General features: G+C 54.3%; 46 protein-coding genes and 1 pseudogene. 12 read left to right on the top strand and 35 right to left on the bottom strand.

Features of this window, described 5'->3' with window-relative positions:
• Positions 1-390: 390 nt before the first annotated feature.
• The 19 genes and pseudogenes from C4520_09765 to C4520_09675 all read right to left on the bottom strand — a co-directional run bounded on the left by C4520_09765 (position 391) and on the right by C4520_09675 (position 26,302).
• Positions 391-2,853: a PAS domain S-box protein gene (locus tag C4520_09765; protein ID RJP21565.1), complete on the bottom strand. Its 2,463-nt coding sequence runs from the start codon at positions 2,851-2,853 to the stop codon at positions 391-393.
• Positions 2,846-5,242: a PAS domain S-box protein gene (locus C4520_09760; protein RJP21564.1), complete on the bottom strand. Its 2,397-nt coding sequence runs from the start codon at positions 5,240-5,242 to the stop codon at positions 2,846-2,848. The genes C4520_09765 and C4520_09760 overlap by 8 nt, the downstream gene beginning before the upstream one ends.
• A 317-nt stretch (positions 5,243-5,559) precedes the next feature.
• A complete protein-coding gene (locus C4520_09755) occupies positions 5,560-5,784 on the bottom strand; it encodes a hypothetical protein (protein ID RJP21563.1) in 225 nt (74 codons plus the stop codon).
• Positions 5,785-5,864: 80 nt separating this feature from the next.
• On the bottom strand, positions 5,865-6,272 hold the full coding sequence (locus C4520_09750) for a nucleoside-diphosphate kinase (protein RJP21567.1): 408 nt from the start codon (positions 6,270-6,272) through the stop codon (positions 5,865-5,867).
• Positions 6,273-6,611: 339 nt separating this feature from the next.
• Positions 6,612-7,469, bottom strand: a complete 858-nt coding sequence (locus tag C4520_09745) for a methyltetrahydrofolate--corrinoid methyltransferase (GenBank protein ID RJP21562.1) — start codon at positions 7,467-7,469, stop codon at positions 6,612-6,614.
• A gap of 43 nt (positions 7,470-7,512) precedes the next feature.
• Entirely contained in the window at positions 7,513-8,469 is a 957-nt protein-coding gene (locus C4520_09740; protein ID RJP21561.1) for an acetyl-CoA decarbonylase/synthase complex subunit delta, read from the bottom strand.
• A gap of 48 nt (positions 8,470-8,517) precedes the next feature.
• Positions 8,518-10,425 carry a DUF4445 domain-containing protein gene (locus tag C4520_09735; GenBank protein RJP21560.1) on the bottom strand — a complete coding sequence of 636 codons (1,908 nt, stop codon included), beginning with the start codon at positions 10,423-10,425 and terminating at the stop codon, positions 8,518-8,520.
• 3 nt (positions 10,426-10,428) lie between these two features.
• Entirely contained in the window at positions 10,429-11,772 is a 1,344-nt protein-coding gene (locus tag C4520_09730) for an acetyl-CoA decarbonylase/synthase complex subunit gamma (GenBank protein RJP21559.1), read from the bottom strand.
• Between the two features lie 91 nt (positions 11,773-11,863).
• Positions 11,864-14,041: a CO dehydrogenase/CO-methylating acetyl-CoA synthase complex subunit beta gene (gene cdhC, locus C4520_09725; protein RJP21558.1), complete on the bottom strand. Its 2,178-nt coding sequence runs from the start codon at positions 14,039-14,041 to the stop codon at positions 11,864-11,866.
• Positions 14,042-14,094: 53 nt separating this feature from the next.
• Positions 14,095-14,727, bottom strand: a complete 633-nt coding sequence (locus tag C4520_09720; protein ID RJP21557.1) for a 4Fe-4S dicluster domain-containing protein — start codon at positions 14,725-14,727, stop codon at positions 14,095-14,097.
• Positions 14,728-14,739: 12 nt separating this feature from the next.
• Positions 14,740-16,698, bottom strand: a complete 1,959-nt coding sequence (cooS, locus tag C4520_09715) for an anaerobic carbon-monoxide dehydrogenase catalytic subunit (GenBank protein RJP21556.1) — start codon at positions 16,696-16,698, stop codon at positions 14,740-14,742.
• Positions 16,699-16,803: 105 nt separating this feature from the next.
• On the bottom strand, positions 16,804-17,736 hold the full coding sequence (locus C4520_09710) for a methylenetetrahydrofolate reductase (GenBank protein ID RJP21555.1): 933 nt from the start codon (positions 17,734-17,736) through the stop codon (positions 16,804-16,806).
• Positions 17,733-18,401 carry a hypothetical protein gene (locus C4520_09705; GenBank protein ID RJP21554.1) on the bottom strand — a complete coding sequence of 223 codons (669 nt, stop codon included), beginning with the start codon at positions 18,399-18,401 and terminating at the stop codon, positions 17,733-17,735. Before C4520_09705 ends, C4520_09710 begins: the two co-directional genes overlap by 4 nt.
• A gap of 63 nt (positions 18,402-18,464) precedes the next feature.
• Positions 18,465-19,355, bottom strand: a complete 891-nt coding sequence (folD, locus tag C4520_09700; protein RJP21553.1) for a bifunctional methylenetetrahydrofolate dehydrogenase/methenyltetrahydrofolate cyclohydrolase FolD — start codon at positions 19,353-19,355, stop codon at positions 18,465-18,467.
• A pseudogene (locus C4520_09695) lies at positions 19,352-19,753 on the bottom strand (hydrogenase iron-sulfur subunit). The gene folD and the pseudogene C4520_09695 overlap by 4 nt, the downstream one beginning before the upstream one ends.
• Before the next feature lie 152 nt (positions 19,754-19,905).
• Positions 19,906-22,959 carry a CoB--CoM heterodisulfide reductase iron-sulfur subunit A family protein gene (locus C4520_09690; GenBank protein ID RJP21552.1) on the bottom strand — a complete coding sequence of 1,018 codons (3,054 nt, stop codon included), beginning with the start codon at positions 22,957-22,959 and terminating at the stop codon, positions 19,906-19,908.
• Between the two features lie 31 nt (positions 22,960-22,990).
• Positions 22,991-23,953, bottom strand: coding sequence for a heterodisulfide reductase subunit B (locus C4520_09685; protein RJP21551.1), 963 nt, complete (start codon positions 23,951-23,953; stop codon positions 22,991-22,993).
• A 57-nt stretch (positions 23,954-24,010) separates the two neighbouring features.
• Positions 24,011-24,562, bottom strand: a complete 552-nt coding sequence (locus C4520_09680; GenBank protein RJP21550.1) for a heterodisulfide reductase subunit C — start codon at positions 24,560-24,562, stop codon at positions 24,011-24,013.
• Positions 24,563-24,589: 27 nt separating this feature from the next.
• Positions 24,590-26,302 carry a formate--tetrahydrofolate ligase gene (locus C4520_09675; protein RJP21549.1) on the bottom strand — a complete coding sequence of 571 codons (1,713 nt, stop codon included), beginning with the start codon at positions 26,300-26,302 and terminating at the stop codon, positions 24,590-24,592.
• 410 nt (positions 26,303-26,712) lie between these two features.
• Between C4520_09675 and C4520_09670 the strand changes: the two genes are divergently transcribed.
• From C4520_09670 to C4520_09660, 3 genes are read left to right on the top strand one after another with little or no spacing between them, the layout of a single operon-like run.
• Entirely contained in the window at positions 26,713-27,849 is a 1,137-nt protein-coding gene (locus C4520_09670) for an efflux RND transporter periplasmic adaptor subunit (GenBank protein ID RJP21548.1), read from the top strand.
• Positions 27,850-27,853: 4 nt separating this feature from the next.
• Positions 27,854-31,039, top strand: coding sequence for an efflux RND transporter permease subunit (locus C4520_09665; protein RJP21547.1), 3,186 nt, complete (start codon positions 27,854-27,856; stop codon positions 31,037-31,039).
• Positions 31,036-31,305, top strand: coding sequence for a hypothetical protein (locus C4520_09660; protein ID RJP21546.1), 270 nt, complete (start codon positions 31,036-31,038; stop codon positions 31,303-31,305). The genes C4520_09665 and C4520_09660 overlap by 4 nt, the downstream gene beginning before the upstream one ends.
• Before the next feature lie 16 nt (positions 31,306-31,321).
• On the opposite strand, the gene C4520_09655 is transcribed toward C4520_09660, so the two are convergent.
• The 4 genes from C4520_09655 to C4520_09640 form a co-directional block, all read right to left on the bottom strand.
• Positions 31,322-31,954, bottom strand: a complete 633-nt coding sequence (locus C4520_09655; GenBank protein ID RJP21545.1) for a TetR/AcrR family transcriptional regulator — start codon at positions 31,952-31,954, stop codon at positions 31,322-31,324.
• A gap of 514 nt (positions 31,955-32,468) precedes the next feature.
• On the bottom strand, positions 32,469-32,669 hold the full coding sequence (locus tag C4520_09650) for a hypothetical protein (GenBank protein RJP21544.1): 201 nt from the start codon (positions 32,667-32,669) through the stop codon (positions 32,469-32,471).
• Between the two features lie 193 nt (positions 32,670-32,862).
• Positions 32,863-33,885 (bottom strand): type II secretion system protein GspN, encoded by a 1,023-nt coding sequence (gene gspN / locus C4520_09645; protein RJP21543.1) that lies wholly within the window; start codon positions 33,883-33,885, stop codon positions 32,863-32,865.
• Positions 33,882-34,376 (bottom strand): hypothetical protein, encoded by a 495-nt coding sequence (locus tag C4520_09640; GenBank protein ID RJP21542.1) that lies wholly within the window; start codon positions 34,374-34,376, stop codon positions 33,882-33,884. The genes gspN and C4520_09640 overlap by 4 nt, the downstream gene beginning before the upstream one ends.
• A 216-nt stretch (positions 34,377-34,592) precedes the next feature.
• Here C4520_09640 and C4520_09635 point away from each other — a divergent pair, with 216 nt between their 5' ends.
• Complete coding sequence (locus C4520_09635) at positions 34,593-34,757, top strand: zinc ribbon domain-containing protein (GenBank protein RJP21541.1); 165 nt, start codon at positions 34,593-34,595, stop codon at positions 34,755-34,757.
• A gap of 29 nt (positions 34,758-34,786) precedes the next feature.
• Here the strand turns inward: C4520_09635 and C4520_09630 are convergent, their stop codons facing one another.
• Positions 34,787-35,086: a hypothetical protein gene (locus tag C4520_09630; protein ID RJP21540.1), complete on the bottom strand. Its 300-nt coding sequence runs from the start codon at positions 35,084-35,086 to the stop codon at positions 34,787-34,789.
• Between the two features lie 99 nt (positions 35,087-35,185).
• On the opposite strand from C4520_09630, the gene C4520_09625 reads away from it, so the two are divergent.
• Positions 35,186-36,154 (top strand): sugar phosphate isomerase/epimerase, encoded by a 969-nt coding sequence (locus C4520_09625; protein RJP21539.1) that lies wholly within the window; start codon positions 35,186-35,188, stop codon positions 36,152-36,154.
• 131 nt (positions 36,155-36,285) lie between these two features.
• The gene (locus C4520_09620) at positions 36,286-37,791 is read left to right on the top strand and encodes a hypothetical protein (protein ID RJP21538.1); all 1,506 of its coding nucleotides are present in this window, start codon (positions 36,286-36,288) and stop codon (positions 37,789-37,791) included.
• 6 nt (positions 37,792-37,797) lie between these two features.
• Here C4520_09620 and C4520_09615 read toward each other — a convergent pair whose 3' ends face one another.
• The 6 genes from C4520_09615 to C4520_09590 form a co-directional block, all read right to left on the bottom strand.
• Positions 37,798-39,243: a hypothetical protein gene (locus C4520_09615; protein ID RJP21537.1), complete on the bottom strand. Its 1,446-nt coding sequence runs from the start codon at positions 39,241-39,243 to the stop codon at positions 37,798-37,800.
• A gap of 174 nt (positions 39,244-39,417) precedes the next feature.
• Entirely contained in the window at positions 39,418-41,229 is a 1,812-nt protein-coding gene (locus tag C4520_09610; protein RJP21536.1) for a M6 family metalloprotease domain-containing protein, read from the bottom strand.
• Positions 41,230-41,293: 64 nt separating this feature from the next.
• Complete coding sequence (gene amrS / locus C4520_09605) at positions 41,294-42,478, bottom strand: AmmeMemoRadiSam system radical SAM enzyme (protein RJP21535.1); 1,185 nt, start codon at positions 42,476-42,478, stop codon at positions 41,294-41,296.
• Positions 42,479-42,520: 42 nt separating this feature from the next.
• The gene (locus tag C4520_09600) at positions 42,521-42,889 is read right to left on the bottom strand and encodes a GxxExxY protein (GenBank protein RJP21534.1); all 369 of its coding nucleotides are present in this window, start codon (positions 42,887-42,889) and stop codon (positions 42,521-42,523) included.
• A gap of 47 nt (positions 42,890-42,936) precedes the next feature.
• On the bottom strand, positions 42,937-43,938 hold the full coding sequence (locus C4520_09595) for a DUF362 domain-containing protein (GenBank protein RJP21533.1): 1,002 nt from the start codon (positions 43,936-43,938) through the stop codon (positions 42,937-42,939).
• Positions 43,775-44,401: a tetratricopeptide repeat protein gene (locus tag C4520_09590; protein RJP21532.1), complete on the bottom strand. Its 627-nt coding sequence runs from the start codon at positions 44,399-44,401 to the stop codon at positions 43,775-43,777. Before C4520_09590 ends, C4520_09595 begins: the two co-directional genes overlap by 164 nt.
• Positions 44,402-44,699: 298 nt before the next feature.
• On the opposite strand from C4520_09590, the gene C4520_09585 reads away from it, so the two are divergent.
• The 4 genes from C4520_09585 (at position 44,700) to C4520_09570 (ending at position 51,012) form a co-directional block, all read left to right on the top strand.
• Positions 44,700-46,004, top strand: coding sequence for a serine/threonine protein kinase (locus C4520_09585; GenBank protein RJP21531.1), 1,305 nt, complete (start codon positions 44,700-44,702; stop codon positions 46,002-46,004).
• 323 nt (positions 46,005-46,327) lie between these two features.
• The gene (locus C4520_09580) at positions 46,328-46,552 is read left to right on the top strand and encodes a hypothetical protein (protein ID RJP21530.1); all 225 of its coding nucleotides are present in this window, start codon (positions 46,328-46,330) and stop codon (positions 46,550-46,552) included.
• Complete coding sequence (locus tag C4520_09575; GenBank protein ID RJP21529.1) at positions 46,539-46,799, top strand: HEPN domain-containing protein; 261 nt, start codon at positions 46,539-46,541, stop codon at positions 46,797-46,799. Before C4520_09580 ends, C4520_09575 begins: the two co-directional genes overlap by 14 nt.
• 505 nt (positions 46,800-47,304) lie before the next feature.
• On the top strand, positions 47,305-51,012 hold the full coding sequence (locus tag C4520_09570) for a hypothetical protein (GenBank protein RJP21528.1): 3,708 nt from the start codon (positions 47,305-47,307) through the stop codon (positions 51,010-51,012).
• Here C4520_09570 and C4520_09565 read toward each other — a convergent pair.
• From C4520_09565 to C4520_09545, 5 genes are all read right to left on the bottom strand, one after another.
• Positions 50,966-51,304, bottom strand: a complete 339-nt coding sequence (locus C4520_09565) for a transposase (protein ID RJP21527.1) — start codon at positions 51,302-51,304, stop codon at positions 50,966-50,968. The genes C4520_09570 and C4520_09565 overlap by 47 nt on opposite strands.
• A gap of 62 nt (positions 51,305-51,366) precedes the next feature.
• Positions 51,367-51,645, bottom strand: coding sequence for a transposase (locus C4520_09560; GenBank protein RJP21526.1), 279 nt, complete (start codon positions 51,643-51,645; stop codon positions 51,367-51,369).
• Positions 51,646-51,692: 47 nt separating this feature from the next.
• The gene (locus C4520_09555) at positions 51,693-52,841 is read right to left on the bottom strand and encodes a radical SAM protein (protein RJP21525.1); all 1,149 of its coding nucleotides are present in this window, start codon (positions 52,839-52,841) and stop codon (positions 51,693-51,695) included.
• Positions 52,842-53,405: 564 nt separating this feature from the next.
• The gene (locus tag C4520_09550; GenBank protein ID RJP21566.1) at positions 53,406-54,365 is read right to left on the bottom strand and encodes a DNA adenine methylase; all 960 of its coding nucleotides are present in this window, start codon (positions 54,363-54,365) and stop codon (positions 53,406-53,408) included.
• A 4-nt stretch (positions 54,366-54,369) separates the two neighbouring features.
• Complete coding sequence (locus C4520_09545) at positions 54,370-55,713, bottom strand: hypothetical protein (protein RJP21524.1); 1,344 nt, start codon at positions 55,711-55,713, stop codon at positions 54,370-54,372.
• 54 nt (positions 55,714-55,767) lie between these two features.
• Between C4520_09545 and C4520_09540 the strand changes: the two genes are divergently transcribed.
• On the top strand, positions 55,768-56,139 hold the full coding sequence (locus tag C4520_09540) for a hypothetical protein (GenBank protein ID RJP21523.1): 372 nt from the start codon (positions 55,768-55,770) through the stop codon (positions 56,137-56,139).
• 233 nt (positions 56,140-56,372) lie between these two features.
• Positions 56,373-57,455: an HlyD family secretion protein gene (locus tag C4520_09535; protein ID RJP21522.1), complete on the top strand. Its 1,083-nt coding sequence runs from the start codon at positions 56,373-56,375 to the stop codon at positions 57,453-57,455.
• Positions 57,456-57,605 lie beyond the last annotated feature (150 nt).

Raw genomic sequence — 57,605 nt, 5'->3', positions numbered from 1 at the left:
GAATCACGGATGTCATTCTTCGGCAAGCTCCAAATATCTCAAAAATTAAATGATCAATGTAAAATCGTATGCATCAACAAAATCTCTGCTTTCGCAGGATTGACGGGTTACCCTGACTTGTTGATACCGTTCTGTCATCGGCGCCAAACCCATTATAGGACAGTCTCTTAGTCCCCCTTTTCCAAAAGGGGAAATTCAAGAGAGCGGCAGAATACAGTCCGCACAAAAAACAGTCAGGCTCGCCTTAAGCGAATGGCGTTAGGTTGAGTCCCTGTATGATATGTCATAATCTGCCGGCTGTCAAAAAATTGAGGACGAACGGGCGCCGTAACCTCATTTTTCCCGACAGGAAGGTCGGTGGCGAATATGGCGAGGTTAACAGGGGTGATCTTACTGCGTTTCGGAGTTTTGCAGGGGAAGCGTAATTTCGACGGTGGTTCCCTGCTTGATTTTGCTCGCGATCGCAAGCCGGCCCTCATGCGCCTCGATGAGTTTTTTACAGATGGGGATGCCGAGTCCTATTCCTCTGGTTTTTGTGGTGAAGAACGGTTCATAGATTTTATGAATCGTTTTTTCATCGATTCCACAGCCGGTGTCGGAAACGCAGATTTTGAGCAAGGCGGTCCGTTCGCTTTCGAAGGGGCGCCCGGAGATTGTGAGGGTTCCGCCGTTCGGCATGGAATCGGCCGCATTTGAGATGATATTGGCAAAGACTCTTGTCAATTTTTGGGCGTCGGCGAAAATCTGCGTTTGTTCGACGTCGATCCGGACGGAGATATTGCGGAGTTTATGATCGACAAGGGTCAGTGCGTGCTGAACGATGTCGCGGATTGACCACCAGGAACGGTCGACGGTGACCGGTCGCACGTAATGCAGCAACTCCGTGATGACGCTATCCATAAGTTTTGAGCCGTACTCGATTTCTTCAACGATATTCGGAATCTCCGGATTCTGCGGGATATGTCCCAGCGCTCTCTGCAGATTTTCGATTCCAAAGGTGATCATGTGCAGCGGATTTCTGATCTCGTGGGCCACGACCGACACCATCTGTCCGATAGCCGCCAGAGTCTGCGCCTGTCGCAGTTCATCGACCTGTTTCTTGACCGTTTCCTCGAGACTTTCGGAGAGTTGTCGGTATCGGGCCTCGCTGATGCGCAGGGCCTGCTCGGCCTGTTTGCGCTCGGTGATGTCCTGTGCGGTGCCGAATCCGCCGAGCAGAGCGTCCGTTTCGTCGAATTCGAGTTCCGCCTTCTCGCGGACCCACTTGACGGCGCCATCGACGATGATTCGGTGCTCGATGTCGTAGGGGGCGCCGCTCACGGCGGCATTCCATTTGCGATCCACGTACTCGCGGTCATCCGGATGAACGCAGTCGAGAAATGTTTCATACGTCAACGGCGTTCCCTCGGGAATGCCATATATCCGGTAAGTTTCGGCGGACCATCGCAACTCATTCCGCCGCACGTCGAGACGCCAACTGCCGGTATGCGCCACCGCCTGCGCGCGGTTCAGGTCTTCCTCGCTCTCGCGCAGAGCTGTCGTCCGTTCGGCGACGCGTTGCTCAAGCACCTGATTCAGGTTCTGCAGGGCTTCCCGCGCCTGTTTCTGTTCCGTGATATCGATGCCCATTTCGAGGATGAGCGTCGAGCCGTCCGAATCGACGAAGGGGAAGTCGTATATGTAGTAGTTGCGCCCGTCCGGTCCGAGCCATTCCCACTCGTGAGGAGCCATGGTTTTCAGGACCTTGAACGTGTCGCAGACTTCGCATGGCTCCGTCCGATTGAAGAGGTATTCGAAGCAGCGGCGCCCATAAGATTGGCCGAAGCGCTCGCGGAAGAAGCGGTTATCAAATTCCACGTGATAATCGGGCGTGAGCAGCACCACATAGGCGGGCAGCATCTCGAGGACGTCAAAAAATCTTTTCCGTTCGGCCTTGACGGCCTGCTCGCTCGCCCGCAAGGCGATTTCCGCGGCGGTACGGCGGGATACTTCCTCTTTCAACTCTTTGACCGCCTGAATCAGTTGCGCCGTTCTTTCGTTAACGCGCATTTCCAATTCATCGTGGGCTTTTTGCAACTCCTCTTCCGCGCGAACGCGCTCGGTCACGTCGCGGAATACAAGGATGACGCCGATGATGTCACCGTTATCATCTCTGATGGGCGCGGCGCTGTCATCAATCGGGATTTCGGCGCCGCTTCTGGTTATGAGTATTGTATGATTGGCGAGACCCTGGATAGTGCCGTCGAGAAGAACTTTTGAGACGGGGGACTCCACCGGCCGGTGCGTGTTGAGGTTGATTATTTTAAAGACTTCATGGAGTTCTTTATGCCGGACTTCCTCGAGACTCCAGCCGGTTAGAGCTTCGGCAACGGGATTCATGAACGTAATCAGGCCGCTCCTATCGGTGGCGATGACGGCGTCTCCGATGCTTCGGAGCGTTGTCGAGAGCCATTTCTCGCTTTCTCTCAGCCTTCTCTCCATCGTATGCTTGTACAGCGCCATATCGATCGTAATGTGCAATTCCCGTTCCTGGAAAGGCTTCACGATATAGCCGAAGGGCTCTGTTTTCTTTGCGCGCTGAAGCGTATGCTCGTCCGCGTATGCGGTGAGGTAGATGACGGGAATATCGAAGCGGGTGCGGATGTCTTCCGCGGCCGTCACGCCGTCAACGTCTCCCTGCAGCATGATATCCATCAGAATCAGGTCGGGACGCGTCTCCCTTGCCATGCTGATGGCTTCCTTCCCGGTTGAGGCAACACCTGAAACCGTGTATCCGAAAGACTCCAGTCTCTGTTGCATGTCCAGAGCCTCGATGCCTTCGTCCTCGACTATTAGTATCTTTGCGTCAGGCATTGCTTGAATTCTCCTCCCGCGCCGGCCCAAACGTGATCTTGAATTCGGCGCCGGCGCCGGTTCCCATCTCAATCGTTCCGTTCAGTTGTTTCACCAGCACGGTCACCAATTGAAGTCCCAGGGATTTGGACTTATGTATTTCAAAACTCTCGGGAAGGCCGACACCGTTATCGGCGACAATCAAGACGAACCGGCCGCCGAGATCGCGAAGCAAATCGATGCGGATCTCGCCCTTTCCGCCTTCAGAGGAAGCTGAAGCGGCGGGAAAAGCGTACTTGAGCGAATTCGAAACGAGTTCGTTGATAATCAATGCGCAGGGAATTATTGAATTTACGTCGAGCGAAAGGTTTTCCACGTCTATTTTGGGTTTTATGACTCTCTCGCTCACGCCGTAAGACTGAAACAGGTTAGCGATAATCTTTCCGATATAGTCCGGCAGATCGATCGTTGTAAGCGAATCGGACTGGTATAATTTTTCGTGGATGAGAGCCATCGAGAAAACGCGGTTCTGGCTCTCTTTGAACAGCGCTATTGCCTGTTCATCCTTCAGATAACGGAGTTGCAGGTTGAGCATGCTGTGGATGATTTGAAGGTTATTCTTGACACGATGATGTATTTCCTTAAGGAGCACTTCCTTTTCCTTCAGCGATTTCTTCAGCCTGTCCTCCGCCTTTTTTCGTTCGGTAATGTCGCGAGCGACGTGAATGGACCCGATGAGTTTGCCCTCCTCGTCGTAAAGCGGAGTGGTGCTCACGAGGAAATCGCCTTTAAGGCGAGGCTCGTGCACCTCGGCCTGATGTTCGTTTCCGTCACGACAGGTGAGAGTATGCGGACAGGGATCGGGCGGACATGTCATCCCGTGGACGGCCTCATAGCAGCGCTGTCCGATGCACTGTTGGGGCGAGACGCCGAGGCGGTCAGCCATCGCCTTATTGACGCGCACGATGCGGTGATTCAGGTCCAGGATCGCCATCAGATCGGGGACGGTGTCGAAGGTCAGCTCCCATTCTTTCTTCGCCCGAATGATGACCTCCTCGGCGCGCTTGCGCTCGGTCATATCGGTTGCGATCCCCAGCACGGATTGAACCTCGCGCCCCTGTCCGGATTCGGGTGCGAGCCTGAGATAAAAAGTCCTCGTTCCCTTTTCCAAGGGCAAGTCAAATTCCAGGTCCTTGCTCTTTCCCGTGTGGAAGACCTCGCGAACGGCGCCATCCCACAAGGCGCTCATGTGTGCGGGCATTCCCGCCTCTGCGTTGGTTTTTCCGATGAAATTCCCGGACGGGATGCCCGTGATCGCCTCCGCCGCGTGACCGAGGTAAACGACCCGCAGATCGGCGTCGTAGCGCATGAGGATCGACGGCACGTTTTCCGCAAGCGAACGGTATCTCTCTTCACTCTCCCGCAGCGCCTGCTCATGATATGCCCGTTGCAGAGCCACGACTGCAATTTCGGCGAGCGCGCCGGCCACGGATGCATCGTCCTCGGCAAAGTCATTCGGTTTATTTGCCAGGCCGAGCAGGCCGATCGTCTTTCCATCAAGATTCATCGGCGCAAACATGACATTGCGCACGGCGACATGCCCTTGCGGCATGAAACGCATCCACGCGCTGCCGGCGAAATCGTTGTCATAGACGACTCGTCCGGTCGTGTAGGCTTCCGCGCGCAGCCCGCGAACCGGCATCGGCAGTCGAGGGTCGACGTCGCACGGTAGTCCGCCGGATTCGAGGAACACCACCTTGTTTTCACGGCCGTCCTCCGAGAGGAGCGCCAGATAGCCGGAGGTCGCGCCCGTTACCTCGCAACACACCTCGAATATCCGCCGGGCGGCGTCTGCGAAAGACGATTCTTCGCGTACGGCGCGGGAGGCCTTGAGGAGAGCGGTCATCTGGCGTTCTCGCGTTTCGGCCTCGACGAGGGCATTTTCGAGCCTCTGTTCGGTCTTCTTGCGATCGGTTATATCCGCAAAGAGGACCGCGAATTGTCCTGGCGCCGGCCGATAAGCGAAAACCTGGTAATGGCGCTTGAGGGGGGCCGAATATTGGTCGAAGCGGGCGGGTCGGCCGGAGAGCGCGACACGGCCATAGGTTTTGATCCAATGCGTCTCGATGTCGGGCAGCACTTCGCGAATGGTCTTGCCGATGACATTGCTGCGCTTGAGGCCGGTGAGCCGCTCGAAGGCGGGGTTCACCTCCAGGAACCGATAATCGCAGGGTTCGCCCCAGTCATCGCAGATGACTTCATGAAGAGCGAAGCCTTCCGTCATCTCATTGAACAACGACTGAAAGCGCCCCTCGCGGTCGGCCTCCCGTTTTTTCAAATCTGCGATTTGAGACCGGATTGTCTTCAGTTCCTCGGAGGGCTTTTGCCTGGATTCCTCTGAAAGATTCACGAAACCACCTTGAAGGGATCAAAAGGCATGTTCTGCCACTGCGTTTAGGCAGGTAACCTACTTTGATCGTAGCACAGATCAGGTGCCCTGTCAATTTTAAGTAAAACGAAAGACAATCCGTCTGTCCGAGGCGATGCTGTTGGAGTGTGGATGGCGAAGACAGCGGATTTTCTCGCCGTCTCGACCGGGTAGGGAGGAGTTGACAAGTGTCCGTTTCTGGAAAAATTCCACTTCGCCTTTGGCGGCTTCATGCCGACTCGAGCATCCCAGCCGGATAAAGCTGTCATCCCTGTCCAAGATAATCGCAGAACGACATCTCAGAGATTAAAAACCTGCGGTTTTTCAAGGTTCCCTTGTCTGCTGAAAATGACTTTTCCCCAATGTGTTGATCTAAGAAGAAACGTCTCAAACAGGAGGTAACAGAGATAACGGAGGAAAAAGATATTCCCGTTTTTTGTTTCCTCTGTTACCTCCTGTCGAAAGATTCCTTCTTCTTCTTTCTTCTGCAATATCCATCGGATCGGCGTAACGTTCGGGACCATATTCTGCTCTTGAAAATTATCTTGGACAAGAGTGAAATGTTATCTCAAAACTCCAAAGTCTGGTTGGGGCTTCACCGCTGCTACGCAAGCCCCGGAAAGAAGTAGCCTACTTCGAATTTGGCCGTTTGGGGGCTGTCGGAGCCGTGGACGATGTTGTTCTGGATGTTGGCGCCCCAGAGCGCGCGGATGGTGTTGGGGACGGCTTTTTTCGGATCGGTCGCGCCGTTTATTTCACGGACGACGTCGATGGCGTTGTCGCCGCGCCACGCCATGACGACGGACGGGCCGGAGGTCATGAATTCAACCAGTTCTCCAAAGAAGGGGCGCTCCTTATGGACGGCATAAAACCCTTCAGCCTTCTGGCGCGACATGTGGAGGCGTTCGATGGCCATAAGTTCGAGGCCGGCCTCTTCATAGCGCTGGATGATTTTTCCGACGAGTCGTTTTTGAAAGCCGTCAGGCTTGACGATTGAGAGGGTTGTTTGGATGTTTGATTTGGTCAAGGTGTTGTCTCCGGTTGAATTGGGCGGCCATGGGGTCGCACCTATAATTGTACGAACCGGGCACGGCACGCCGTGCCCCTACGTCGAGGGACACAAGCGCCACGCCGGTAATTGTGCACGAATGGTCTGACTATACATTGGAGGGCCCGCAGCGTCGCCCACCGTACTATTTGGTGAAGCGGGCACCGCGCGCCGCGCCCTACAGGGCCTTTCGGACCTTACATAGCCGGACCGAGTAGGCATATCCAGTTGTACGATGCCGTACCTGATTAAACAACGGGCGGCCACACGGGGCCGCCCCTGCATGCTGATATGAGAAATCTATTAGTCGATATGGTTATGGCTGGCGTCGTATGCCCTGATATAAGAGTCGCTGTAAATCGCCTTGTTCATCAACAATTCCGCGGTAATGAACGCATCGCGCATTTCCTTGTCGGCCGCATCCATAATGGCGGCATCGAGCCCGTTCATGACGGCCATGCTCAGCCAGATGCGGGTGAGCAGCTCGCGTTCCTTGGCGCCCTGCCCGAGGTTGCTGAGCCCGACCACGATATGAGGAGGCGGGCTGCTCAGGTAGGCGAACTGTTTGATGGCCTCGAGAACGATCGGCGCCTGATCCTGCGCGACGTTGGCCGGCATGACGATGGGATCGATGTAGAGCTTGTCCATGTCGATTCCGAATTCCATGGCTTTTGCGGCGATCAGGGCAGCGGTTTCGACGCGGGCGTCGACGGTCTTGGGAATCCCCTTTTCATTGATGGTAAGCCCAATGATGGAGGCATTATATTCCTTGGCCAGCGGCATGTACTTGTCGAGCTTGGCTTCCTCTCCCTTGGTCGAATTCATAAGGATCGGATTCTTGCAGACCTGCATGGCGGCCTTCATGACGTCGAACTTTGGAGTATCGATGCTGAGGGTGATGCTGGTAACTTCCTGAACGGCCTCGACCAGCCAGACCATGACCTCGAGCGGTTTGTCCGATGCCGGCCCGACGTTGATATCTAGTGCGTTAGCGCCGGCCTTCACCTGATCGAGGGCGACCTTCTGAATAATGGACTTATCTTTGGTCTGGATGCCCTTGCGCACGTCCAGGAACATTCCGTTGAGTCTTTCGCCGATTACAAACATTCTCTCCTCCTTCTCTTCCAGGGGGTCAGACCTACACATTTTACAAATGCCCATAACAAGTCTTGTAAAATGTGTAGGTCTGACCCCCTGGTCTTTCCTATTTCGCTGAAAGCTCCGCCACGAGTTTTTTGAAGCTGCTGACGGCTTCCGGATGGCGCATGACCATGAGCTCGCCGCCGGATTGCAGGAGTGTGGCTGCGCACGTGGCTTCCCACAGTGGTCCGCGTTTCTTCAGGTCGCCCCACGCCGGGAATTCCTGCGCTGAGGCTTTGGCTTCTTTCACGCGCCAGGTTTCGGGGCCGACGGTGCAGATGACAGGCTGAGCGAGCATCCTGTCGCCCGAGAGCCCGGCGGTACGACCGCGTTCCATGATCGAGTAGCTGTACTCCATGCCGTATCCGAGGGCGCCGGTCGCGGGGAAGATGACGATGTCCTCGAGTTTGAATCCCATTTCGGAAATGAGGATATTCACCTGCTTGGCGATGTTGATATCGAGCGGGGATTCGCCGATGATCTTGTGGCCGTCGGCGAGACATGAGGCGGTGAGGGTCTTATAATTTTTTTCGACCGCCGTTCCGAGCAGGCAGTTTTCGCCTTTGGCCGTCTCGCTGACGCTCGGCATTACGTCGTTGTCCTTTTTGAAGTCGCCGCATCCCCAGATAATGAGGGGGACACCGACGGCGTTGAGCACGTCTTTGACGACGCCGGCGGTCTCATTGGCGGAGCGGTTCTCGAAATCGGGATGAACGCCCCTCAGCATGAGGCAGATGAGCTCGGCGCCGTATTCGACTGCACGCTTCGCCCATTTGGCAGGGTCGTTCCACACATCGCCATAGGCATCGGCCAGCGGTTCGGCCCAGCCGTTTGGGGCGACGTCGTTCACTTCAATCGCGATTGCCGGAGGATTGGGCCAGGAACCCTCGAAATTCAGGTATGGCAACGTGCTGCTCCCCCCTATGGTCACGGTTTTCTCTCGGGTCCCGCCTTGCGCCTTTGTGGCGCCGATGGTAACCGTGTTCACCTTGGTTGTCCACTTTTCGGCTATGTTCTCCATACGTTCCTCCGTTTCTCAACGAGTTATAAGAAAACTTCCATTCAATTCCTAATTGACCGACGGAAACAGTTCCAGGTTGGTATGCGGCAAGAACAGAGCGGAACTGTATTCATCCATGAACTGCAGGTTGCTGCTCAGGTCGATGTACGTCATTTTTTGGGCGATTCGCTCGACCTCGGCGAACGCCTCCTTCGACAATATCGCCAGCTTTGCGCCGTTGAGCGAGCTGTTGCCGATAAATCTGACTTTCTCAAGCGGGATATCGGGTAAGAGCCCGATGGCGACGCCGGCGGATAGATCGAGATAATTGCCGAATCCGCCCGCGATATACAGGCGTTCGAGGTCGTGAAAACCGAGGCCCATGCTCTTGATGAGAACGGATGCGCCCGCAAAAACGGCCGCCTTCGAACGGACCAGATTGTTGATGTCGGGCTGCGTGATAACGATGTCGCGCCCCATCGCGGTCTCGTCGGCATAGGCGATCACGTATTCGACGGTATCATCTTCCGACTTTCTCAGCCGGCTGCAGAAGCCGGGGTCGGAGAATTTGGCGGTTCTGTCGACGACTTTTTGTCTGCGCAGCTCGGAGATGACATCGATCAGGCCGGACCCGCAGATGCCGCGGGGTTTCTCTTCGGCGATGACGACCATTTGAACGGACTCTCCGCCGTCGCTCACCTTGATTTTCTCGATAGCGCCATGAGTGGCCCTCATGCCGAATTTCACTTCGCCGCCCTCGAATGCAGGGCCTGCCGAAGCGGAGCAGCAGACCATCCACTCGCTATTGCCGACGACGATCTCGCCGTTCGTGCCCACGTCGATGAGCATCGAGAGCTCATTGGAGCGGTAGATGCCTGAGGCGAGGACTCCGGAGACGATGTCGCCGCCCACGTAGCTGCTGACGGCGGGAACCGCGTACAGCAGGCCGCGCGGATTGATCTGGATGCCGACTTCGATCGCCCTGATGGGCGGGATGAAGGCCGCGGCCGGTATGTAGGGTTCGCGCCTGATATTGGAGGAGTCGAGGTCCAGCAGGAAGTGCATCATGGTCGTATTTCCTGCGCAGAGCACGCAGGTTACGTCCTGGATACTGACATCGGCCTCGGTAACGATGTTGTTAATCAGCATATTGAGGTTGCCGACAATGGCCTCGTGCAAACGCTCGCGGCCGCCCACCTCTTCCTTGGCGTAAATGAGCCTGGTGATGACGTCTTCGCCGAAGGCGATCTGCGAGTTGTACGTCGCGTCGGTCGCGAGCACCTTCGAGGTGGTGAGGTCGATGAGATGTGTGACGACGGTCGTCGTTCCGACGTCGACCGCGACGCCGTAATTTCGGGCCGAGGTATCGCCTTCCTCGATCTCGAGGACCTCGATGGTGCCCCCGCGCTCGCCGAGCGTGCAGGTGATTTTCCAGTCGCCGCGCCGCAGTACCTGCGGGACGCGCCGGATGTTTTTGAGGCCGGTCTGCATGATGGGGGCGTCCACCTTTGAACGGATCGAGCGAAAGAGGCGGCTCAGGTCCGACAGGCTGTCCTGGAGAGAGGGGACGGGCACGTCGAGGAAAATCTTCTCTGTGAGCGGCGCGTGCGCGAAATCATACTTGGTCAAATCGACTCTGGCCAAACCACTGAAGCGCTGCGCATCCTGGTCGATAAGGATTTTCTTGCCCTCCATCCGCGACTCGATGGGAACTTCGACGACGAGGTCGCTGCGCGGATGGCTCGCGCACGCAAGCACATAATTGCGCTGCACTTCTTCGCGTGACAGCAGCATATGCTGTTCTTCGAACACCTGCCCCTGCGAGATGATAACGCGGCACTTGCCGCAGATCATGTCGCCGCCGCACAGGGAATGGACATAGACGCCCGCACGCTGAGCGGCGTCGAGTATGGTCTCATCAGGGGAGGCGGCTGCCGTTTTTGCGTCGGGCATAAATGTGATCTTATACTCAGCCACTCGTCAACTGCCCCAATTGGCCTTCAGGTAAGACGGGATGCCGGAAGATTCCTTCGGGCCCACAACTACTTCCCATCCGGTTTCTTCCTGAAGCTTGCCGCTTTCGACCGCGATCAGGCCCGGAATGATGACCTTCTTGTGAGGAGCGATCTTTTCGACCTCGTGTTTCTTCATTGCGGCCGCAATCTGATCGGTCGTGAATTTTTCCGCCGCCCATGCCGTGAGGACGGAGGTGCCTTCGGTATCGACGACGAGGATATTGGTCGGCACTTTCGAGCTTTCAACGTCGCCTTCAACGGTGTAATAGGTGAGCGAGAAGTTGGTTGTAATCATAAGCGGCGACTTGTCGGTGGTCTCGCCGACGCGATGGATGCCGGACTCGACCTGGATCGGGCTTCTCGGGTCGGTATATATGTTCATGCGGACGGTGAGCAACGGCATGAGCTGCCATGGCTCGATGGCATCGGTCACGACGATGCCGGCATATTTTGCCATGAAGGTCGAGCTCTTCAGGACGGTCAGCAACGGGTCGGCGCCGTTCATCACGCACACCATCTGCGGGTAACCGAGCGGGCGGAACGTCTTTTTGAGCGCGTAGCGGCGCACCTTCGTGAGGTCCTCGAGGGTCTGCCGAACGCCTTGTTCGCCTGCGTATAAAACGATCTCTTTGACTCCGGCGGCGGAGATTTTCTGCGTGAGCTCCGCGAGCGCTTCAAGGCCGTCGGCCTTGGCGACGACGGGGCAATTCTTTTCCTTTGCGAGCGCGGCGACCGCCTGGACGTTTGCCGCAGTGGCTCCGCACAGGAGCGGGCGTCTATCGGCGCAGACGTCGAGGGCGGCCTTGAGTGCGTCCGGATTCTCGCTGCCGAGAATGATCGCCATCGGACATTTTTCGGCGACGATCTTGGTTGCGGCGGCGAACTTGGCCGGATCGTTGGAGTCGTTCATCACACAGACCATATCAACGGCAATCCTGGTGCCGACGCGTTCAAAGATCAGGTGCACGATCTTGTCGGCGCGCGCAGCGATGTCGGCCTCGGACAGCTTGTCGGACATGGTGACAGCGACTCCGGCCTTGTGATGGAACGTCTCCTCGTGCCTGAACATGACGGTCTCGTTGCCAATTGAGACCTTGGCGTCACCCGTGCCGATGGTGACGAGTTGAATCGGCGGAGCGGAGGCCGCGCCCAGTTTCTCCTTGGCTTCCGCGGTGACGTGCGGGCATTGATCCAGAGACGCCTGCTTCTGGGCGACCCGCATGGCGAAAGCGAGGCACGTGGGGGACTTGCATTCTCCGCAGTTGGTTTTTGGTAGCAACTTGTAGATGTCCAAACCTGTCAGTGCCATGAGTCCTCTCCTTTTGATGTACGGCAGATCGCGGTCCGCAGGGGCCCGAGATCTGCCGTTAAATTAGAACTGCAAATTTGCGCCGAATTATCTAGAACATCGGCGGCATGGTCAGCGCCGGATGACCCACCTTCTCGAGGAACGGGAGCAAGTCGGCGGCGTTGTCGCAGACAGTTTCGTCGGCGATTTTGTTCAGGAAATCGTCCAGACCGAGTTCCTTTGCCCGCGCCTCGAGGCGCTCGCGCACGGTCTCCTTCAGGTCCTTGGGCATCCAGACGATACGCCCAAGTCCGCCGTCGGCCGAGATGAACTTCTTGCTGGTGATGTACATCTTGCCGACGCCGAGGAAGCCCGGTGTCTGCAATCCGCCGCCGGTGGTGCTGGCGAGCGTGGAGAACGGCATTCCGCTCGGGGTCATGCCGGAATACTCGCGGTTGACAACCATGACTCCGTTGGCCTCCGGTACGATCGCAACGATACACTCGAAGCAGCCGCAGGAGGTCATCGGGTTTTCCATCATCGAGTAGGCGTTAAAGGTCTCGATCTTCTTGTTCGACTTCTGGGAGACGAACTTGTTGACGTTTTCCCACTGTCCTTTGACCGCATCGATGGTCGAACCCTTTTCCACCGGCTGATTCGGGCCGGTCGGATTGATTTCAAAAGCGGCCTTCCCGTCGAGCCAGTTGTAAGCGCCGCAGAGTCCGAGGCGCTCGGGGCTGATGATGCACACGTGGTTGGGGGCGAACGACTGGCACAGCGTGCACGAGTAGAAGGTGTCCACGCTCTCGTCGGTCATGCCGGCCACGCGAGCGTCTCTTTCGGCATAGCTTTTCTTTGCTTCCGCCAGCAGTCGTTCGACGTCTTCCTTCTTCGTATAGATCGTCACCTGCACCTTATCGGCAATTGCAGGGAAATTCTGCAGGAGTTTTACGTGGATAATATCGCCGAAATGCCGGCATTTGAACCCCTTGGCCTTGGCGTCCTTGCTCATGCGAATCCAGACGATATCGCGCTGGCCGACGTGCATGACTCCCATGGCGCCGTTGATCAGGTGATGAATCTGGCGCTCGAGGATCGGCTCGAAGTCATGCTGCATTTTTCGGCCGGCCACATCGACGATGATAGCCAGCGGCAGCGCTTTGCCGTCGGGAACGGTGTCGACATCGGGCCCGACGACCTCGATTTTTCCGTCCTCGACCTGATCCAGCGGCTTCATCCGCAGCCACTCGAAGGCGGTGGAAGCCTTGCCGCCGAATTCGACCGCAAGCTGGTCTTTGCGAACGCGTTCTCCCTCGAAGGCGGCGGCGTAGTTTACCGGAATCGGAACCTTCTCGATCTTTACTTTCACGCCGCGGGTCTGAATGCAGGTGGGCACGATCTTTTCATAATTTCGCTCGCGCACCAGCGCCTCAAACAGGGTGACGCCGGTCGGCCGGATTTCCGGAATATCGGTATCGGCGATGACGCAGAACCCCATATTGATGGCGCCCGCTCCGACGGCATAGCGCCGGTCGGTCACCTCGCCGAACACGAGCCCGAACGCGAACACGCGGTCGCGCTGGTACTCGAGGCACTTGACGAATTCGCCGCGCTTGTGTCCGCCGAACGTGAGCGCGCCGCGCATCGCCCAGTTGAGAGCATAGATGCCGGAAACGAGGTCGGGCCCGAGCGGCACGATGTAGGTGTCCCAGCCCATTTCGACCTTTTCCTCTTCGAGCTGCTGGCGCATCGTTTTGCCGTTGGTATCGTCGCACAGGAACACAAGGATGTTGCGCTGCTGGAGCTCGCGAACGGTTTTCACCGCGATCTCATTGCTGGGCGCCGATCCGAGAATGGCGGCGAAACCGGGCATGCGGCCGTCCACCAGCTGGATGCCGAGCGATCGCAGGATCGTATCGGAGATGAAGCCCTGATCGCCCTCGGCCGGCAGCTCGCCGCGCAAGTATCTGAGCGCGGTGATCACTTCGGTGGAGAGCAGCGTTGCGATGCCGGCATCGAGCGTCGGCCCGAGGTACGGCAGCCAGACCTTGTCGCTCGGGACCGGCGGCAGCAACTGGCGGGTCCTCGTCAGGATTTTCTTTGCATCGCCAAGACTTTTCGCTTCCATCCCCAGGAGAGAGTAAGCCATGGGCAGGTAGAAAGCGGTCTCCGGGAATTCCAGCTTCTGATCTTCCCCTTTTGATTCAATCGCCTTTTTGAGATCGGCCTCCGCCTCTTCCACCCATGAATGCGCTCCGCGAATGGCCGCAGAAGCTACTATTTTCGACATTTTCTTACCTCCGTTATGCGCGTGTCAGCGTTTGACAGAATTCTTTCCAGGGCTCACAGGTCCACCACAGCAATTGCATCGAATGGGCATTCGGTGAAGCAGTTGCCGCATTTTATGCATTTTTCCGAGTTAATCACGTGCGGTGTTTTCTTCGCGCCCGTGATTGCATCCGCGCGGCACACTTTGATGCACGAGCCGCACGCCTTGCAGAGCTCGGGGTCGATCTTATATTGAATCCGGCTCGTGTGCCACTCGAGTGCACCGGTCGGGCACCCGGTGACGCAGGCCGGTAGGAGTCCTTCCTTCTGGCGCTCGACGCACTGGTCGCACTTGAGGACGATCTTTCCTGCGCGGTCCATCTGGAGAGCGCCCACGGGACAGGCTTCGATGCACAGGCCGCAGCCGGTGCATTTGCTCTCGTCCAGCAGGGTGGGCGCGGATCTATCGTCTTTATAGAGGGCGTGCTCCGGGCATGCGGCCACACACGGCGGATTCTCGCAGTGGCTGCACAGGATGGGCACGACGACGCGTTTCGCCTTTTTCAAGGTTACCCTTCCCTCGGGGAGGGGCTTTTCGTAGATAGCTGCATACAGGTTCTTGCTTTTCGAGTGTGCCAAAGCGCACTGCAGTTCGCACGTCTTGCACGCGGTACAGAGCTTCGGCCTCACTACTGTCATTCCGGCCATCGGTTCACTCCTTCAGTTACCCGCGGGTGCGGCTGCTTTTTTTCCTGCGACTTTAGCGCCTGCTTCGCCATCGAGAGGCGGGTACATCATGGGTTTCAGCTTGAGCGCCTCGCGCTTCTTGTCGAGGTGCTCGATGATCTTTTTCGCGGCCTTTTTGGGGTCGGCCTCGAAGACGAAATGCGCGCCGAAATCCTTATCCATTCCGTCGCTGAGGTATTCGAGCACTTTCTTGCTGCCGTGCACCTGGAACGGCGGATTGAAATGAACGGTGATTCCGGAGGCAACGACATAGAGGCCGATCGAGGTGGCTTTGTGGCTCATGGCTTCTGGAGCGGAGCCGGCCACCGGGAGTTGGCTGAGGTCGGCGCCGATGCCGCCTTCTTTCACCATCTCGATACAGGCGGTGAGAATGCGCGAGTTGTCGACGCAGGAGCCGACGTGCAGGACGGGCGGAATGCCAACGGCCTCGCAGATTTCGCGCAAGCCGTTGCCGACGGAATTGAGTCCGACCTCGGGGTCGAGCAACCCATGTTTGGCGAGACAGTGGGCTGAGCAGCCCGTGGTGACCACCAGCACATCGTGCTTCAGCAGCTCCTGAACAAAGGTGAGGTGATTATAATCGTGTACCGTTTTAGTGTTATTGCAGCCGACCACACCAACCACACCGCGCAGACGGCCGTTGATGATGCCCTCGTTGAGGGGCCTGTACGATGGGCGGAACTTCCCGCCGAGGTTGTAGAATATGTTCTCCGTCGTAAAGCCGGCGACGAGGTCCATGCTTTCATTGGGAATCTGCATGCGGTCACGCTTGCGATTCTTGTAATTCAGAACGGACGCGCTCACGATTTCCTTTGCGATATCCACCGCTCGCTCTTCCTCGAACTGATAGTGGGTCGCTCCGGGAATCTTCACTTTCTTGCTGGTAGTGATCAGCTTGGTATGGAAACAGGGAGCAACCTGATTCAGGCCGGGCATGATGCACTGAACATCCACGATCATTGCTTCGACGGCGCCGGTGACAATAGCAAGTTCCTGTTGGAGGTAGTTGCCGGCCAGGGGCGCCCCTTGCCGCATGAGAATTTCATTGGCTGTGCAGCAGATGCCGGCGACGACGATGTCCTCAGCACCTTGCTCCTTGGCCAGCTTCTTCATTTCGGGGCTGCGGGCGACTTTCACGATCATTTCCGACAGGGTCGGTTCATGGCCATGGAGTATGATGTTCACCGTATTCTCACCGAGCACGCCGAGGTTGGCTTTCGAGCGAATCGGAGTGGGCGAGCCGAACTGGATATCGCTCAGGTCGGTGGCTATCATGGAGCCGCCCCAGCCGTCGCCGAGAGCCGCCTTGATTGCATGGAGCAGCGTGTTATAGTAATCGGCGTCCATCCCCATGTGCACCATGTGGAGAACTTCGACGATTTCGCGGTCGATCCCCCGGGGCATGACCTTCAGCTTGCGCCAGCGCTCTTTTTGCTTCTCGGGCGCGCGTTGCGCGAACGGTATTTCTCCGTGCTGCTGGCCAAACAGTTGAAGGCATTTCTCGGCAACCTCAGCGGCCACCTTTTTTACGTCGCCGCTGGAGTCAATGTTCAGTTCCTGCGCGAGCATCATAAGCTTGCGCTCATCCTTGATCTCGTATCCCTGCACTTTTCCCTCAGCGGTCATGAGCAGGTTGTGAGAGACGTCGCGGCCGTGGTCGGAATGCGCGGAAGCTCCCACGGCGGTTGCGCGCGCGATATTGCGAGCGACGATGCCGTCGGCGTCGATGCCGCACGCCCCCAATTGAGCTCCCTTTCCGAAGGGGTCGACCCTGCAGGGGCCCATATAGCACTGCTGGCAGCACACGCCAAGCTCGCCGAACCCGCAGCGCGGGTCCTGTTGGTCGGACCGGTCGAATGCGGTACAGATGTTCTCGCATTTCGCCTTCTCGATCATCTGCAAGGTTGCTTTATCTATGGATCGTTCTTTCATGAGGCTCTCCTTACGAAGCCATCGGCCGGAATCAGTTCTGCAGGCGCCTCCGTGGCGCAGCCGCCGGTCGATGATAAACCCAAATTCGCCGTTTGAGAACCAGGCTCACGGCCTGGGAAGAAGGCCGGCACGTTCGACGATCGAGGGAACTATCTCTTCCCATTCGACCGCCATAATGTGCACTCCCCGTATGCCTTCAATCTGCCTGACTTCATTTATCAACTCGACCACAAAGTTCACGCCCTCTTCCTTCGGGTCGCTTGCTCCCTTCATGCGCTTGACCAACTCGTCCGGAATGGACATCCCGGGGACGTTGTTCTTCATATATTCGATGACCCTGGGGGACTTGATCGGCATCACGCCCGCCAGGATGAACAGTTTCTCGTGGGTGCCCCGATCGACGACTTCTTTCATCCACTCCTTGAACCGGGGAATATCGAATATGCACTGGGTCTGAATAAAATCGGCGCCCGCCTTCATTTTCTTTGCCAGGCGGATCGCACGGAACTCGTAGGGATGCGCGAACGGATTTTCGGCGGCGCCCAGAAACATCTTGGGCTCGACGATCGGCGCCTTCTTCGTGTTGCGGATTTCCTCGCCGTTCTGAAAGACCTTGTTGTCGCGCATGTTTTTGACTATCTGGAGAAGCTGGAGGGAATCGATATCGAAAACATTTTTCGCGGTGGGATGGTTACCGGCTTTCTGGTGGTCGCCGGTGAGGCAGAGCATGTTTTTAAGGCCGAGCGCGGCCGCTCCGAGGATGTCGCTCTGCATTGCGATGCGGTTTCGATCGCGGCATACCATCTGCATGATGGGTTCGAGCCCGGTGTCGAGCGTTAATTTTGCGGCGCCAATGCTTGACATGCGGACAATCGCGGTCTGGTTATCGGTGATGTTGACGGCATCGACCTTGCCCTTGAGAATGGCCGCCTTTTTTCTGATTGCCTCGGCGTCGGCGCTTTTGGGCGGGCCGAGTTCCGCGGTCGCCGCGAATTTGCCTTCGGTCAGAATCCGTTCGAGGTTGCTGCCCGCCTTCATATCTTCACGTCCTCCCTGACGACCTTTCGAGGTCCGCCGTCGCGGCTGGTGTTCCAGTCTTTCGCGGGGATGACCTCTTCGAGCTTGTCGAGCTGGCCGAGCTGTTTCATGCGGTCATAAATGAGCTGCCACCCGCAGTCGACGTCTTTGCTGATCTCGCACTTGCCGTCCTGCGACCCGCCGCAGGGTCCGTTCAGGAGGGACTTGGAGCAGCGCGCAATCGGGCAGATGCCGCCGGTGAGGTGAAGCACGCAGTTTCCGCATTGACCGCAGCGCTCGGTCCACACGCCGACATCCTCGTTGACGCCGATGAAGTTGGTGTTGATCGCCGGCAGCACGGGCTTGTCGCTGTACATTTCAGCCATGAACTGGACGCCGCATCCGCAAGCCATCGAGAGCACGGCATCGACCTGCTCGACCTTTTCGCGGATGGGTTCCATATACTCGCGATCGCATTGCCGCTCGATGGCGTCCTCGATGATTTCGAGCTCGACGCCGTCCTTCTTGGAAGCGATACGAAGCTGCGAGCCGAGCAGTTCGACCTCCTTATCGCCGCCGGCCATGCAGACGGCGACACAGGTGCGACATCCGAGAATCAGGACTTTCTTATAACCCTTGAGCATTTCCCGGATTTCGTCAAAGGGTTTTCGTTCGCCTACAATCACTGGTCTTCAACCTCCAAACGACTCTATCAGAAATCGTTCTTTTTTACTGTAACTTCGATCACACTATGCGATATTGTTCTTTAACTTGGCGGCCCTGATGGTGTTGTGCAGGAGCATGGTGATGGTCATCGGGCCAACGCCGCCCGGGACCGGCGAGATCGCGCTCGCCTTCTCCTTGCATGCCTCAAAGTCAACGTCTCCAACGAGTTTGAAGCCTTTGGGGTTCGATTTATCTTCAACCCTGTTGACACCCACATCTATTACGACCGCGCCCTCCTTAACCATATCGGCCTTGATGAATTCCGGCACGCCGATGGCGGCAATGAGGATGTCGCCCAACCGGCATACGGCGGGAAGGTCTTTGGTGCGGGAATGACAAATGGTGACGGTTGCGTCGGCGTTTTTCGCCTTCTGCACGAGGATTGCGGCGACCGGCTTTCCGACGATGTTGCTGCGACCGACGATCACGACGTGGCTGCCGGCGATTTTCGTTCCACTGCGGGCAAGCATTTGCTGGACGCCGTGCGGAGTGCAGGGCAGAAAGATGGGGTCGCCGACCAGCATGCGCCCGACGTTAAAGGGATGGAATCCGTCGACGTCCTTGGTCGGAATGATCTTGTTGAGCACCTTGTTTTCGTCGATCTGTTTTGGGAGCGGCAACTGAACGAGGATGCCGTGAACGGAGTCGTCGTTGTTCAATTTGTCCACGAGCGCCAGAAGCTTCTCTTCGGACGTATCGGCGGGAAGTTTGTGTTCGAAGGAGTTGATGCCGATCTCCTCGCATGACTTCTTTTTATTGCGCACGTAGACGACCGATGCGGGGTTCTCTCCCACAAGCACGACCGCGAGACCGGGAACCAGGTTATGCTTGGCCTTCAGGTCCTCGATTTCCTTTTTCATCTCGGCCCGCATCTCTTCGGCAATCTTATTTCCGCTGATGATCTTCGCTGTCATTTCGCCTCTCCCTCATTCTTCTCCGTAACCGCCGGTTCAGGTTGTTCGATTCTTTCGTCGGCGCGGCCGTTGCGCAGCGGGCTTGGCCCGAGCTTGCGCACGCGCTCGGTCATCTCGTCGGCCGTCTCCGCGAATTTTGGTCCCATCGAGGCGGACATATTGAACATTTCCAGCCGCTCGGGCTCTATGCCTGCCTCCTTAAGAAGTTTTTTGGTGAATTCGACGCGCTTTTTCGCTCTTAGATTTCCTTCCAGGAAATGGCACTGGCCTTCCAGTCACCCGGCGACAAAGACGGCGTCGGCTCCATCCTCAAAAGCCTTCAGGATGTAAAGGCTGTCAATCTTGCCGGTGCACAGGAGCCGGATGATGCGCACGTACGGCGAGTACTGCAGCCGCATCGAGCCCGCCAGGTCCGCGGCGTTATAGGCGCAGAACTGGCAGCAGAAGGCGACGATTTTCGGAACGAAATTGAGTCCTTCCAAAACGCGATTCTCCTCAGTAGGTACCGGTGAAAACCTAAGGCGGCATTTCAACCACGTGCCGCGCGTGCTTAATTCTTTGCTTCACACAGGACGTCGCACTTGGCGATGACCTGGCGATCCTTATAATGCTGAACCTCGATTGCCTTGTTCGGGCACGCGCCGGCGCAAATGCCGCATCCCTGACAGGAAGCCGGCTCGATATAGACGACGCCGGTCTCCTGATTGAAGGCAGGCACACCGTAGGGACACACGCGCACGCAGGTGAGGCAAGCCACGCATTTCTCGCCGTCAACGACGGATATGACGCCGCCGACGGTGAGTGAGTCCTTTGACAGCAGGTGCGCAGCCCGCGAGGCCGCGCCGCGAGCCTGCGCGATGCTTTCCTCGATATATTTGGGCGAGTGCGCCAATCCGCAGAGGAACATGCCCTCGCTCGCAAAATCGAGCGGTCTGAGCTTGAGGTGCGCTTCGAGGTAGAAGCCGTCCCTGTCCAGCGATACTTTGAGCAGGGGCCCGAGCGTGGTATTGGTCTCATGCGGCACGATTCCCGTGCTCAGAACGACCAGATCGGGCCGTATGTTCAACGTGGCGCCGATGCTCACATCGCGCGCTTTCACGCTCAGCGCGCCTCCCGGTTCGCTCACCTCCGGCTTATGTTCGAGGTCGTACCGCAGGAACAGAACGCCCTTTTCGCGGGCATCGCGATAGAGAAGTTCTTTGCCTGCATATGTCCGGATGTCGCGATGAAGCACGTAAACTTTTGCGGCGGGATTGAGCTCTTTCAGCTTCAAGGCGTTCTTCACGGCCTGCCCGCAGCACACGCGGCTGCAATATTGATGCTCCTGATCGCGGGAGCCGACGCACTGAATCATGACGATTTTCTGCGCCTTCCTGACCGCATCGGGCTCGGTTGCGATTTTGTGTTCGAGTTCGAGCTGCGTCAGGACGTTAGGATTCTGCCCGTAGAGATATTCCGCCGGCTTGTATTCGCTTGCGCCGGTGGCAACGATGACGGCGCCGATGTCTATTTTCTCTTTCTTGTTCTGAGTCTTGATCGTGGCGTGGAAACTGCCGACGTGGCCGGAAAATTCTGTGACCTCGGCATTCGTGAATACTTTGATCCGGCTTTCCGCGTTGACCTCGTTGACCAATTGCTTGAGCTGCTTTTGAGCGTCGTCGCCGGCAAGCGTGTAGTGCAGGCGGTTAAGGAAACCTCCGAGCGTATCGCTCTTTTCGACAAGATACGCCTCGAATCCCTGTCGCGCGAGCGAGAGAGCGGCGGTCATGCCCGAGAGTCCGCCCCCGATGACCAGCGCCTTCTGCGTAACCGGCGACTGGAGCTGCTTGATCGATTCGAGGGTGAGCGCGCGAGCGACGGCCATGCGCACGAGGTCCTTGGATTTTTCCGTGGCCAGTTCAGGGTCCTGGTGAACCCAGGAGCACTGGTTGCGGATGTTGGCCATTTCGAAGAGGAACTTGTTGAGACCGGCCTCCTTGAGAGTGTCCTGGAACAGCGGCTCATGCGTGGCCGGAGTACATGCCGCAACGATGACGCGGTTCAGATTATTTTCTTTAATAGCGTCGGTGATGATCTTCTGCGTATCGGTCGAGCAGGAGAATAAGGATTCGGCGGCGAATTTGACGTACGGAAGCGTCCTGGCGTATTCGACCACTTTCGGCACATCCACCACGCGCGCGATATTGGTGCCGCAGCGGCAGACAAATACTCCGACCCGCGGCTCTTCCTGGGCCACGTCTCGCTCGTCGGGGTACGTCTTGTAAGCCGCGAGTGATCCTCGTTCCTGCGCGACCAGCTCGGCCGAGGCGGCCGCCGCGCTGCTGGCGGTCATGACCGTTTCCGGAATATCCATGGGCGCGAGGAAAGCGCCACAGACAAACACGCCGGGCCGCGAGGACCGGTTCGGGCTGAACGTGGAGGCGAGCGCGTAACCGTGACTGTCGAGCTTGATACCGGCTATTTCGGCGAGGCGCTTGCTATCCGCCGACGGTTTCAAGCCGACCGAGAGAACGACCAGATCGAATTCCTCTTCCTTCACTTCGCCGTCATCGGAAGCATATTTGATAAGCAGGTTCTTGGTTTTCTGCATCTCGCGGACTGTGGAGACGATGCCGCGGATGTAGCTGACGCCGTTGTCCTTCTCGGCGCCGATATAATAGCGTTCGAAGCCTTTCCCGAAAGCGCGTATATCATTAAAGAAAATGGTGCATTTCGCTTCCTTTTCGTGCTCGGCGGTCATGATCGCCTCTTTGGTGGCGTACATGCAGCAGACGGAGGAGCAGTATTCATTGCCGCATGTTTTGTCGCGCGAGCCAACGCATTGAATCCAAGCGATCCTGCGGGGGGCGACGCCGTCGGAGGAGCGCTTGATGTGCCCCTGTGTCGGGCCCGACGCGCTCAGGAGGCGCTCGTACTGCAGGCTGGTAATGACGTTCTTATAGCGGCCGAATCCATACTCGGGCCGCACGCTCGCATCGACGGGATCATAGCCGGGGGCGAGAATGACGGCGCCCACCTTCAACTCCCGGATTTCATCTTTCTGTTCGTAATCGATTGCGCCGGTCGGGCATTTTTTCTGGCAGACGCCGCACTTGCCCTTTGTGAATTTCATGCAGTGCTCACGGTCGATGACCGGCTTGTTCGGGACGGCCTGCGGATAGGGCACGTAGATGGCTTTCCGTTTGCCAATGCCTGCTTCGAACTCGCTGTCCACCTTGGTGGGACATTTCTCGGAGCACAGGCCGCAGCCGGTGCACTTGCTGTAATCGACCGATTTGGCCCGGCATTTTACGCGGACGGTGAAATTGCCCGACTCGCCCTCGATCGATTCGACGTCGGAATAGGTGATCAGGTCGATATTCAGGTGCTTGGCGACTTCTATCAGTTTCGGCGAGATCGTGCACATCGAGCAGTCGTTGGTGGGGAATGTCTTATCGAGCTGGGCCATCCTGCCGCCGATGGAGGGGCTTCTTTCGACGAGATAGACTTTGAATCCGGCGTTCGCGAGGTCGAGCGACGCCTGCATTCCGCCGATACCGCCGCCGACCACCAGGATGGCGCCTACCGACCGCTTCCCGTCGCCGTTACCTGCTGGTTTACTCATTTCGTTTACTCCCCTACTGAAATCGTACTGCTCATGCAAGTCCTTTCGCCGTGAGAAGCGGACGCGGATCGACCAGATGTTTTGGCCACAGCTTTCCTACTGCTTGAATCCCCATTGCAAGCGCCAACAACTCGGTGACATAAAGGATCGGGATTTTTCTGGGAATTTGCCTTTCCGCCAGCAGCGCATCCTGTCGCGTGTCGAGATTTGCATGACACATCGGACAACTGACGACGATGCATTCGGCATCGGCCTCGTCGGCCATCCTCAGCAGGATACCCGCCAATTTTTTAGTTACATCGGAGCGCGCCATCGCAAGACCGGCGCTGCAGCATTCGGTTTTATAGGACCAGAAGCGGTTGGCGGCGCCCGCTGCCTGCATCAGCTCGTCCATGAACATCGGATTTTCATAATCGGCAACTTGTGTATATTTTGGCGGCCGCACTGTCAGGCACCCGTAATAGCAGACGGTTGCCAGGTCTTTGAGCGGTTTTCTGATTTTCTCGCGGACCTTCTCGAGCATCTCGGGGCGGGCCAGTATCTGGATGATCTGCAGGATTTCGAGCTTGCCCGAATATGGCATTCCGGTCAGGGAAGCCATTTCGACGCCGAGCTTTTGATCGTTCCGGATGCGGGCGTCGGCGGATTTCAGGCGCTGATAGCAGGCTGAGCACGGGATCAGGAGCGTTTGGTGGCGCGCCTGCTCTGCGAGCGCGAGGTTTCGCGCAGCCAGCGCGACGGCGAGTTTATCATTTGTGGCGTGGGCGGACGAGGCGCCGCAACAGTTCCAGTCCTCGAGCTCCTCCAGTTCGATGCCGAGCCCGTTGCAAACCATTCGCGTTGATTCGTCGTATTCTTCAGCCGTTCCATGGAGGGAACAGCCAGGGTAGTACGCTACTTTCATTGCCATTTTCCGCTGCTGGAGATTCTTCAGTCTCCATGCACGATCATTCCGGCGTTGCTGCTCTGTCTGTTGGAGACGAAGTCCAAGCATCTTTTCCGCCGGTTGGGGTTTTCCGCACGGTGCGAGCGGAAACCGGCGCGAGTCGCTTTACCGGGTGTTCTTGAATATCTTTCTTACCGCTTTTCTCCCTTTGATCGGCTCCGGAAGCAGTTTGATCTTGCCGCGCTTGAACATCTTCATTCCGATGTCCCTGTCTTCCATGAAGGTGCGTGTCTTCAGCTTGTATTTGCCGATCATCTCGATTTCATGCACTCTCCCCCACGTCTTAATCGCGGAGAGGAAGGCCTCGTGGAAGCGCCTGAGGTTTTCTTCTTCTTCCGCCACGCCCGCGCGCAGGGACAATTCGCGCAGCGTGTCCATGACGTGAGCGATATCGATATCATTCGGGCAGCGCGTCGTGCAGGTTTCACACGACGCGCATACCCAGATGGTGCGACTTTTCAACACTTCTTCTCGGAGTCCCAGATTGATCATCCGGATGATCTGGGCGGGGAGATAATCCATCTCGCGAGAGAGAGGACATCCGCTCGAGCATTTCAGGCACTGAAAGCATGAAGAGACTTTCGTGTGAGCCTTTTTCTCGACTTCGTCAAGCAGGCTCTGGTCGAGCTGAGTTTCGGTTATCTCCTTGACAGCCATGTTTGGAACTCCGTCTTCTGTTTACCTTTAGAAAAGGCCGACAACGCGGCCGTCCCTGCCGATATCCACCGCTTCGCCGGCGGGAACGGACGGCAGGCCGGGCATGGTGCTCATGGTACCACACAGCGGATAGAGGAACCCAGCGCCGACGGACGCGCGAACTTCGCGAATAGGCAGCGTAAAGCCTGTCGGGCGGCCCTTGAGTTTCGGGTCGTGCGAGAGCGACAGGTGCGTCTTTGCCATGCAAATCGGCATTTTGTCGAATCCACCTTTAGTATACCGCTCAATCTGCTCATTTGCCAGCGGGGAATAATCGACGGCGGAGGCGCCATACACTTTGGTGGCAATCGTTTCGATCTTCTCCTTGATTGACATATTGAGCGGATAGAGGAACTTGAATTTCTTTTCTTTTTCGGCCGCGGCCACAACGGCTTCGGCCAGTTCGCGTCCGCCTTCGCCGCCTTTTGCATGAACCTCGCTGGGAACGGCGGCCAAGGCGCCGGCTCTTTCCGCGTGCTGTTTGATAAATTTGATTTCGTTCCTGGTGTCGGTCGCGAACTTGTTGATGGCGACCACGCATTCGAGGCCGTGCAGCTTCACGTTCTCGATATGTTTTTCGAGGTTGACGATGCCTTCCTCGATTGCCTGAATGTTTTCTTTGATCAGCTCGGGACCGAGCGGTTTGCCGGCGACAACCCTGAATTTGCCGCTGTGCATCTTGAGGGCGCGCACGGTGCACACGAGCACAATACAGTCGGGCGTGAGTCCGCTCATGCGGCACTTGATGTTGAGGAACTTCTCCATCCCGATATCGGCGCCGAACCCGCTTTCGGTGACCAGGTATTCACATGACTTGATGCCGATCATATCGGCGAGAATCGAGCTGTTGCCGTGGGCGATATTGGCGAACGGTCCCGCATGCACCAGGACCGGCGTTTGCTCGGTTGTCTGCATCAGGTTGGGCTTGATAGCGTCTTTCATGAGGACCGTCATCGCGCCGGCGACTTTCAGGTCTTCCGCAGTAACCGGCTTGCCGTCTTTGGTGAACGCGACAACGATGCGGCCGAGGCGCTCGCGGATATCCTTCAATCCGGTGGTGAGGGCGAGAATCGCCATCACCTCGGAAGCGACGGAGATATCAAAGCCGCTTTCGCGCGGAATGCCGTCCATGCGGCCGCCGAGACCGGTGACGATATTGCGGAGCATGCGGTCGCTGACGTCCATGACCCGCCTCCACGTAATGGTGTAGGGGTCGATGCCGAGTTTGTTACCCTTGCACAGGTGGTTATCAAGATATGCGGTGCAGAGGTTGTGCGCCATGGTGACGGCATGTATATCGCCGGTCAGGTGCAGATTGAAGTCTTCCATCGGGAGCGCCTGTGAATAGCCGCCGCCGGCGGCGCCGCCTTTAATACCGAACGTAGGTCCCATCGAAGGCTGGCGAATAGCTATGATTGCTTTCTTCCCGATTTTGTTGAGGGCAAGGCCGGTACCGAGGGTGGTGACGGTTTTTCCTTCTCCAAGCGGGGTGGGAGTGATTGCGGTGACATCAATATATTTCGCGTTCGGCCTCTTTTTCAGGCGGTCAATGACATCGAGCTTGATCTTTGCGATGTAGTCGCCGTGCAGTTCCAGATCATTCCTGCTCAGGCCCATCATCGCGCCGATCTCTTCGATCGGCTTTAACTTGATAGACTGTGCGATTTCTATATCGCTCCTGATTTTCTTCACCTTTGCCATCTGATTCCTCCTCGTTGCCCGAGACGCCCCTTGTACCCGTAGACCATTCGTAATTCTCCCGCTGCAAGGCAAATCAGCAAGCGGAATGAGCGAAAACAGGACTATCCATCCGACTGGGGTAAGCCTTCAATGGATGTCCACAACTGCTTCTTGAGGGAAGACGCCACAGTCCTCCACGCCGGATTGCATATTAGCACATGCCGCGGGTGTTGTCAAGCAAAAACAGGCTGAAAAACCCGTAATTCCGCAGGAAAACGATGTCGAGCCTCCGGCGCCGATGAAAGATCGAAGTGAATGCCGATAGGCGCAATTTCATCTAGTCTTTTTCAACCTTCTGAGGTTGCAAATCGGGCAAGGTTCTGATATATTGGTAGGCAATCCCTGTGCACGTTCTTTATTAAAGGGCGTGTTTGCTCGAGGCGGAAAGGGGGATCTTAGTGAGGATTAGTACCACCCGCGTGGCGGGTTTCTTTTTTCTCGTGTTTGCCGGCGTCTCATTTTTGTTTTCCGGATGCTCAAAGAAGCGGGATACGGTTGCCGCCGCGTCCGAGACGGCGCCGGAATTTGCCGTCAGCGTCAAGGTGGCCCCGGTTGTCCGGTCGGACATAAGATCGATAATCCGGGCGGTGGGAACGGTTCAGGCCCTGAATCAAGCGAAGGTGAGTTCAAAGATTGCGGGCAAGGTTGAGAAGGTTATGTTTGATGTCGGAGACCGCGTTGCCGGCGGCAGTTGTCTTGTGCAATTGGAGAAGACCGACATGATCCTGACCGTTCGCCAGGCCGAGGCCGCACTGCAGATGGCTGAGGCGAATTTTGCGAAGGCAAAAACGGATTGGGAGCGGGCGCAGGAATTGCTCGCTCAGGGCATCAGCTCACAGCAGCAGTATGACCTTGCCAAGAGCTCTTTTGAAGTTGCCGACGCCTCGGTGACACAGGCTGTAGCCGATCTTGACCTTGCGAGAAATCAGCTGGCCGACGCGAATGTCACCACCCTGTTCGGCGGTTCTGTTATTGACCGGTTTGTCGACCTGGGCGAACGGGTTTCTCCGGGTCAGCCGCTGTTCGAAGTGGCGGACATCAGCCGGGTAGAGGTGGAAGTGGGGGTCAGCGATACGCGTTTTTCGGAAACCCGCCTCGGACAGGATGCAACGATATCCATTGATGGCTACCCGAATATGGAGTTCGGCGGAAAGATTATCAGAATTCAGCCTGCCATCGATCCGGCTACCCGCACGTTTCGAGTGACTATCGGGGTGGCCAATCCGGAGGAAGTGTTGAAGCCGGGGATGCTGGCACGGGCGGAGATCGAAGTCGGCCTGCATTCCGATGCGCTCATCATCCCGAAATCCGCTTCTATTGAAGAAGAAGGAAAGTATTTTGTGGTCGCCGTGAGGAATGGGAAAGTGGACAGACTGGAGATTACCAGCGGCTTCCGCGACGGCGAGAAAGTCGAGATTCTCAGCGGGCTTCGCGAGGGCGACCAGGTAGTGGTTGAAGGCGCTTACGGCCTGGCGCAGGGCGCGGCTGTCCGCGTCATCGGAGAGTGAAGTCGTGTCGCTTGCTGATTTCTCCGTCCGCCGTCCCGTAGCCGCTATGATGCTTGTCCTGGTCCTGATCGTTCTCGGAGCCGCTTCATTCTTCCGAATACCCGTCGATTTGCTTCCTGAACTGAAATTCCCCGTCGCAGTCGTTTTCACAGAATATGAGGGTGTTGGGCCAGAGGAGATCGAGAATTCTCTGACCAAACCCATCGAAGGCGCCGTCAGCCGGGTGGATGGCGTAAAGGAAATCAACTCCATCTCCGAGCGCGATCTCTCCATGGTTGTCATCGAGTTCGATTGGGGCACGAATATGGACCTCGCTGCCCAGGATATACGAGAAAAACTCGACCAGATAGCCGACTTTTTGCCGGAAGAAGCGGAGCGTCCCAGCATCGAGCGGTACGATCCATCCGATATCCCGCTGATGGGCGTAGGAGTATCCGGCGGCGGCAATACCCCGTACCAACTCGATGAGATGGCCGAAGATTATCTGGAAGACCCGATTGCAGCCGTCGAAGGCGTGGCCGCCGTCATGATTTTCGGAGGCGCCGCACGGGAAATACACGTGGCCGTCGACCAGGACAAACTCACCGCCGCCGGCTTGGGGCTTGACGCGGTAGTGGGTTGCCTGAATCGGGAGAACCTGAACCTGTCGGTCGGCAATCTGAAGGAGGGACACAAGGATTATTTGGTGCGGGCCCTCGGCGAGTTCGAAAGCCTGAGCGAAATAGAGAACGCGGTCCTTTGCGCCAATAATGAGAAGATCATCCGCCTGCGCGATATTGCAAAAGTATATGACACGCATGAGGAAGACACCGTCTTATCCCGCGACAATGAACATCCTTCCGTCATGATGATGATCGTCAAGCAATCAGGCGGAAACAGCGTGCAGATCTCAAAACGAGTCTGGGACAAGCTTGATGAACTGAAAGCTCACTTGCCGCCCGGCGTGGAGATTACCAAGAATTTTGATTCGGCGGATTTCATCAACAGAGCCATAGCCGACGTGTGGGACAACCTGTGGCAGGGGAGTGTTCTTGCCGTCATTGTTCTCTTCCTGTTTCTCCGGCATTTCCGGCCGGTGATCATCATCGCCGTCGCGATTCCGATCTCGCTGCTTTCCTCATTTCTTCCCATGTTCTTCAGCGGAATGACCATCAACATGATTTCGCTCGGCGGGCTCGCATTGGCTGTCGGCATGGTGGTGGATAATTCAATCGTCGTTATCGAGAACATCTTTCGCCATATCGACGAGGAGCGGGAGGATCGGTTGACGGCGTCGAGTCGAGGCGCGAATGAAGTCGTCGGGGCAATAACAGGGTCTACGCTGACGACGGTGGCCGTTTTCATCCCGATCATGTTCACCACCGGATTAGCGGCACGCATTTTCACCGACCTTGCGCTTACGGTCACCTTCTCGCTGCTTTCCTCGTTGTTCGTGGCCGTGACTCTGGTTCCCATGATGGGCTCGAAGCTGCTTGCGTTCAAGGAAAGCGGAACAACAACCGAGAGTTGGTATTTCACGTACGTAAAGAGAAACTACCGCCGGCTGATCGGCTGGATCCTTGACCACAAGATTATTACCATCGGGCTGGCCAACCTGATGTGGATTTCGAGCATCTATATCCTGATTATCATCGGGAAGGAGTTCATGCCTACGGCCAATGACGAGACGTTCATGATCGAAGTCGAGTTGCCGCGGGGGACCCGCCTGGAGGAAACCGATAAGGTGTCTCGTCAGATTGAAAGAGTCATTCTCGCCACCCCCGAAGTGAAGACCGAACACGCGGTCATCGGGCATTCTTCAACCAGCGACAGCGAGGACAGCAAGCAGGCTTTCTTCATCATAAACCTGGCTGACCAGTCGGAGCGCCAAAGAACAGTGGAGCAGGTCAACGACAGCATAAGGAGAGAGGTGCTGCGGATACCTGGCGTTGTGAAGTATAGTTTCGTCAACTTGCAAAGCCGCTCCGTCGGGGCGGGCGAAGGCAAGCCGATCGAGATAACCATATTCGGGAGCGACCTGGAAACGCTCAGCGATCTCTCCCAAGAAGCGGTGCGGCGAATGCAGAATATCGATGGACTGGTAGATGTTGAAGAAACCTTCACCTTCGGCAGTCCGGAACTCCAGATACAGTTTGACCGCGAGCGCCTGGCCCAACTGGGACTCGACGTAGCGCGCGTCTCCAAAATACTCGAAACGGCGGTCAAGGGGACGGTGGCAAGCAAGTATGACGAAAAGGGAGAGGAAATCGATATCCGAGTACGCCTGAGCGAGAAGGACCGTGACAGCTTCGAGGACATTGGCCTAATCCCGCTCATAACGCCTGCACGCGGATTAATTCATCTGTCGGACCTTGCAAGCGTGGACGTCGGCTCCGGCCCGGTGAGAATATTCCGGGATAACCAGAAGCGATCGGTCAGCATTCTTGCCAATTATCTGGAACAACGCGAAGGCAGCGACTCCGGTTTCTTCCTTTCGAAATCGCTTGCGCGGCGCGATCTCGACAGCGTGGTGAGGGATATTCAAAGGTCGCTATCGTCCATGCATTTGCCTTTGGGTTACTTTGTCGAGTACGGCGGGTCGTATGAGGACATGAAAGAATCACAAGGACAACTCGCGCTGGCGCTTCTTTTGGCGATCGTTCTCGTTTATATGATCATGGCCGCACTATTTGAATCCCTGATTCACCCCTTCACCATCATGTTCTCGGTGCCGTTCGCGTTCACCGGCTCGATCTGGGCCATATATCTCGCAGGCATGACCCTTTCGGTGAATTCAGGCATCGGCGTCATCATGCTCGCGGGAATCATCGTCAACAACGGGATTGTCCTCATAGACTACGTTACACAACTGCGAGGGAAAGGGATGCCGGTAAGGGAGGCACTCATCGAGGCGGGTGGGACACGGCTGCGTCCAATCCTGATGACAACGCTCACCACTATTTTGGGGCTTATCCCGATGGCTGTTATGGGAGGATCGGGTGCGGAAATGCGCAGGCCACTGGCGGTTTCGCTGATGGGAGGATTGGTCTTCGGATCTATCCTGACGCTGATTGTAATTCCCACAGCGTATTATGTCAATGATTTATTTGCTCATAAAGTTTACATCACATTCCTCAGGCTTCTGCATCCCCAGGAACTCGTGGAAAAGAAAGAAAAAGCCGAAGCGGACAACCCTCCAGCCGTCCCGTGACAGCGAGGCATCGATTGGCCAAGATATACAGCGGCAAACAACTGCTTGAGGAGTTAAGGAAAAGGAAAGAAAAGGAAGAGTGGCTGTTCGCCATCGCCGTCGCCAGGGCCGGTCTCGAACGCGAGGGACACTGGAACATCTCGGCGGAAAAAGAAATCGCCAAAGCCCTTACAGAATTTCAGATCGCGCCCGAAGAACTCGAGGAATACCTGAAAAAAAACCGCAGGAGAATCCTGCGGTTTCTTGATCGCTCTCCTTCTCTGTAGCTATATTTCTTCGTCCTCAGTCTTTTTTGGCCCTGATCCCGTCGAGCAGCAGTGAAACCGCGACCTGGATGAGTCGAGGCAGTTTCTGCTTGGTTATTTCTTCCGTTCTCTTTTCATGGATGAGCATCAACCCGTTCATCGTCCCCCAAAGCACCCGGCTCGCCTCGTACGGGTTCACGACGCGATAATCGCCTTCGGCTATTCCCTGCTTGATCGCTGACTCCAAAAGTGAAAGACATTTGAGCGATTTCCGCTCGAGTTTCTCTTTGAGCTCGCCCTCCAGCAAAATCTGTTTATCCGGCCTCCTGAGAAAGAACATGATGTCGAAGTACTGACCGTAATCGGTATAGAACTGATAGTACGCATTCGCGTAGCCCTGCACTATTTCCCTCGCCGTTGCATGAGGAGGTTCCGACTTCTTCATCAGGGTATACAGGATGTCAAGACCTTCCTCGAGGATGGAAACGTAGATCTCCTCTTTGTTCCTGAAATAGAGGTACAGCGTGCCGGTGCTCAGCTCCACCGTCTCGGCGATGTGCGAGATCGTGGTCGCATCAAATCCATTCCTGAAAAAGCATTCGCGGGCGGCATCAAGAATGGCCTGCCTGCGCGCCTGTTTCTCGCGTTCTTTTCGCTCGATTACCCCCATGATCTCTCCTTATGTCCCTTTTATTTCATCTTCTGAATGGGATTCAAAATCTTATCGAAACAAAATTATACCATTGTGGACGAGGTCGAGTCAACCGCGAGCAGAAAAGCTCCGTTTGCGTGTGTGGCATTGCGGTTTCCTGAAGGAGAACCTTTGGCGCGGTGGACATGAAAGACTACCTCGCCGCTCATCGGCGAACTGCGGGATTGTCCGAGAATTCGCGTCCACTTTGCGATGGGGACGGAGAAGGTGTCTGCGATTGAGCGACCGTTCTTGCTTCGAGGACAGGCACCATTCCACGAATTCAAAAAGCATGAATTCCGTAAATGGAGCCAGTCCCCTTTCGCTTGGGACAGGACCGGTCGGTACCGTTGGACAGAGTGACTCTCGTGCTCATGGGGTGAACGTCCGGGTTCGGTCAAAAAAAAAAGCAGCAGGCCGGAAATTTCCGGCCTGCCGTTTACAAGAGTGCGCGCGGCTTTCGCCGCACATGTCCCGCGTGCTGCCTACCTCGTCAATTTCCTGGGTTCGCGCACTCCTCGACGTGGTCGTCCATATCGAGAAAGTCCAACTCATCAGAGCGAAGGATAGCAAGATTGATTTCTTCCATCCCTTCTCGCATCAGTTTGCGCCGGGCACGGTCAATGGATTCCGCGCGAATAATGCCTTCGCACGTTTTTCCCTGTTTCAGCGCGATAAAGAAAAATTTTTTCATAAATCCCGCACCTCCTGAAATTCTATTTCGTAATGAAGGCAATTAAAATGCCAATAAATCGAGCAACCTACAAGTGGCTCATAATCAATGACTTCTGAATTAGACTTCTTAATGAGGAGCGGGAATCGGTAGCGTGGTCATGCTCCAGATTGATGAGCAGTGTCGCAGGATGATTATCGGTTGGGAAACGAGACTAACGGGCGAGGTGCTTCATGAGGGGGGTGAGTGAGGAGGCTACATCGATTTCAGCGCCGGGGCTGTCGAGGGTTCCCGAAACTTTAAAAGTGACGCGACTTTTGCTGTTTACTAGGGCATCTGCAATACTATCGGCGCTGTCGCCTGATAACCTGCGGTCAGTAATTGCAAATCGTTCTTTGAAGATCATTCCGATCGAGCCGTCAACCGGACTGTTTTCAAATGGTTCCTCAAGAGCAACGGTTGCGGTCCCGGAGAGATCATAGGCTGAACCGGTAAGGAGAAAATCCTGGATGAGCACTTTTCCCTGGTCAAACGTCATTTTGGCCCTCGCTTCGGCGGAATGGTTCGCGGGAAGCGAGACGGATTCGGAGTTGACCGGCGGGATTTCTATATGGTCTCCGATAAGCAGCGCCGATCCGCGCAAGGATTGAATTTGATTCTGCTGCATGGTGCCTTCCGCATCTATATCGCAACGGCCGGTTACGGGAAGCGGGGTCTCCAGCAGCGAGCATACCTGTACGAGGTCGAGGCGCCTCGCGCGGGCATCGAAAACCAAGGGAGGCAGGCCCGGGCCGGGATTTTGCGGTAGCGCCTTTGTGCGGACTTGAATCCAGAGAATGCCTCCGAGAAAGTCGCTATCCATTTCGGTTTCCAGGATTCCTTTCAAGAGGGGCAGGACCGAAAGGTTGCCCGAGAGTTTTTCGATGCGGAGCCGCCGCTCGTTCTTGTTTAAGCGGACAGGGATATCGAGATTCGTGAGAGTAATGGAGGCGGGAAACCGGATGTCGACGCCTTCGAGCTTCAGCCCCGGCGCTCGTTCCACAAGAAGTTGGTTTGTCAGGCGCTCGAGCCGCTGATAGGGGCGCGCGAAAAAGATCGCGAGGAACGCGAGCGCCCCGACTAACAGGATAACCGATACAAGCTTTTTCACGGTCGTAGACAGACGGCTTTCATTATCGAGAAGGTTTTCCGGATATAGTTTTCGAGCAACAGTTTCACCAGACATAGAGCCGATCACGGCGATTCAGTTCCGGCTGCATCGAGCGAATCGAGAACAGTTTTGAGGACGAAGACCATGTATCCCAGATGATGCTCGGCGATGCCGTTGCTTCTGCCCTCGGCCAGGGCGATCGAAGCGATGTAATCGAGAATGTGCGGTTGGGAAAGAAAATCGATTTCACTGAGATAACTGCCGGCCTCCATCTTGCGCATGCGAACGAAGCGTTCGATGAACAACCAGTTCTGCTGTATCTGATCGAGAATGATGCTGGCGGACACGTGGGAGGTTTTATTGCCGCCGCCCTCGAAAATTCGCCACGTCAGGTAGGCAAGGTACAGAGTAAGATCGCGCGCCTGCGGCGGAAGTTCGGCAGTGAACGCATTGACGAAGGTGGCCAGGAGCGGCTGTTCTTTGTTGAACCGCTCGGCCTCGAGAGACATTTCGCGGGACGTTTGCTTTCCGATCTTCCACATGATCTTGTCTACCGCGGACCTCGTTAATAGTTTCATGGCAGTTCCGGAATGCGCCCCCTGAAATTGCAAGATTATACAGCTACATCAGAAAAGTTGCAACCAAAAATCCTATTTGGCCTGTTTCCTTGAAACATTTTGTTGCTAGAATATAATATTATTCAAGAGCCCGCATTGCGCAAGACGGCGCAAGCAAGCGGTTTCTCCATACGTGCGACAGCGGCTATTTTTTCGATATGAGGAGGAAAATTTCTCATGCCGGTGTACGAATTCAGATGCACAGCGTGTAAAAAGAAATTCTTGGAGAAATTGTCCGTAAGCCAGATGGAAAAGGGGAAGCGGAAGTGCCCGAAATGCGGCAGCAGAAAGACGGAAAAACTCATTACCGGATTCGTTCCGGTTACATCGAAAAAGAGCTAAAGCAGGATGCTGTCAATCGCGCTTCCCGGCTAGGACTTGGCTTTCTTCTTGACGGTTTCCTGAATAAACCTGACATTCTCCACCTTTGGCGGTTTGAGCCGCTTAACGGCGTCGGAGGCTGATATTTCAGTTCCCAACACTTCTTCAAGAGGTTTGTCGGGAATTTGGTCAGCCGATTTGATTTCCATTTTCGGGAGAATGATGGTGTCGAACTGAATCGCCATGAAGTCTTCGGCGTCTATCACCACTTTTCCGACAAAATGCAACTCTCGCACACCGGAGCCGCCGATGTCAATCGATACCCGTAACGGGCTTCCTTTTTCGAACATCTTGAAATCCTCCTCACGTTCATTATATGTGGTTTTCTCACGGCGTGTCAAACGGGCTGACGACCATGTTTTTCAGTCCTGTTCCGTGCATTTTCGCTTATGGATTTCTCATTATGTTGCCATTCGTCGGTTCGTTTTTTGAATCATGTTATTATGATGTATGAAGCTGCTCCTGGGGCATACTTCAACTTTGGAGATGGTGGAATGAACGAATCGGCGATATCTTTGGATTTCGGGTTGCAGTCCGATCTTTTTTGGGACCCATTGAATGAGACGGCTTTCGAGGCCGCATATAAGAACGGGTTTCGATTTTTTGAAATCTGGGGGCACGTGCCGTGGTTCGATATCTATTCTGCGTCGATGGCAAACGAGGTAAAGAAGATGGCGAGCGACTGCGGCATGTGGATTCGTTCGGTGCACTCGCCGTGCGAGGGGGGATCGGATATCTCGTCCGAAAGCACCTCCACCCGCAGAAAAAGCGTTTCCGAGGTCGTTCTCTCTATCGAGAACTGCCGGAAGATGGGAGGAACCATAGTGGTTGTCCATCCCGGTGGCTCGCTGAATTCAACGGACAAAACAGCGCAATACGAACACGATCGGCGCATCAGCAACAGCATACGCAGTTTTGAGGAGATCGAGAGAATCGCCGCGGATAATGGAGTCCGCATTGCCGTCGAGAACCTCTGCGCAAACGACGTTGGCGGAAGCGAGAAGCACTTTTTGCGCCTGCTCGAGGCCCTGAACCCGCGGATCTTCGGCATCTGCTTCGATTCCAGCCATGCTAATATAAACCCCGGCACGTTCGAGATGTTTCGGCGGGTCAGCCATCCGATCATCACGACGCACCTCTCAGACAATCATGGCGCCTATGACGAACACAAACCGCCTTTTACCGCTTCCGTGGACTGGAACGCCACAATAGAGCTGATCCTGCGCAACGGTTATCACGGACCGTGGCTGCTGGAAGTGACCAACGGAGGCGCCGATCCACTGGAGGTGCTCGCGGTGATGCGAAATTCGGCGGAAAAGCTGAAAGAGCTGATTTGCAGAAAAGAAAAAAATATTTAGATTCTGATATTGCCTTACCGGGTCGGATGTGACAGACTTGGGCTAAATGACTGGAGGAGCTAGAGGAACTTTTTCTGGTTAGGGAGTGGGGCCGCAAGAGAAAAAGGTTCCCCCTTCACCTGCAGTGCGGAATGCGGAAGCCCATCGAGCTATCATTTCATTCCATCTCCAGACCTATCCTGCACCTCAACGCGAGCGTCATCCCTTGCCTGATACAGGACGTGAAGGAAAGGGAGTTTATGATAAGCACAGCCATCGCGGAAGACCAAAAGAAAACAAAGGCGCATCTCGTTTCCGAGCTGAAGTCACTGCGCGCCCGCATCGTGAGCCTTGAAGAATTGCTGCAACAGCGAGCAAAGAAACAGGAGCCCGCGATTTTGTCCGAATCCCCCCCTGCCGTTGTCGAAACGTCTTATTTGGAAGGAGCGCTCGCCGTTGCTCAGAACCGTGCTTTCTCGACGGCGGCAAAGGATATCTGCCGGACATGCAAAAATTTTTTAGGCGCATCGCTGGTCGACATCCTGCTGGCGCGGAAAGAAAAGTTTGGCAAGCTGTGTTTTTTCGGCGCGGCCGGGCGCGCCCGCGGACCGATCCACTCACTGACGGTGCAAGGTCTCTGTAAAAAAGTTGTTCGGAGCGGCCACTACATCCGCATGAATTCTTTTGTTTATGCAGGGCGGCCGCATACCGGCTCCGGGCACATCCGAATCAAAAATGTATTGCTCATGCCCGTACGGCTCCACTCTCAAACCGCCGGAATTCTGTACCTCGCAAATAAGGCCGGCGGCTTCACGGAAGTGGACGCAAAGAGCGCCTCGGTATTTGCCGCTTATGTTTCGGCCGCCCTTCACCAGGAGCAGCTTCGGGAGACGGTCGAGAAAACAAGGAGCAGATATTCCCGCCTCTCGAAAAAGCTGCGGTTAAAAATCGATGAGGAGCGCGAACAGTTGCGACAGGCCGAGAATCTTGTTGAGATGGGGCGCATGCTTTCGACCGTGGCCCACGAGATCAGGAATATTCTCCAGATCATCCGGATGAGCTGCGATGCGTTGCGCCCGAAAGTGGCATCCTATACCGATCAACTGCAGCTTCTTGATGAGATCACGTATGCGGTCGGCATCCTGAACACCCTGGGCAGCGAACTACTCGACTACGGCAAACATATCAATCTGAACAAGGAGCCGTGCGCAATCAGGGAAGTAGTGGAGAACGCATTGGCGACCATGGGAACCAAGTTGCAGCTTTTCGATCTTCGCCTCAACCTGAAAAATGGAAACGATACGATCTGTATCGATCGGCAGAAGATCACACGCGTTCTCATGAACCTGGTTTCCAATGCGATAGAAGCAATGCCCGCAGGGGGGACATTGACAATCTCATCCGGTATTTCAAAGGCGAGACGATCGCGAACCGTTTCCTTCTCGATAGCCGACAGCGGCTGCGGAATTCCAAAGAGGGATATCGACCGGATTCAGCTGCCTTTCGTCACCACCAAAGAATATGGCGCCGGCCTCGGAATTCCAATCTGCAAGAGAATTGTGGAAGCTCACAGTGGAAAGATCCTGATAACGAGCAAGCGTCGAAAGGGGACTACCATCAAGATTCTGCTGCCGCTCGAAGCATCCGAGAGCGCATAAGCGACTTCAGATATTATCCAGTTCTGGGTAAGCGAACTTCCGTTCAGCCGCGTTCAGTCTCCAAACGCGCAGCGAATCGATCTTCATGCTGCCATCCCGGGCATATACTTCCAACCGCGGGTTCGTCAGGGCGGTATTAAACATTTTCGAGACGACCACCTCTCCGTCATTTATGTAGATCTCGACTACTGATCTGTCGATGAAAACGTGCAGACTTAGACGCGATTGCTCGCCGGACGGCAGGGGAACGGGCGTATCCGCTACCTCAATGAGCAATCTCTGCGGGTGACACTTGATATCGATCACGTTCTCGCCGGAGAAAAACCGGAGCCCGCATTCGGCGGCGGTAATGGCGGAGAGTTCAGCCAGAACTTCGCTCTGAAAATCGATCTGCGCGCGCAAGGGGCTTTGCGAGTCATCAAGAGCCACCTTAGTTTTTTCAACGAGACTTTCGTGCACTCGAAGCTTTTTCAGCTCGGCCGCCGGTTCCTGCAGTATGCGGTGTTTGGCATCGAGCGTCAGTACCCGCGGCAGCGCCATGCACCCATTCCATCCGCGCCCGATTTGAAAAAGTTCCCAATTCCAGCCGGGAATCCAGCCGAACAGGATGCGGCGCCCCATATCATCGGTGAGGACGTTCGTTCCATAGCAGGCGCCCCAGTCGACGATGCCGACAGCCTGAGGCGAGAATTCAAGAGACTCAAGGTCGAATGTTCCCGCCGCATATTTGACCAAATCGAACGGTGACGAGATCAGAATCCATTTCCGGCCCAGTTCAAAGAAATTCGGGCACTCCACATTCTCAGGCGCGAGACTGCCCACATGCTTCCAATTCAGTAACGTTTCGTCCCGCGCCTGGAAAAGAGGGATTCCCGCATCTCCACAGGCGCCGAGGATCAGGAATGTGCCAGCGCCAGTCTTGAAGACGAACGGGTCTCGCCACTCGCCGCTTGAACGAGGAGGGCCGTGCTTCTCAATCGAGAGGATCGGATTACGCCCGTATTTTCTCCATGAGAGCAGGCGCTCGTCTCCGAGAGCGGCCGCTTGCGTAAATGGTTTTGTGAAAGGCATCTGATCTTCGGAAACCGAAGTATAGATAATGATGGGATCGCCGCTGCCGTCGATTGCGGCACAGCCGGACCAGCAGCTTTTCTCGCCCGTCTCAAGAGAAGGAGCGAGCGCGATGGGCAGATGTTCCCAGTTCACGAGATCGCTGCTGCGGGCGTGTCCCCAATGCATGTGGGCCAGCTTCTCCCCCGTCGGCATATCGCCAAATGGATTATGCTGATAAAAGACGTGGTACTGGCCCTTGTGAAATATCGTCCCGTTGATATCGTTCATCCATTGGGCCGGCGGAACGAAGTGGTAAGCAGGGCGGGCAGGATCGGCGTTTGCGCGAGGGATCGCCTCCCGCAAAGCGCGCATGGCGTCAGTTGGCTTTGATTCTGGCATTCCGGTTTTTCCGGTGAAAGTTGTGCAGGGAAAGTCTCTGAATAAAACCTGAAGGCGAGAGCACCTTACGGGTTCGCTTCCGAAGCGGGAAGGGCATCCTCAGGAATCGGTGTCTTCCCGATTCCCGGGGATGCCCGATTTGCTCTACACCTGCAGAATCCTTCCTTAGTTCTCTTACTGCTTGTAGAACGACCATACCTGATCGCTGGTGACGACATCTAGCGGCTTTATGCTCAGGTCGGCTCCACGAACCCTCCAGTACACCGGTGAACCCGCGGGTATCTTGTTCCACACACCCAACGGAACTGTCCAACTCGTTCCGTAGATCCGCAGACCAAGATCGTCATATGTCGAATAATACGAGGAGAAGGTCGGAGACAGGCTCGCATCGACGGCAAACGCATTGTTCGAGCCGCCGTCCGCAGACCATTCAAACGTAGGCGGCGCGGAGAAGCCGGCCCCGTTGGCTGGGGAGGTGAGCGTAATCTGTGTTAGACCAGACGTGGAGCAGACGGCGAAATCGGCGGTCATCGTGGTGGCGGAATTACTGATGTTGGAGACGGCGACCTCCGAATCACAATCGATGTAAGAACCGCTGTTGGGGTTGGTGGAGAGATCGAATGAGCGCTTGTTTGTCGAGCCGGGGAAGCAATCGCCGGCGTCTCCCGAGTTCAGACCCTTTTCCAGGTGAAGTTGGCCGTCCGCCTGTTCAAGAGCCACGAGAAAATGATTGATGCAGTCACAGTTTTCCTGGCTGAGACATTCGCGCGTGTTATTCGTCTTGGCCTGGTCGATGTGCCAGATCAGCAGGCCAGCTCCCGGCAAGGCGGCGTCATAGCCGATTTTCTGCCGGTTCTCCACGAGGAAGAACTCGTCATTAAACAGGCCGCAGTCCCAGAGAAGATAGATGTCGCCGCCTGCATTTTCTATGGCCGCTATGGAGGCGCCGTCAAAATCCTGCGTCACGATGGTTGCATCTGCAAATCCGAGGCCGATCCGGCTCCAGGCGTCGGGATGAGCGGGCGAATTGCCCAGCGTCCCGTTCCAGCTTCCGCCCGCCATCAGGCTCCACCGGCCGATGCCCTGCGAGCTGTAGTCGGTGTCGTACAGGTCGGGGAGTCCGAAGACGTGGCCAAGTTCGTGGCAATAGACGCCGATGGTCATGTCGCCCGGGGTATACCAGTATTCCGGCTCCATCGAATACGGGTAAATGTAAACCCCGTCCTTGTACCGCGGGCTGATTGCCCACTGATGCGACCAGATGTCGCTCGTGCTTCCTGTGAGCTCCGCGCCGCTGCCGGCATGTATGACAAAGAGAGCATCGACGACGCCGTTGCCGTCATTATCATATTGAGAGTAATCGACAACAGCGTTGGCGGCATCGACAACTTCTTCGACCAGCCTTTGTGCGTTTTGAGGATATGTTCCGAGCCCATATTCGCCATCCGTATAATAGGCATAGGGCTGCGAAGCACGACTCCAACCCACTGCGCTTGGCAGATTCACCGTCACAATCGTGAGGCTTCCGTAAGAGACCTGCGTGTAGAAATCCCTAACCGTGCCCGTCCCGGTACCGAAGACGAGCGTGTCGAAATAGGCGGCGCCAACTTGTGAGAGGTTATCGGAGAAATCCACCAGAAGAGCGAGCGCCTTGAAATCGCCCTCCGGCCCCGACAGGCGCTTCTCTGAAAAAAGGTGTTCGAGGGCGCTGATTTTCTTCGGCGGCACATTGATACCCCGGCTTTTCAGCAACTCGGGGTTCTTCAGGAATTCGGGAATAGCAATCTTGCCCTCACGGTATTTGCGCAAGAGCTCGGGGTGGGGCGGCATCGCGGATGCCTCGCGTGCGAAACCGCCCGCAGTAAAAGCGATGAAAAGGAACAACATAAGACTCGTAACCGCCTGTCTCCGAACCATTTCGACCTCCTGTTGAAGTGAATAAGCGGACCCGCTCGTAATGAAACCTTCATGAAAAAGTGAAACCATTATACCATAAACTTATCCTATAAGCTAATTTTTTCTTTTGCTGCAGGAAAATTATTTCCGTGCTTCAGGTCCAGACACCGGCGATTGTCCACCCGCAATGCTTGCATTTCCCCTTTTCGAGCTCAACGCTCGCTATGCCGAAGCCGACGCGCCGAACAACCGCTCTTTGGCAATTCGGGCAATAGGTCGATTCCCCTTCATGGCCGGGCACATTTCCGACATATGAGTAATTCAGACCGGCCTTTCGCGCGATTTCACGCGCGCGGTCAAGCGTGCGGATCGGGGTGGGAGGCAAATTTTTTATCTTATAGGTGGGATGGTAGCGGGTGAAATGGATCGGGACATCGGGACCCAGTTCCGTCACAATCCATGCGCACATATCGGCGATTTCCCCGGGATCGTCGTTGAGAGTTGGGATAATGAGAACGACGACCTCGAACCACATCTTTTTCTTTTTCAACAACTTCAGCGTGTCCAGCACGGGCTGAAGCTTGCCGCTGCACATTTCGGAATAGAATTTTTCGGTGAACGCTTTCAGATCGATCTTCACCGCGCTCAGATGCTCGCACAGCTCGGACATCGGCTTTTCCTTGATATAGCCGTTCGATATCATCACGCTCTTGATGCTTTTTTCCTTTGCGAGCTTGGCGGTGTCGTGCATGTATTCATAAAAGACAACGGGCTCGGTATATGTGAACGCGATCGACTCGATCCGGCCCTCGATCGCCTTCGCGACGACGGCCTCCGGCGGAAAATGGATGCTTCTCACCTGCTCGGGCCGGAACTGCGAAATCTCCCAATTCTGGCAGAACTTGCATTCGATGTTACAGCCGGCGGTCGCGAGCGAAAGGGCGCGCGCGCCGGGAAGGAAATGAAAGAGGGGTTTCTTTTCGATTGGATCGACGTTGATCGAGCAGGCCCGCCCATATACGAGGGTCTTATACGAGCCGCCGAAGTTTTCGCGGACGCCGCAGTAGCCGCGCTCTTTCGGGGCCACCTTGCAGGCGCGCGGGCAGACCTCGCATTCGACCTTGCCCTCCTCGAGTTTCTTGTAATGCATCGCCTCGCGAACGAAAATGTCCGACGGCGCCTCTGGGAGACTTTCTCCGGCCGCCGCCTCGCCCGCCGCCGATACCTCGGAAACCTGCGCTTTGCCGCCCCTGTTCAGCCATTTCAAAGCGGCTATCGACCCGCCAACCCCGGCAACGGTAACTCCCGCTTTGACAAGAAAATCCCTGCGCAAAATCATTGTTTCAACCGCCGATGAACGCCGATAAACGCCGATATTTGATCAAAAATCTTGAACAATTCTTTTTACTTCAACTTTTGGTTTGCCGAAGTTAATGAGTAGGCATATTGGAAAACCCGTGGCTCTTAAATAATTCATACACTGCGCAACATGTCCTTCATCGAACGCGCGAACTGCCTTTAGTTCCAGGATAACAGTATCTTCAACCATTATATCTGCTGTAAAATCGCCAACTACTTCGCCTTCATATTTTACCTTGATGGGGAACTGTTGTTGCCTTCTTATGCCAGCCTTCCGCAATTCAATCGCCAAAGCGTTTTCATAGACCTTTTCAACGAATCCGGCTCCGAGTGTATTGCTGACTGTATATGCGCATCCAATTATTCTTTCCGTTAATCGATCCAAATCCAATCGGCGTTCATCGGCGGTTCCCTTTCTTTCTTTTCCCTGTTTCAGGCCTAAGAGACAGAAAGTTTTGAGATCTTTCCTGGATCGGCGGTTCCCAATCCCCGCTCTTCCGCCGTTTCGATGTACTTCGGTTCGCGGCCGCTTTCCTTCAGCGGTTTCATCCCTTTTTCTTTTCGCTTTTGCTCGATGATGTCCCAACCGATTTTGTCCGCGGCGACGGGATCGTCAGCCACAAGCAGCGTGGCTGCGGGCCATGCCCATTGCGGGCGCGGAGCCGGGCCGCCATGATACTGCGCGATCAGGCCGTCGCACACGACCAGCCGCAGCTTGTTTTTGATGTACGGGTGCGCGCACAGGTCCGCCACGAACGGATTGCAGTTGTTGTCGTGATACTTGTTCGGATTGTGGATTGCGCCGTAGAAGTTCTTCATGCCGAGCGAGACGCCGGCCAGATCGTGGTCCTTCAGGACGGGCACATTAACGATTGCCGTGCAGATGCGCGAGATGATCCTGCTGAAACAGGAGCCGATCTCGCCGGAGAATTCGATATCGGACTCGTAGCCGGCGCCGCGCGAATCGGTTGCTAAAACCCGCGCGCCGTCGAGGCCTTTTAGTGAGAACCCCGCCGATAGCAGGTCGTGCTCGGTCCGATCCCAGACAATGATTTTTTCTTTCGGGATTCCGGCCGACGCCACTCCCTCAACAATGGCCGCAACGAGTTCGGGATGGCTCGACAGGTCGCGTCCGGCGAGGCAGTTCACCTTGATGCCGACCACATCGCCTGAAGAAAAAAAGCTTTTCCATGCGGAGGAGGCGTCCGATTTTCCGGATAAAGCGACAACAGCTTCGTCCAGAATTTTTTTGATCTTGTCGCCAGCGGGTGTTTTGTCAGGGTTCAGGAGCGATGGCCGCTGAGCAACGATGACTTTTGCGTTCCATGACGGTTTCGCCGCCGATTGTTCGGAAGCGCCGCTCTGTGCGGCCGCCCACATTCCGGCAGGGAAAAGAGGCAGTGTCTGCAAGAAATTGCGCCGTGTCTGATGACGTTTCATCTGCGAAGATATTGAATTGATTTAGTTGCGCAGGAAGTTCTGCTTCGATTGAATCGCTTCTGAGGGTCGCCGTTGCCAGATATTCTAAACCGGCAGCGAAGGAAAAGTCAAAAGAACTCTTGACAGCGCGGAAAATTTCCTTTGTCATTCCAGAAGGCCAGAAGCAGAAGAACTCGAAGATGAGGCCCAAGTGCATGTGCGCGCTGATGTTGTCGGGGTCGACGGCGAGGACCGCATTATATTCGCGGATTGCCGACTCGGGCTGCCGCATTTTCACACATACCTGACCGAGCCGCAGGTGATACCTGACCTCTTTGGGCGCGAGGGAGGCCGCTTTCTTGAAGGATGCCGCCGCCAGCTTCAAGTCTCTTTGGGCGAGAAAGGCCTTCCCGAGGCTGTAGTAAAGGGAAGGTTCATTCGGATTCTGGAGAATCTTCGTTTCGAGAGAGGAAATCAAGTCCATATAACATTTGTGCCAGTTTTTAACCAATAAGCTATGAATGATACTAACAGCGGGTAAATTGGTTGTCAAGGTCTTTGCACATATGAGCGTATTTCGTCTATACTGAATTGCAACTTTATGCGAGAGTTTGAGCGGAGGCAAGGCTTGATGAAGCCAGGCGGCAAGATTTCAAGACGCGAAGCAGCAAATGGATTACGGCGCAGGGGGCGAGAGCGCACCAACATGCTTTGGAACAAAAAAAATGAGAGATAGAAACCGCCTCAAACGAATGGGTACCAAGGAACAAGAGATATGAAGTATGGCAAAACAGATCGGACAGATTCTTGATGAGCGGTATCGAATAACTAATCTTCTCGGCGGCGGGATGGCATACGTGTATCTGCTGGAGCATATTGAAACCGGCGAGAGGCGGGCGGCCAAGACCGTGCGCGACGAGTTTCTGAAGGATGCCGCGATGGTAGCCCGTTTCCGGCGCGAAATGAAGATATGGGTCGCCATCGGCAGTCATCCGAACATTGTACGGGCTTACTCGGTGAAAGAGATCGAGGGGCGTCCCTTCCTCTTCATGGAATGGGTCGAGGGCGGCTCTCTTTTCGACTTCATAAAGAAGAGGGCATTGTTGCCGGTCGAACGGCTCCTGCAGATTGCGGAAGAGATTGCCACCGGCCTCGTGTATGTCCATAACTGCATGACGCCGGACGGAATTCGCGGCATCGTTCATCGAGACCTGACGCCGGCGAACGTGATGCTTGACCGAAACGGCACAATCAAGATTTCGGATTTCGGGATAGCGCGCGCTGTCGACAGCACGGTCCTCACCGGAACCTGCGACATGCTCGGCACGTTTCCCTACGTATCGCCTGAACAATTTGATTGTCCTCACGAAGTTGACAAGCGGACCGACATCTATTCATTCGGGGCGCTGATGTATCATCTTTCGTGCGCGACTCCGCCGTTCGTCGGCAGCAACTGGAATGAGCTGGCCCAAAAGATCAAGACAGCAGTTCCCGTTGCTCCGGCGGAATTACGAAAGGATTTGCCGGAGGGCTTTTCAAAGATGCTCATGCAGTGCCTGGAAAAAAAGCCCGAAGATCGAGTTCAAGATTTTGCGGATGTCATGGCAATCGTCGGAACCTTGCAGATGGATGGAACTACAAGAAAGGATGCGGACGCCAATGTTTGTCTGAGCCGAATTCTCGATGCGGCGGAAAGGGAGGCCGCAGCCTCGGGCATCGACATGGTTGATCCAATGCATTTGCTTATGTCGATCGCATCGAACGAGCGGGAGACATTCTCGTGCTGGCTTCAGGAGACCAAGGTGGACGCGATAGATTTCGCCGAGAACCTTCGGTGCTGCATTGAGCACAAGGAGAAGGCAGAGATACCAAAGAATGTTCGGTTCAAGCGTTCGGCCCAGAGGGTCATGGCGCTGGCGCGCTCATTGTCCGAACAGGACGGAGCTCCGGCGCCAGATGCGCGCCACATTTTGCAGGCGCTGCTGCAGGAGCCTTCTGTCCAGGAAACCGTACATAAGGCGCTTCATGTGGCGCACGCGTCAAACGTGGTTGAGAAATTGCTGGAGGTTTTTAAGAGAAAGAAATGATTCAAGTAAATCCAGATTCCTTCTTCGATCCGTCCCCTGCCGTCTGTTCGATTCGCGCCCCTCTTCGACAATACCAAAGCCAAAGAAGGAATGGCGAGTAACATAGAATTCGCGCTGGCTTGTCACGCGCGCTTTGAGTGTTCGCGGAAATGGGGATGGAACATTTTTCGCTTGACAAACATTATCCTGTCGGGTTAAATTCTTTCGCATAGCTTCCCAGGTGGCGTCCGTGGTGGTTTTTGCTGACAATTTTGATCGAGCCGATGTCGGTCCCGATTGGACGTTGTAGGGGACTTTTGAGGAACAAGTGCAAAGCTGGGTGCTTGAGAAACAAATTGGAATACGAGATCTTCAAAAGGGGCAAAAACCAGTACCTGACGGACAGGCAACAATACTACGTTCAGATTCGTCGCTCGCTCAGAGGCATGGGGCATCCTTTTGATATTATTCTCATCTCCAAACAGTGGTTTGAGGAAAGCAAAGATGTCATCGGCGGCATCGCCTATCCAGCCAACAGATACGGGAAAGTGATCTATGAGGCCGCCTGAGGACATCAAGCGTAAGCTTATCGCTGAATGGCTTCGCAAGGCTGATTCCGACACGGACTTGGCTGAACATTTGATGGCGGAGGGCGCCGCTTTCGCCAACTCTATTGCTTTTCACAGTCAACAAGCCGCCGAAAAATATTTGAAGGCCTTCTTGACATCACATCAGGTAGCATTCCCAAAAACACACGAAAGAACTGTTGGATCTTGCCGAGACTTGCAATGCGAACCTTGCTGCTTCATCACGTGATGTAATCGTGCTCACGCCCTATGGAGTTGAGTTGCGGTATCCGGGAGATCGTCCGGATGCGACGCCTGACGAAGCCCGCAAAACCGTCGAGCTCGCGTGCAAAGTACGCGCAGGTGTTCTAGACGCACTGCAATGAATAGGTGTCTTTCTTCCTCCTACTATGGCCATGGCGCCTCGACTACAGCCTGCGGCCTGCCTCTCCAATCCCTGAATATCCGTGAAAATCCGTAGTGAAAACATTGGCCTCAATCCGCGCATTACGCCGAAACGAGTCGACGGCGCAACCGGCAAACCCCCCCTCCCGGGAGAGCATTTCTATCTGGCGTGCTAGAGGAGTTACCATCTGCAAAGGACATTCAAAATAAATTTCTTGACATGTACATTCAAAGTGTTGTATATGTTATAGGCTTTAATTTAAGTGTATCTTGATAAGAAGCTTTCTTGCTCATTGAGCTTCCGCAAAATTGAAAACTACGTGTGCGGGGCAGGAAATCGGAGGCACAAAATGCGAATGGCACGCAGTTTGGCAGCTATTATCCTCTTCTCAATACTTTCAGTCAACACCGCTCAAGCTCAACAGTGCGTGTCGCTGGATGTTCCATACATTCATCAGGTATTGGATATGGAACGGAGGGTATTTTACGGCTGTAATGCATGTGGTCCTACGTGCTCCGTGATGCTAGCGAATTACTATGGCTTATTGCCTGATAATCTCAGCGATTACAAGGGGTGGTATATCTATAACGGCTATGATGGATTCAAGGACTTCTCCGGACAAGATTATACCGCACGTTGGGCGTACGATTGTGATGGAAATGAATCTGCCGGGGCTCATAATTACATTATTGTTGATGCTGGCGGCGGGTATTGGGGAACCGATCCCACGAAAATTGCGAGCTATCTGAGTAATCACAGCTTTGATGTTCCTGATTCATGGACCTATACAAATCTAATGGCTGAAATTGAGCAAGAGTTGAATGAAGGCCGGCCCCTAGTAGGACACATGAAAATTGGTCTGGAATGTGACGATCCCGGTGCAATCTGTCACTATTTCGTAATTGTGGGTACTGACGCGCCAAATCGGATCATAGTAAATGATCCTTACGGAGACTATAATGAGCCCGGCTGGGGAAGTCATTATAACGGGCAAAACGTAATTTACAATATAAGCGACATTGGTCTCGACATGGTGTTACCTGTGACCCCTCACGTGCGAGGACGGTATCCCGAAAATCCCATATTCAAGGTTCTTTCTATCGAGGAGTTTGCAATCACCCCACTTTACCAATACCAAACGTTCCAAAGACAAGACTTTCGAAATAAATTTAAACTCTACTACCCTGTAACGGGTGGCGTCGCTGAGTATCTGTATGAAAACGAAGTATGCGCAGGAGAGACGGAGCGGGGTTGGGATCCCGCTGTAAGCCCCTTCATTGTCCAGGCATATAACGACCATGGCAGAGCTGTGTCTCTTGGTAATGTATATAGCGATGCGGGGTACCCGGAACAGGCGCATACGTGGTGGAACTATTGGATACAGAACTTCGATGGTGGCGATCTGGGAGAGTGTTGCATCATGTATAAACCAGGTGCGCTGGAAGCGTTTTCGCTTCACGGACGTTTCTGGAACAAATACCGATACAATGGCGGCCCAGATATGGACGTAGGTGACGGGGTCAAATTAGGCTGCCCGACTTCAAGAGAATTTTTTATCAACGGTGTTTCGATCCCGACCCAGCAAGATTTTGAAGGCGGCTACATGATATGGGACGGTGTCGACGTAAATGTATTTAATCTGGCGTGCTTTGAAATAGCGCTGGGCGGCTATGAAGATCTCATTATTTCCGCCGAAGCTGTGTCGCCCTTTCAGGCAAAGATATCTGTCCAACTGGATCCCTATGGCGCTCCTTTTTACCGTCTAATCCGTAATGGTTTTGCATTTACCCCTACTTCAGATTCTATCATCTATGATAATGGCGTTAAACCGGAGACGGAGGTGAGTTATCAAATAGCGGCAGTGGACCATGACGGGACCTTCTTGGGGTCGTCAAACGAGGCAAAAATAATCATTCCGGAGGAGGAGCCGAGAATCACTGTCTTTGCCGAAGATGTCGGAAGAACATATATTGACATCAGATGGGAAGATCTTTCCTGGGCTCCGTTTTATGAAACTTACCTAAATGGACAGGCTCAGGGCCCGATAAACGGAGCCGACACATGGTCATTTGGTCCGCTTGAACCTGACACCTCCTATGGAATTCAAGTTGTTGCGTTAACAGCAACTTTTGAGGAAGTTGCTCGCAGCAATCTCCTCGTGGTAAAGACCCTGTCCGAGGATCCGCCGGAACCACCGCCACCCCCAGAACCAGATCCGGAGGTGGAATTCACAATCATAAGCGGTATCGGCTTACTTGAAGACCCGCCCTACGTGACAAGTAGTGTCTACACAGCTTTTTTTGAGGTTCAGTACTATGGCTCTTCGCCCAAGGCCGTTGATAGGTTTCAGGTTCAAGCTGAATGTGTGGATCAGTGGGGGAGTATTTACACGAAGAATTTTGCTTCTCATACTTTTGTTCCAGCAAGGGTCTTCAATCCTGGTGATACATATAGATACGAAGAAACCAATGATGGCTGGCCATTACCGGGATTGCCGACAACAAACACTCTCGAGGCGTATGTGAAATTTAGCGGTATCGCCGGTCAGTATCAAATTGTTGAAGCGGCCGAGGGAGCGACATATGCCTTCATCTTCGAAACTGTTGATCCATCTACACTCAAAGCTCAACTAAGTACGAAAGCAGTAGTCGTCAGTCCTTCACCACTTACGAATGATGATAATCCGTCCCTTACCGCAACCATCTCAAACGAAGATGGTGATGCCGATGCCAATGACTTTGACGTAGTCATCGAGGCAGACGATGGACAGTCCTGCACGATAGTTGTTCCGCAACTCCTGGCCGGAGAAGCTTCGGCGCTCCCTCCATGCGAGTTTGATCCGCTATCTGTTGGATCTCATAATTTCCAAATCGCAATCGACCCTGACGAGAGAGTTCCGGTTTACGACAGGGCTCCCTGTTATTCGACGGTGATAATAGAGGTGGTTCTGGGGACAACGGATTCCGACAACGACGGTGTATTAGACGATGGTGACGGCAGCACTGTGACAGGTGATTACCCGTGCACAGGAGGCATGGTGGAAGGATGCGATGACAACTGCATCAACACCTATAATCCCTATCAAGAGGATTGCAACTTTAACGGTGTCGGAGATGCCTGTGACACGGTTACTCCAACTGCTCTTGAAATCTGCGACGGCATCGATAACGACTGCAATGCGGTAACGGCCGATGGCATTGACGAGCCCTGGTATAATCAACCGACAAGCTGTGGCGTTGGCCAATGCGCGGCCGAAGGTGACTTTGAATGTCAGGCGGGCGTGCAGGTAGATACATGTACCGAAGGCGTCCCATCGATAGAGGTTTGTGATACCCTCGATAACGACTGTGATGGCTTAAATGACGAGGCGGATGATCTAGGATATACAACATGCGGTTTAGGTGTTTGCGAGCATACTATCGATAATTGCATAGACGGCGTGCCGCAGGTCTGCGACCCCTTTGAGGGCGCCGGACCCGAACTGTGCGACAAGCTGGACAATGACTGCGATGGCTTTACAACAGACGACGGCGTCGATGAGGAATGGTATGCCCAGCAAACTAGTTGCGGAGTGGGTGAATGCGCCTCGACAGGCGACCTTGGCTGTCAGGGGGGCGAGCAGGTAGATACCTGTGATGAAGGCCAGCCGGTTCCGGAGGCGTGTGTCGACGGGCTTGATAACGACTGTGATGGCTTTGCCGACAGAGACGACCCTGACTGTCCCGGACTGACTGAAATCTATTTGGAATCTCCTTCAGATCAAGTAGATTTATCTTCGCCTCCAGTTTTTGTTTGGTCACCGGATGGAGGCATTGAGAATGTTTTCGCCGTTGATTTTAGTTTTTCACCAGGTTTCACGACCTATTATTCGACATATGAACATCTGCATTTGCTTATCCGTCAGGAAAACTGGTCAATGCCAATCACTATCTGGAACAGGATACCGAATAATTCCTACGTATTTTGGCGAGTGCGCGGGGCCGATATGAATGAGGCGCCATTGAAGCTAGTTACAAGCTTGGAGACCAGGTGGTTTCACAAGGTCCCACAGCACTAGCAGGTATGGATACACCAGATGCTCCGGGTGTGGACGACTCGTATGTGGCCCAGGGATCCCTCCAACGGCGGGACAGCCCCCACAAGCGCGTCAGCCGCTCCACGCGCTTGTGGTTGACCCGGTACCCGATTTCCATGAGCCAGTGAGTCATCCGCGGCGCTCCGTAGAACGGCCGCTTGAGATACAACTCGTCGATCACTCGCATCAACGCGAGATTCTCTTCGCTCTCGATTCCCGACGGCGGCTCGTGATAATAGCTGGAACGAGAGAGGCCGACCAGAGCGCCCTGCATGGCCACAGAGAGCTTTTTGTGCGATGGATTGATCCATGTCCGTTTGACCTCGCGAGGAACGCTTAGAGCTTTTTTTTGAGCCAGTCCAATTCTACTTTCAGGCGCCCGATCTCCTCGTACAAGGGCGCGCTGATCTCTTCTTCGCTTCTGCCGTTCGTGCCATTTGCCCGGCTGAAAACTCCGGCTGCGCCATCAAGGAGTTGCCGCTTCCACTGCGCGATCACCGTCGGGTGCACGCCATAGGTGGAGCTCAATTCGCTCAGCGTCTTCACCCCTCGAACTGCTTCCAACGCCACTCTCGCTTTGAACTCGTCGCTGTGCTTTCTCCGCTTCTTCGCCATGCACTCTCTCCCGTTCTCTGGACCTTCTCAAGCTCCAATATTATAGCTTACCTACCTGTCCAAAAAACGGGGGGAACTTCATTTTTAGCTTCTTCAAACCTGCCTCCCCAAGCTACATTCCATGCGGTTGGGATTGTTGAAATCATTCGACAGTATATAGAAGGCGGTAAAAGCGCGGATTCAGTTGTCGAGAGATTAATCGCAAGACATCCGCCAGTACAGTTAGGGGCGGTTTTGCAGCCTGCGCATCGAGGTCGATTTTCAATATTGTCCAAAGAATGTACGAGGAAATGTTTGAGTGCTGAATCATCGAGACCATTATTAAGATGTCCTAAAATAAGCCAAGGAAAATTTGGAGCAAGATAAGCTAATGCGCTACAACCTGTAATTTGCCCATTCGGCAGAAAAGCAAGATTCGTAAATCCCGCACCACACCCCCAAGAATCAGAAAGCCCTCCCCCTACGTGCTCGGAATTTTTGTAGAGCGGTCCAATTTCAAGAATGCTTTTGTTCTTGTTCACCTTCCACGTGTAAGCAGCGATGTTCAGGATAGAAGTTACCAATTCCGAGATTGTCTCCTCAGTCCATTCGGCAGTACCGTAGACCGGACCTATGTCGATTTGTTTAATTCCCGACTCGTGCAGGTAGAGAACATTAGTCAAGAGAGCGCTTGCGCAATTCGGATGCACAGTGATACTAGCAACATACGAAGCGCCTTTCGCTATGAGGTCCTTGAGATTAGAGACAACTTTTTTCTGTGTTGCTTCTCCATTGCGGTCCTTCCGATAAATGTCATGCGTCTGAGGAAGACCGTCCACACTGATGACAACTTTGAAATTTAGACTTTTTAAGAAGTCCATGATTTGGTGATCCAGAATAATTCCATTCGTCTTTAATACAAATCCTATCTCTGCCCCGGCTTTTTCGGCTTTTATCTTTGCATAATGAGACAGCTTCCTGATTAGGGGGAGATTGAGGAGCGGTTCTCCTCCCGTAAAAGTGATGTCTAGCGTCTTAGCACCCTCACTAAGAAACATGAACATGTCAATAGCCGCTTTCCCGAGTTCTTCATCCATATGGGCCGGATTCATGTGCCGAGCGAGGCAGTAAGTACAAGACATGTTGCAAAATGTGGTAACCAAAAGCTCACAAGACAAGGCTTCATGAACTGAATTTGACAAGTTCTTAGATGTCATCTTCCTTCAGGTTTATTTAATGTGCAACCACCTTTCCCGCGAGGATGATTCAACATACAAGCCGCGTTAGGTTTGTTTATGGTGCATCCTGCGCCTTTCCCAGCCGGTTGATTCAGGGTACATCCGCCTCTCCCAAGAGGTTTATTGAGAGTGCATCCTGCGCCTTTACCCAGAGGCTGATTAAGGGTGCATCCTGCACCCTTGCCGAGGGGCTGGTTCAGCGTGCATCCCGCACCTTTATTATGTGGCTGGTTCAATGTGCAACCCGAGCCTTCTCCATGTGGTTGGTTTAAGGTGCACCTGCACCCTTGGGTTTATTCAGCGTGCATCCCCCCTTACCTCTTGGTTTATTTAGCGTGCATCCTCCTGTGCCTGCCGGTTTATTCAATGTGCATGCCATGTTATCCCTCCTCTCCCGTTTTATGTTTTCATTGTCCCTGTTGGACGCTTCTCCCTTAAATTCAGATCCGGCTTGCTGCTTTTCACTTCTTTGAAATCTGGATCACTTTTTTTTGAAGCTGCGATCCAAGTTCTGCATTAGCAAAGGATATGATAAAGCCCTCCTTAGTCCCGGCTTCTCCCCTTGGTATCGAGGCAACGGCCTCCGACCTTTGGTACCGGAAGTTGAATTTGAATCTTCCCAAGCTCGTTTGAGTTGCGAGATTTCCTATTCACCTCCAACGGGTCAATACAGGCCGGAATCGTCAAGGTTTTTGAATATATGACAACCTCGGAACCTCTGTACCTTTTCCCTGCGCTGTAGGGGATTTGATATATAAGTTGATTATAATCATGATAGAGCGCAGATATCTCGGAAGAATAATCGTATGAGATTACCCAGTTTTGTTTAAGTCGTGCTCGAATCAAGTCAGAGATCTTTACATGATCATTGTATTGATAATTATTCCGATAAAGCCTTCTTCCCTTCTTTAGATAAGGAGGATCTAAATAAACCAGCATCCTTTGGTCAAGGTGCTCAAGAACAGATGTAATAAACATGAAAGCATCTAAATTGTATAAGTGAATTCTATCCTTGTATTTTCCTATTTTTTGTACTCGATGTATCAGCTGACTCTTATTGTATCGCGCTCCAATTTTCCATTTTCCTTCCTGTTTTTTTCCTCCAATGACACCGCCCGTAATTATTCCTGAGCGATTTGTGCGATTGAGGAAGAATGTCGAGAAACCTATCTCCAATTTCGAATGTCCTTTAGGATTCTCTTGAACATTTTTTTGACAATGCCATTCTTTGAGAGTCACTGGAGTTTTACTTATCAAGGTGCACAAATCCCGTGTTTCGTACAACACGGAATGCCAAAAAGCATGTAGTGTTTCATCGATATCATTGATATGTATTTCGGAGACATATTCATCAAAAAGTAAACTTAACGCCACCGCTGCTCCGCCGGCGTATGGTTCTGCATAATGTCTATCAAGCAGTCCATTTCCCCGGATTATCAACTTAATGAAATCGGCCAGTTTTCCTTTTCCGCCAGGATATCGCAACGGCGTGTAGTATCTCATCATCTTATGCCCATAAATTCTCCACGAATTCCTGCATTTCGTCCCAAGCTTGCTTCAGTTCTCTAGGCTTAGGAAGAAGATGTTTATTATGGACATATGCGTGCATAGTGTCAATTGAGAGAAGCGAGTGAGGACTCGAGATAGCAACATGAATGGGCTTCAGTTGATTCTCTTGGAGAAGCTTCTTCTTCTTTAAATCGGTCATCACCGCCTCCGCCTTCTTACTTAATGTTGAATTTTCATGAATGGGAAGATTATTTTTCTCGATATGATGATCAATGCTCAACTCAAAGAAGACCCGGAACGCTATTGCGCCGGCATTTGGATATACATCTAAATCCAGTTTCTTCAATTCTCTATATATGCTGTTGATTCTAGGGTGATCAATCTTTATTATAAAACTTGATGGTATTAGAGTCTTTCGCTTTGTATATACGGGTTTACTTCTTTTTCCCGTTGTTTCCTTCTTCACATCGAAAACATTTTCTTTTGCGGATTCCAAGCCCCACTGAGCCGCAGATTGTTTTGAACGATCGGGAACATCTCCTTTTCGAAACGTCTCAATGTAATCCACCCTGTCTGTTTTTGATCTAATATCGTTTACGTTAATTCGATTGTCGGCTAAATCGATAACAATCTTTTTCAGACCTTTTAATGTTTCTTCAGGCAGCAGATCGGATTTGACTTCGCCTCCAGCAATCTCAATTCCAAGAAATTCCCTGACGTATGGATCCTTCAGTAAGCGCATAAGGTTGGTGACAGAGACTTCTTCAATCCTTTTACGTAAATCGCTTTTTGCTTCAATTTTATCTTTGACAAAATCAACAACCTGAAGAGCGGGTGATTTTTTGCCAAGCCTTTCATTGAATCGAGCAACTTCCTTTGCGCCCCATGCGACAACACCTCTTCCCTGATTTTCGCCTGTATGTTTGAGCCTTATCCATCTATCCGCGGCTTTTCTATTCTGCATAATCGCACATGGAATTCGATCCACAGGGTTTCGTTTGTATAAAAGGCTTAGCTTTCGAAATTTTTCTCGCAGTTGTCGGGGAGTATCCCCATCCAGAATTGCAGGCGTTTCCAAGATTTTCAAAGCTGTTATACGACGATTTCCCTCCAGCACAACATACAAATTAGCATTGCCTAGATGAGGAATAACGAGTAGTGCCTCAGAAGGATTTGGACCGGCTTCAATGATATCTTCTGCTAAATGAAGCAGCTTATCTTGCTGGTCATCAAGCATAGCCTGAATTGCTCCTTTTTGGCTTTCGACAAGATCATGGCGTGGGTTTTCAACATCCAGTAGCAAGTTGGCAAGGGGGATTTCTTTAATGTCATAACCTGCCATGGCTTCCTCCCGAATATAGATTAAGCTGTCTGAATATCGCCAATATACTATTAAATGGGAAATTTAGTCAAGAATTATTTCACCAAGCGGCAATCGATCATTGAGCGCAACGCTCACAGAATATTTAAATCCTCGTATGGAAAAGCGAGGACACGAAAATCCGACATAAGGTTCATGTCTCCTTTTCTTCCGTCACGCATGGGAAGTTTTGCCACTTGTTTCGGTCACAGCATGCCCCGCTGCCACGTCAGCGTCCATCGGCGGTTACAAGAAGGCAGGAGAACGGATTCTGCCTTCGACCTGCGCACGAATGATCACGCGAGACGCGTGACTTCGCTCTCCGCTCAGCGGAAGAGAGATCCTTTGCTTCGCTCAACCGGCGGTGTATTTTCGGCGTTTATCAGCGTCCATCGGCGGTTGAAGTAATCCGAGTTAATCCGAGAAAATCCGTGGAGAAACAGGTGGTTGTTAGCTTCGGGGATCCCGCGGGGCGAGCGGGATTTCGCTTCGCTCAATCGGCGGTGTATTTTCGGTTAGCTTCGGGGACAGAATTCAAAAAGACATGAATTCCGTAAAGGGAGTCAGTCCCCTTCGCTGTTGAAAGCTTCTCCGGTTTCATGGTAAGATTTTTTTAGGGGGGGAAGCCCGGCGGCTGTGGAATGCAGCCGGGGCTTTCCCTATCGCACTTTAGAGGAAAGATCATGAATCGGGAGAGTGAGGAGAAAAAATCCGGCCAGCCGGCGCAGCCGCCGAGCCGAAGGAAAATAGCGGTTACCACCCTGCTCGTGCTTGTCGTATGCGCGGTCGCTGTCGCGTTCTTCTTTTGGCGGAGGGCCCAGATCTACGTGCGGACCGACGACGCTTACGTCCACGGACACATCCACTCGATCAGCTCGCGGGTACCCGGCACGATTTCGGAAGTTCTGGTGACCGACAATGAATCGGTGGTGAAGGATCAGTTGCTGGTACGGCTCGATCCTGCCACTTTTGAGGCCGCCGTTCGCGACTCGGAGGCCGCTCTCGAGCTTGCGAGGAACGAGGTCGCGCAGATGCAGGCCGCCGTGCAGGTGGCCGAGGCGCGGCTTGCCCACGCGAGGGCGACGCTGAACCAGGCTGAGGTCGATTTGCGGCGGGCTGAGGAGCTGGCCAGAAGCGGGATCGCATCGAAAGAGGCGCACGATAAAGCGACAACCAGCAAAAGAGTCTCGGAGGCGGCCGTCAGGGCCGCGCAGGAGGAGCTGCAGCGGGCGCGGGCCGCACTCGGCTCGGTCGAGGGAATGCACCCGCTCGTGCTGAAGCGGCAGGCGGAGCTGGATGAGGCTCGCCTGAACCTGCAGTATACCGAAATCCGATCGCCGTCTGAAGGCTATATCACGCGCAAGTCGGCCGAGGTCGGCAACCGCATCCAGCCGGGCCAGCCGCTGATGTCGGTTGTCCCGCTCGACGACATCTGGATCGTTGCGAATTACAAGGAAACTCAGCTCGAGCGAATCAAGGTGGGCCAGCCGGTCGAAATCGAGGTCGATACTTATCCGGGTGTCAAAATCAAAGGGCGAGTCGAGAGCATCATGGCCGGTACCGGCGCGGTCTTTTCGCTGTTTCCGCCCGAGAACGCGACGGGGAATTTCGTAAAGGTGGTCCAGCGAGTGCCGGTGAAGATCGTGCTGGAGGACTACCCGAACCCGCACGTGCTGAGGGTGGGAATGTCGGTAGTGCCGACCGTGGACACAACGAAAGATTAAAGAACGTGAACTGATTATCCTCGGATTTCGCTGATTTTCGCTAATAAAAAAATGGGTCCTCATGAGAATTTGTGGGTGAGAAAAAGTCATAAATAATTGAAAAGCATGAACTAAATCCTGTATATCGAGTGTCTGAAGAGGATACTTGAA

It is taken from the genome of Candidatus Abyssobacteria bacterium SURF_5, assembly GCA_003598085.1.
In the GTDB taxonomy this organism is placed as follows: Bacteria; Abyssobacteria; SURF-5; order SURF-5; family SURF-5; genus SURF-5.
This window is presented reverse-complemented; position numbering and strand designations above follow the sequence as displayed.

What these genes read in the sequence shown, in the direction of transcription:
- C4520_09765 (RJP21565.1), bottom strand. Translation starts at nt 2,853, where the DNA reads ATGCCTGACGCAAAGATACTAATAGTCGAGGACGAAGGCATCGAGGCT.
- C4520_09755 (RJP21563.1), bottom strand. Translation starts at nt 5,784, where the DNA reads ATGGTCCCGAACGTTACGCCGATCCGATGGATATTGCAGAAGAAAGAA.
- C4520_09745 (RJP21562.1), bottom strand. Translation starts at nt 7,469, where the DNA reads ATGGGCATTTGTAAAATGTGTAGGTCTGACCCCCTGGAAGAGAAGGAG.
- C4520_09740 (RJP21561.1), bottom strand. Translation starts at nt 8,469, where the DNA reads ATGGAGAACATAGCCGAAAAGTGGACAACCAAGGTGAACACGGTTACC.
- C4520_09730 (RJP21559.1), bottom strand. Translation starts at nt 11,772, where the DNA reads ATGGCACTGACAGGTTTGGACATCTACAAGTTGCTACCAAAAACCAAC.
- cdhC (RJP21558.1), bottom strand. Translation starts at nt 14,041, where the DNA reads ATGTCGAAAATAGTAGCTTCTGCGGCCATTCGCGGAGCGCATTCATGG.
- C4520_09720 (RJP21557.1), bottom strand. Translation starts at nt 14,727, where the DNA reads ATGGCCGGAATGACAGTAGTGAGGCCGAAGCTCTGTACCGCGTGCAAG.
- cooS (RJP21556.1), bottom strand. Translation starts at nt 16,698, where the DNA reads ATGAAAGAACGATCCATAGATAAAGCAACCTTGCAGATGATCGAGAAG.
- C4520_09710 (RJP21555.1), bottom strand. Translation starts at nt 17,736, where the DNA reads ATGAAGGCGGGCAGCAACCTCGAACGGATTCTGACCGAAGGCAAATTC.
- folD (RJP21553.1), bottom strand. Translation starts at nt 19,355, where the DNA reads ATGACAGCGAAGATCATCAGCGGAAATAAGATTGCCGAAGAGATGCGG.
- C4520_09690 (RJP21552.1), bottom strand. Translation starts at nt 22,959, where the DNA reads ATGAGTAAACCAGCAGGTAACGGCGACGGGAAGCGGTCGGTAGGCGCC.
- C4520_09685 (RJP21551.1), bottom strand. Translation starts at nt 23,953, where the DNA reads ATGCTTGGACTTCGTCTCCAACAGACAGAGCAGCAACGCCGGAATGAT.
- C4520_09680 (RJP21550.1), bottom strand. Translation starts at nt 24,562, where the DNA reads ATGGCTGTCAAGGAGATAACCGAAACTCAGCTCGACCAGAGCCTGCTT.
- C4520_09675 (RJP21549.1), bottom strand. Translation starts at nt 26,302, where the DNA reads ATGGCAAAGGTGAAGAAAATCAGGAGCGATATAGAAATCGCACAGTCT.
- C4520_09655 (RJP21545.1), bottom strand. Translation starts at nt 31,954, where the DNA reads ATGGGGGTAATCGAGCGAAAAGAACGCGAGAAACAGGCGCGCAGGCAG.
- C4520_09650 (RJP21544.1), bottom strand. Translation starts at nt 32,669, where the DNA reads ATGAAAAAATTTTTCTTTATCGCGCTGAAACAGGGAAAAACGTGCGAA.
- C4520_09640 (RJP21542.1), bottom strand. Translation starts at nt 34,376, where the DNA reads ATGAAACTATTAACGAGGTCCGCGGTAGACAAGATCATGTGGAAGATC.
- C4520_09635 (RJP21541.1), top strand. Translation starts at nt 34,593, where the DNA reads ATGCCGGTGTACGAATTCAGATGCACAGCGTGTAAAAAGAAATTCTTG.
- C4520_09630 (RJP21540.1), bottom strand. Translation starts at nt 35,086, where the DNA reads ATGTTCGAAAAAGGAAGCCCGTTACGGGTATCGATTGACATCGGCGGC.
- C4520_09625 (RJP21539.1), top strand. Translation starts at nt 35,186, where the DNA reads ATGGATTTCTCATTATGTTGCCATTCGTCGGTTCGTTTTTTGAATCAT.
- C4520_09620 (RJP21538.1), top strand. Translation starts at nt 36,286, where the DNA reads ATGCGGAAGCCCATCGAGCTATCATTTCATTCCATCTCCAGACCTATC.
- C4520_09615 (RJP21537.1), bottom strand. Translation starts at nt 39,243, where the DNA reads ATGCCAGAATCAAAGCCAACTGACGCCATGCGCGCTTTGCGGGAGGCG.
- C4520_09610 (RJP21536.1), bottom strand. Translation starts at nt 41,229, where the DNA reads ATGGTTTCACTTTTTCATGAAGGTTTCATTACGAGCGGGTCCGCTTAT.
- amrS (RJP21535.1), bottom strand. Translation starts at nt 42,478, where the DNA reads ATGATTTTGCGCAGGGATTTTCTTGTCAAAGCGGGAGTTACCGTTGCC.
- C4520_09595 (RJP21533.1), bottom strand. Translation starts at nt 43,938, where the DNA reads ATGAAACGTCATCAGACACGGCGCAATTTCTTGCAGACACTGCCTCTT.
- C4520_09590 (RJP21532.1), bottom strand. Translation starts at nt 44,401, where the DNA reads ATGGACTTGATTTCCTCTCTCGAAACGAAGATTCTCCAGAATCCGAAT.
- C4520_09585 (RJP21531.1), top strand. Translation starts at nt 44,700, where the DNA reads ATGGCAAAACAGATCGGACAGATTCTTGATGAGCGGTATCGAATAACT.
- C4520_09575 (RJP21529.1), top strand. Translation starts at nt 46,539, where the DNA reads ATGAGGCCGCCTGAGGACATCAAGCGTAAGCTTATCGCTGAATGGCTT.
- C4520_09570 (RJP21528.1), top strand. Translation starts at nt 47,305, where the DNA reads ATGCGAATGGCACGCAGTTTGGCAGCTATTATCCTCTTCTCAATACTT.
- C4520_09565 (RJP21527.1), bottom strand. Translation starts at nt 51,304, where the DNA reads ATGCAGGGCGCTCTGGTCGGCCTCTCTCGTTCCAGCTATTATCACGAG.
- C4520_09560 (RJP21526.1), bottom strand. Translation starts at nt 51,645, where the DNA reads ATGGCGAAGAAGCGGAGAAAGCACAGCGACGAGTTCAAAGCGAGAGTG.
- C4520_09555 (RJP21525.1), bottom strand. Translation starts at nt 52,841, where the DNA reads ATGACATCTAAGAACTTGTCAAATTCAGTTCATGAAGCCTTGTCTTGT.
- C4520_09550 (RJP21566.1), bottom strand. Translation starts at nt 54,365, where the DNA reads ATGAGATACTACACGCCGTTGCGATATCCTGGCGGAAAAGGAAAACTG.
- C4520_09545 (RJP21524.1), bottom strand. Translation starts at nt 55,713, where the DNA reads ATGGCAGGTTATGACATTAAAGAAATCCCCCTTGCCAACTTGCTACTG.
- C4520_09540 (RJP21523.1), top strand. Translation starts at nt 55,768, where the DNA reads ATGGGAAATTTAGTCAAGAATTATTTCACCAAGCGGCAATCGATCATT.
- C4520_09535 (RJP21522.1), top strand. Translation starts at nt 56,373, where the DNA reads ATGCAGCCGGGGCTTTCCCTATCGCACTTTAGAGGAAAGATCATGAAT.